Consider the following 41,108-nt stretch of genomic DNA (forward strand, 5'->3'; position numbering starts at 1 on the left):
GGCTATTCCTCCGAACTGGCGGGCTTGACCGGGCTCTGGTTCGGGCCGTCGTCGATGGCGATGAATGCCGCGGCCGCACCTTATGTGGCATGGTTGGCCGCCGCTGCCGCCCAGGCCGGGGTGACGGCCACGCAGGCCTTTGCGGCGGCCGCGGCGTATGAGGCGGCATATCTGATGACGGTGCCGCCGCCGCTGATCGCGGAGAACCGGGCGCAACTGATGGCGTTGATCGCGACGAACTTCTTCGGGCAGAACACGCCTGCGATCGCGGCGACCGAGGCCGAGTACATGGAGATGTGGGTCCAAGATGCGGTCGCGATGTATGGGTATGCCGTCGATTCGGCGGCCGCCAGTGCCTTGCAGTCGTATAGCGAGCCGCCGCAGACGACCAACCCGGCGGGCCAGAACGCCCAGGGCGGCGCGGTAGCCCAAAGTGCTGCGAACACCGCGGGATCCCAGACGCAGTCGGTGATTCAGCAGCAGCTGACCTCGATCGCGACCCAGCAGCTGACCCCGACGACGGACACGCAACAACTGACCTCGACCGCGGCAACCCAGCAGCTGAGCTCGGCCGCGGAGAGCCAGCAGCTGGGCATGCCCATCGCGACCCAACAACTCACCCCGACGGTTTCGCAGCAGTCCGTCACGCCGACGTCGACCGCGCAGTCGGTTACGTCGACGGCGACCACGCCGCAGTCGGTTACGCCGACGTCGACCACGCAGTCGGTTACGTCGATGGCGACCACGCCGCAATCGGCTGCGCCCGCGGCGACGTCACAATCGGTCACGCCCACCGCCTCCACGCAATCGGTTGCCCCCGCGGCGACGTCACAGTCGGTCACGCCCGCCGCCACCTCGCCGCAATCGGCCGCCCCGGCGGCGTCCACACAGTCGGTGGCGCCGGCCGCGTCCCAGCCGCCGCTGTCGATCACCCACGTGATCATCAACGGCGTCGATCCGATCGACCTTCAGGGCACGATCCTGAACGGCCAAGTCGTCGAAGTCACCGCGGGCAATCCTGCCGTCACCCTGCCCGGCCAGACGCTGACCGTCGCCAGCGGCGGGCAGCTCATCATCGATGCGAACGCCAGCTACACCGACACCGGCACCCTGGCCATCAGCTCCGGCGGCGTGGTCACCGACAGCGGCACTCTGACCGTCGGCTCCGGCGGCATCCTGACCGACAGTGGCTCTCTGACCGTCAGCTCCGGCGGCGCGCTCACGGTGAGTACGGGCGGCGCCGACACCGGCTTCCTCTCGGTGACCGGCGGCGGCACGCTTACCGTCAACGGCGGCACGGTCACCGTCAACTCCGGCGGTGTCCTGACCGTGGGCACCACCACAGCCAACAGCGGCACCCTCACCATTACCGGCGGCGGCACTGTGTCCGACGGCGGGACGCTCACGGTCAACAGCGGCGGCGCCCTCAACGTCAGCACCGCGACCACCGGGGACACCGGCAGCCTCACGGTGACCGGCGGCGGCAACCTGACCGACACCGGCGGCAGTTTCACGGTCAACAGCGGCGGCACGCTCAACGTCAGCAATGCCACCGTTACCGGTGACACCGGCAGCGTCACTCTGAGCGGCACCACCCTGACCGACGGCGGGACGGTCAACGTCAACAGCGGCGGCACGCTCACCGGCGGTGTGGGATTCAGCGAGGGCGACATCACCGTCACCAGCGGCGGCACCCTGAACGTCAACAGCGGCGGCACTGTTGCCCTCAACTTCGGCGCCCTCACCGTGGACTCCGGCGGCCAGGCCTTCGACGGCGGCGCTATCACCACCGGCGCGCCCGGCACCGCGGGTGGCCTGGAGGTCTACGGCAATCTCACCGTCACCCAGGGCGGCAGCCTCACCCTCAGTTCCAGCTGCGACGCCGATATCTGGACCGGCGGCACCCTCGCCGTCAACCAGGGCGGCCAGGTCACTGCCGCCGGCGGCAATCTCATCTTCAACGGCGGCAGCCTGGTCGACAGCGGCACCGTCACCGTCAACGGCGGACAGTTCGCCGCCGGCGGCGGCACCGTGACCGTCAACAGCACCGGCGTCCTCACCTTTAACGGCGGCCAGTTCGGCCTCAGCACCAGCACCGTCAACGACTCCGGCGCGATCACGCTCAACAGCGGTACCTCCGTGCAGCTCTTGGGCACCAACACCATCACGGTCAATAGCGGCGGCACGTTCACCAACGGCATCACCCTCAACCTTCCGGTCAACACCACCATCAGTGCCAGCGGCGGGACCGTCGAAATCAGCAATGGCGGTGCCCTCACCATCCCGTCCGGCAACACCCTCGCAGTCACCCAAGGCGGCGCGCTCACTGTCGACAGTGGCGGCAGTCTGACCGTCAGCCACGGTGGTGCGGTCACGGTGGGCACGGCCAGCACCAACAGCGGCAGCTTCACGGTCGGCGGCACTGCGTCCGACGCCGGGACGGTCACGGTCGGTCACGGCGGCACGGTCACCGTCGGCACGGGTGGGACCAACACGGGCAGCCTAACCGTGACCGGCGGCGGCACCCTGTCCGACGGCGGAACGGTCACGGTCCACAGCGGCGGCACGCTGACCGTCGGCACGACGACGACCGGGGACACCGGCAGCCTTACCGTCACCGGCGGCGGCAGCCTGTCCGACGGGGGCACTCTCACCATTAATTCCGGCGGCACCCTCAACGTCAGCACCGCGACTACCGGTGACACCGGCGGCCTCACGATTACCGGTGGCGGCACTCTGTCCAACGCGGGGACGGTCACGGTCAACAACGGTGGCACGCTGACCGTGAGCACGGGTGGCACCGACACGGGCAGCCTAACCGTGACCGGCGGCGGCTTCCTGAAAGACTTCGGCACGGTCGCCATCAACACCGGCGGCACTATCACCGATAACACCGGCGGCAGCGTTTTCGTCTATTCCGGTGGCACCTTCACCGACGCCGGCACCCTCAACCTGAATGGTGGTGCCCTGACCCTCTCCGGCGGCACGCTGGACGTGGCCAGCGGCGGGGTTGTCAACGACGCCGGCTCATTCTCGGTGGGCAGTGGCACCGGCACCCTGACCATCGACAATGGCGGCACCTTCACGGTCGAGAACGGCGGCTACCTGCTCAGCAACCCGGGCACCATCACCGACTCCGGCTCGGTGGTTGTCGACAATGGCGGCTATGTGGGCTTCGCCAACAGCAGCTTCAACGTCACCGACGGCGGCTCGTTGACCATTCAGTCCGGCGGCGTGTTCAGCGACAACAGCGCCATGACGGTGACCTCCGGCGGCACGGTGACCGATTCCGGCGCGTTGACGGTCCAGCCGGGCGCCACGCTGACGATCAGCCAGGGTGGTACCGACACCGGCAGCATGACGATGACCGGCGGCGGCACTCTGTCGGACAGCGGGACGGTCACGGTCGGTCATGGCGGCGCCGTCACCGTGACCGGCGGCGGCAACCTCTACGACGCCGGCGCTGTCACCGTGAACCAAGGCGGCACCCTGACCGTGAGCACGGGTGGCACCGACACTGGCACCCTCACCGTCTACACCGGAGGCTCCGTCACCGACGGCGGCGACGTCATCGTCAACGCCGGCGGCAACCTCTACAACAGTGGGGCTTTGACGGTCACCGACGGCGGCACCCTGACGGTCAACAGCGGCGGCAGCGTGACCGACTACGGCGCCTTGACGGTCAACTCGGGCGGCACGCTCACCGACGCCGGCACGTTCCAGGTCGACTCCGGCACGATGACCATCGACAACGGGGGCACGGTCACCGTCGACAACGGTGGCGTCTTCTCCAACTACGGCACCCTTGCCGATTCCGGCACGCTGACCGTCGACAACGGCGGCACCCTCTACACCATCGATCCGATGACGGTCACCAACGGCGGCACACTGACCGTCGATCAGGGCGGCACGCTGTTCGACTACGGACCCTTGACGGCCGACTCGGGCGGCACCCTGACCGACAACGGCACCATGACCATTACCCCGACGGGCAGCCTGACCGATGCGGGCACGCTGACCGTGAGCCCGGGCAGCACCCTGAACGACTACGGCACCCTCACCGTCAGCAGCGGCGGCACCCTTACCGACTCCGGCAGTATGACCGTCTACTCGGGCGGCAGCCTGGTCGATAACGGCACACTCACTGTCAACGACGGCGGCAGCTTGGGAGTCTTCTCGGGCGGAACCCTCACCGACAGCGGCACTCTCACCGTCGACGACGGCAGCTTCCTCGGTAACTTCGGCACCACGACGGTCGATGCGGGCGGCACGCTGACCGTCGAGCACGGCGGCTCACTGGGTAACTTCGGCGGCACGATGGAAGTCAGCAGCGGCGGCACAATCAACGTCAACTCCGGCGGCACGTTCACCGAGGGCGCGGCGCTGACGATCGACCACGGCGGCGCATTGATCGACAACGGCACGCTCACCGTCAGCCCCGGCGGCGTGGTCAACGACGCCGGTGCGTTCTCCATCAACTCCGGTGGTGTGGTCACCATCGACCCCACCGGTGTCATGAGTGTCACCGGCGGGACGTTGACGGTCGACGACGGCTCCTATTTGATCGTCCACACCGGGGCCACCGTGCCGCTGAACCAGGGCGGCGCGCTGATTATCGGGCCCCACGAAATGGTCACCATCGGTCAGGGCGGCTCTTTCACGCCCAACGGCCTCGTCGGCCAGGTAATCATCAGCCCGGCGGTGCCGCCGGGCCCGGTGCCTCCGGAGGCGATCGCCGGCGCGGCCTCACCCGGGCTGTCGGGGACCTCGGGTCTGTCGGGTCTCTCGGGAATCCAGTCTCAACGGGACACCAATGGGATGCTGGACATGGATCTCGACGACCTGTCCAACGTGTTGTCTGACGACCTCACCTTCACCGGCGACTAGTGCTGCAGCACAAGCGAATTCATGAATTACCTGATTCGGAGTTCGTGGTCAGCGGCGGCGCGGCGGTTTCGTCGTCGTAGTAGTCGACGGTGCCCCGCAGGGCGTCGAAGATCGCCCTGCCCTGGGCGACCAGCCCGCTGGCCACCTCGGTGAGTCCCTCGGCGCCGTTGAGCACGGTCACGTTGGCGTTGGCGAGCCCCCGCGCCGCCTTCTCGACGATCTCGGGCAGCTGATCGATCAGCGCCTTGTCCAGGGCGACCCGGTTGTGCGACGCCGCCGCCTCGGCCTGGATCTTCATCTTCTCCGCGTCGGCGACGGCCAGGATCCGCACGCGTTCGGCCTCGGCCTCGGCGGGCTTGACGACCTCGGCGACCAGCTCCTGCTGGCGCAGTTCGGCGGCGCGCTGGGCCAGCTCGGTGCGCATCTGCAACACCTCGCGCTGGGCCTCGGCCTCGGCCAGCGGGCCGGCCTGGGCCGCCTCGGCCTGCGCCTTGTCGACCTCGGCCTTGTACTGCGCCTTGACGATCGCGGTCTCCCGGGCGAATTCCGCCTGCTTGCGCTGCGACTCCTGCTCGGCTTCGGCGGCCGCCTGATTCGCCTGTGCCTGGGCGATCTGCGCCTGCTGCTGGATGGCCGCGTTGTGCGGCGCCGACATTGCGTTGATGTAGCCGAGCCCGTCGTCGTCGATGGACTGGATCTGCAACGCGTCGACCGTAAGGCCGATCCGGGCCATCTCCTCCTTGGAGCCGTCGAGGACCTCGGTCGCCAGCTTCTGGCGTTCCCGGATGATCTGCTCGACGGTCATCGAGCCGATGATCGATCGCAGGTGGCCGGCGAAGATGCGCCCGGTCAGCACGGACATCTGGTCCTGTTCGGACAGGAATCGCTGCGCGGCGCTGATGATGCTTTCGGTGTCGTTGCCGACCTTGAAGGCGATCACCGCACGGACGTTGAGCGTGATGCCCTGCTGGGTCACGCATTTCTCGGCGACCTCGGCCTCACACATCGCCAGCGTGAGGAAGCGGGCCTTGCGGAAGAACGGCATGATGAAGGCGCCGTGGCCGGTCACGACGCGGAAGGGGGCGTTGCTCTTGCTTCGGCCGCCGGAGATCAGCATCGCCTCGTCGGGGGAGGGCACTTTGTAACCGAGCATCGGAACTCCTTTTGGGTTTCGCTGTTGTATCCCGGGCGATCCGGGTCGTCAATTCAGATCACGCGAGTTCGTGCCAGGGTTCGACGGTTACCGTCCGGGCTCCCCTGACCTCCACCACCAGCACCCGTGCGCCCTTGGGCAAGGGGTCGTCGGACCACGCCAGGAAGGCCTCCTTGGCGCCCCGCACGGTGACCAGCACCTCGCCGGCCCCGCGGTCGCCGCGGGTCGCCACGGTCAACGTCCCCACGCAGCCGATTGCCGAGGCGTCGCTCACGAACGCATACTCCCGCATCGGGATTGCAGGCGTCGGGTTTCGTCTAAACGGGACCCGCGGTGAGGGTAACGACGTTGTTGCGGCTCTCCCGGGCCTTGATCCGGGACACCCAGACGCGGCCACCGGTCGCCCGCGCGACGATGCTTTCCACCGTCTCGAACGTCCATGCGGCAGTGCCCGCCATTGCGGTGTCGTCCATGATCCGCAGGTCGATGACGCCCCGGTCGGCCAGCAGCTCGAACAGGTCGCGTTGCGGGTCGTCGACGGCGATCAGCGTGGTGTGGTCGAACTGGTCCCGCAGCGCCGTCTTGACCTCGTCCAGTGTGACTTCGTCGATCACCGCGTCGGTCCCGGCTTCGGTTTCGGCACAGGCGAATTCGATGTCGAAGGCCCGTTCATAGCCGTGCAGGAAGAAACGCTTGCCTTGGTTGGCCCACGAGCGGTGGCAGCAGGGCAGGTTGTCGAACAACCTGCGCAGGTGGAACCTGGCCGTGCGACCCAGCGGGGCGTCGGCACGGTGGATCGTGGCCACGCGGGCCCCATCGGCGAAAACGGTGTTACGCATGGTGGTCAGCGTCCGGCGCCGGCCTTGCGGGATTCTCCATGGATTCTTGGAGCGCCAACGGCGGCCTATCGTGGTGATATGAACGTCGGTCCGGGAACGAGGTCGACAATCGCCGCAGCCATGCTGGCCGCCGCCGCGCTGCTTTCCGCGGCCCCGGCGGCCGCCGACCCGTCCGACGACGCCTTCCTGGGCGCCCTGGCGGACAACGGGATCGTCGTGAACGACCCGATCACCATGGCGCGCTCGGTCTGCGCGGGGCTCGACAGGAACCAGAAGACGAGCGTCGTGGCGATGAAGGTGATGAAGGACACCAGTCTTTCGGCGCGCCAAGCCGGATTCTTCGTCGGGCTCTCGGTGTCCGCCTACTGCCCGCAGTACAAGGGGCAGACGGACGGTTCGTTGGACTGGCTGAATCCGCTGCCCCCGCTCATGTGAGCTGAGCCGCTAGACCCAGTACGGGACGCGGGCGCGGTACTGCCGCATCGCGAACGCCGCCAGCACCCAGCCGACGGCGGTCAGCGCGGCCACCACGGCCCAGTGCCGCAGCTCCTGGTGGGCGCCCAGCAACGGGGCCCGCACGATGTCGAGATAGTGGAGCAGCGGGTTGAGTTCGACGATGCGCGACCAGCGCCCAGCGCCCTGCTGCCGCAACGTGTCGTCGTTCCAGATGATCGGCGTCATGAAGAACAGCAACTGCACCACCGAGAACAGCAGCGGACCGATGTCGCGATAGCGGGTGGCCAGGATGCCGAAACACAGTGACACCCAAATGCAATTGAGCACGATCAGCCCGAGCGCCGGGATGACCGACAGATCCGCCCACGACCACGGCTTGGGGTAGATGACCGCGATGACGGCGTAGATCACGATGTTGTGCGCGAACAGGATCATCTGCCGCCACACCAGCCGGTAGACGTGCACGGACAGCGGGGTGGGGAGTTGCTTGATCAGTCCCTCGTTGGCGACGAAGACGTCGGCACCCTCCAGGATGGCCGCGTTGATCAGGTTCCAGACGATCAGGCCGAGCGTGACGTACGGCAGGTGCACGGCGAGCTCGAGGTGAAACAGCTTGGAGTACAGGCCGCCCATCGCGACGGCGGTGGTGCCGGTCGCGATGGTGATCCAGAACGGGCCCAGCACCGAGCGGCGGTAGCGCTGCTTGATGTCCTGCCAGCCCAGGTGCAGCCACAGCTCGTGCCGGCGGAAGCCGGCGACCAGGTCGCCGCGGGCGCGGGTGAAGGTCCGCGACTGGGCGGCGGCGTCCAGAAACGTCATCGCGATCCTCCAGGTTCCGACGGTGGCGACCCGCTTCGAGGTTTGCCGAACTGTTCGCGACGGCCCAAGCGCCGCAAGCGAATCCACTCAGCGAGGCCCTTGGGATCGCGGCGGGTCACCACGAAGTACCAGCCGAACCGAACCCACTCCTGGAGCTGCAGCTTGCGCAGGCCGGGCTGCGACAGAAGGTAGCCGCGGTTGCGGTAGGTGTAGAACCGCTTGGTGGGGTCGTCGGGGTATTGGGTGTGCATGCGTCCGCCCAGGATCGGCCGGAATTCCGCCGAGCCGCAGGGGTGGAGGTAGATCGCGTCCAGGCAGGTGCCGAACGGCAGGCCCGACCGCACCAGCCGGCGATGCATCTCGACTTCGTCGCCGCGGATGAACAGACGCAGGTCGGGAACGCCGATCGCCTCGAGCGTGGCCGCCCGGAACAACGCACCGTTGAACAGAGACGCGATTCCGGGCAGCAGGTCCTGTCCGGCCTCGGTGCGCAATTCGCTTGCCCGCCTGCGCCATACCAGCCCGCGGCGCAACGGAAATGCCAGCCGCTCCGGGTCGTCCATGTTGCACACCATCGGCGACACCTCGGCCAGGGCGTGCTTTTCGGCGCACGCCAGCAAGGTGGCCAGCACGCGCGCGTCCTGCGGCCGCCCGTCGTCGTCGGCCAGCCACACCCAGTCGGCGCCCTGCGCCAACGCATGCAACATGCCCAACGCGAAACCGCCTGCGCCGCCCAGGTTTCGGCGCGAGGGCAGGTAGGTGGTCGGGATCGGCTGGCCGGCCACCAGGTCGCGGACCCGGCCGTCACCGCCCCCGTCGTTGTCGACGACGATGAGGTGGTCGGGTACCCGGGTCTGGCTGCTCAGGGTGCCCAGCGATTTGGCCAGTTCGTCGGGACGCCGGTGGGTGACGACGACGGCGAAGATGGAGTCACTCATCCCCGGACGCTCTTTGTGCCAGCGGATTGTCCGCGGCCGTCTCGGCGAGCACCTCGCGCACGTGCCGGGCCGCGTCCTCGCCCTCGTAGGCGCGCACCACGTCTTCGATGCCGCCGGACATGCGGATAACGCCGTGGTCGATCCACATCGCCGTCTTGCACAGCCGGGCGAGGAATTCGTTGGAATGGCTGGCGAACACCAGGATTCCGGACCGCTCCACCAAACTCTGCAACCTGGATTGCGCCTTCTTCATGAAGTCGGCGTCGACCGCGCCCAAACCCTCGTCGAGCAACAGGATTTCGGGGTCGATGCTGGTGACCACGCCCATGGCCAGCCGCACCCGCATCCCGGTGGAGTACGTGCGCAGCGGCATAGACAGGTAATCACCGAGCTCGGTGAACTCGGCGATCTCGTCCACCTTGGCCATCATCTGCTTGCGGGTCTGCCCCAGGAACAGCCCGCGGATGATGATGTTCTCGTAGCCGGAGATCTCGGGATCCATGCCGACGCCCAGATCGAAGATGGGCGCGACCCGGCCGGTGACCTTCGCCCAGCCGCGGGTGGGTTCATAGATGCCCGAAAGCAGTCGCAGCAGAGTCGATTTGCCCGCGCCGTTATGGCCGACCAGGCCGACACGGTCGCCCAACTCGAGCGACATGGTGATGTCGCGCAGCGCCTCGACGACGACCACGTTGGAACTGTTGCGGCCGATGGTGCCGCCCGCCTTGCCCAGGAAGGCTTTCTTCAGGGAGCGCGACTTCGCGTCGAAAATGGGGAATTCCACCCACGCGTTGTGCGTCTCGATGTGAGGACCCGCCACCGTGCTTCGCTTAGAGGTATTGGCCGTGTCCGGAGCCGCCCGGCTTGCCGACGCCGGGGGGCAGCGCGCCCTGGCGCATGTTCTCCAGCTGCGCGCGGGCGGCCATCTGCTGGGCGAACAGCGCGGTCTGGATGCCGTGGAACAACCCTTCCAGCCAGCCGACCAACTGGGCCTGGGCGATCCGCAATTCGGCGTCCGAGGGCGCCGTGTCCTCGTTGAACGGCAGGGTGAGGCGGTCGAGCTCCTCGCGCAGTTCGGGCGCCAGGCCTTCTTCCAGTTCGCGGATGCTGGTCGCGTGGATCTCGCGCAGCCGGTTGCGGCTGGCCTCGTCGAGCGGTGCGGCGCGCACCTCCTCGAGCAGTTGCTTGATCATCGTCCCGATGCGCATCACCTTGGCGGGCTGCTCAACCAGATCGGTCAGGGAGCGCTCGTCGGAGTCGTCCTCCGCCACCGCCGTGATCCGCGGGTCGACGCCGCCGATGATCTCGATGCCGTCGTCGTCGTTGCGGGTACTCAATCCTTCACCATCCTTTGCGGACTAAGAGTGCGGCGCCGCGCCGATTCCGCGCCATTCGTAGATTCGGGCTCCACCGTTGTCGTAGATCAGCGCCCACGACTTCGATTTATCCAGTGAGACTAGTCCGTCGGGTACGGCGAAGCCCCGGACCGTCGGCGTGCTGGTGTAGACGTACCGAATATTGAGCGCTTTGATCGCCTCGACCACCCGCGGATCGGCATCGCCCTTGCGGGCGCCGGCCCAGAAGATGTACCGGTTGGGGCCGGGGCCCATCTGCTGCGGGTAGTCGTAATGGGTCCACAGCGGGTGCAGGTCGGCGACGGCGTACATCCACGCCGTGCCATCGGTGTTGGCGTTGCCGATCACGGTGGTGTGCGCCCCGGGCAGCGTGGCCAGGTACGCCATGGCCATCAGGTCGCGTTGGTCGATCATCACGGAGTCGTACTTGTCGCCGAACAAGACCAGGTGCCGATAGAAGTAGTGCCGCGCGGTGAACACGGTTGTCACCAGCAGCAGGACCGCCGTGGCCGCGGTCCAGGCCGGCGCGGGCAGAGGTTTTAATCGGCGGTCGGCGACCCGCTTGGCCGCGGCAACCGCCACCGTCACCACCAGGAATAGGGCGAGCCCCGCCATCGGCATGAGCAGCAGGGTGATTGCGGCCGAGATCCTGCGCGGGTCCTTGTAGAAGAACTCCCCGAACGCGCCGGCTATCGCCCCGACCGGGCCGCCGAGCGGCGTCCCCGCGTCGACGTCGACGACCACCAGCAACGCCCAGAGCGCCAGCGGCCACCAGATCCTCTTGTAGGCAAAGATGATCCCGCCGGCGATCGCCAGCGCCATGAGCCCGTACTGGTACGGGAAGTCGTTGAGGTGACGCGAATGCTGGAAGACGGCGTCCCACACCCCGCGCTTCTTGCTGAGCTTGGTCAGAAACGAGTGCCCGGCGATGATGTCTTCCTGTTGACGGACGCTGATGAACTGCGGCAGCAGAATCAGCCCGGTGGCCACGGTCACAGCGGCGAGCGTCGCCACGTCGGGAATCCGTCCCAGCACCGGATGCCACAACACATCCATCAGCCACCAGGCGACCAGGAACAGGACGACGATGAACCCGCCGGTCAGGTGGACGGACATCAGCCCGACGAACGCCAGCACCGCCAGCGGGATGCGATCGCGATGGCGCAGCGTGGAGGCGATCAGCACGAACGTCGGGACGGCGACACCGTAGGCGGCCAGGTTGGGCATCGCGGCGACGCCGAACTCGACGTAGGGCAGGGCGGTGAACGACACCGACAGCGCGGCGGCGGTCGCGGCCACGCCGGCGGTGCGCCATTCGCCCCAGTGGGGGCGCAGCAGCCGCCAGGTCAGCATCGCCGCGCTGGTCGGAAACAGCCACACCGAGGCCGCCACCGAGCTCAGCGTGTAGCCCGTGGTCGGGGCCGCTCCGGTGAGCTGACAGAACACCGCGGACAGGGCGTGAAACACCGACGGGTAGTACAGCGTCTGATGCGTCTCGACGTTGCGCAGCTCGCCCATGTGCGTCGACGACGCCTGCCCGGTGTCGAGGATGAACCGGATCTCGTTGGCATGCCACACGGCGTCCCAGGTACTCGGGATGGTCTGCCAGTGGGCGGCCAGGCCGCGATAGGCCGCCCACATGATCAGCAGCGCCCCGAGCAGCACCCCGGCCGCCACCATCAGCGCCGGCCAGCGGCCGATCCCGCGGGCCTCGGCCTCGGTGTCGCGGTACCGGCCGAGCAGCAGCTGCAGGACAACCATCACCAGGCACACGGCAACCAGCGTCGCCAGCGCGGTCCAGCCGTTCCAAGGGATTCCGACGGCGCCGAACGGAATGATCGCCAGCGCGACCGCGCCGTAGGTCAGCGCCGGGCCGACCGCGACAGCGATGGGCCAACTCAGCTGACTGATTCGCGCGATGATCGATCCGGGGGCTATCAGCAAGAACAATGCGATCAGCGTTCCGAACCAGAGGCCCACTCGACTAGTATGGCTGGCCGGGTGCCCTGCCTCGGGAAGCCACCGGTTGGCCGGAACGTCTGCAGCACCCGCTACGGTCACAGTTTCGCGGAAATGCGCAAGCTCTAAGGTGGCTGGCATGGCTTACGACGTCGCCCGGGTGCGCGGACTGCATCCGTCGCTGGGTGACGGGTGGGTGCACTTCGACGCGCCGACCGGGATGCTCATCCCCGATTCCGTCGCGACCACCGTTTCCACCGCCTTCCGGCGATCCAGTGCCACCACCGTGGGCGCGCATCCGTCGGCGCAGCGCAGCGCCGCCATCCTCGAGGCCGCGCGGGCGGCGGTCGCCGACCTGTTCAACGTGGACCCGGCCGGCGTCGTGCTGGGGGCCGACCGGGCGATCTTGCTCTCGGCGCTGGCTGAGGCGTCGTCGTCTCGGGCCGGACTGGGCTACGAGGTGATCGTCAGCCGCCTGGACGACGAAGCGAACATCGCCCCGTGGCTGCGCGCGGCGCACCGCTATGGCGCCAAGGTGAAGTGGGCCGAGATCGACATCGAGACCGGCGAGCTGCCGACCTGGCAGTGGGAGGGCCTGATCGGGAAGTCGACCAGGCTGGTGGCCGTCGCCTCCGCGTCCGCCGCGCTGGGCACCGTCACCGACCTGCGGGCGATGACCAAGCTGGTGCACGACGTCGGCGGGCTGGTGGTGGTCGATCATTCCGCCGCTGCGCCGTACCGGTTGCTCGACGTGAAGGAGACCGACGCCGACGTGGTCGCGGTGAACGCCCTGGCGTGGGGCGGCCCGCCGATCGGCGCGGTGGTGTTCCGTGACCCGGCGCTGCTGAGTTCGTTCGGCTCCATCTCCACCGATCCGAAGGCCACTGGCGCGGCGCGGCTCGAGATCGGCGCGCACCAGTTCGGTCTGCTGGCCGGGGTGGTCGCCAGCATCGAGTATCTGGCGGCGCTCGACGAGTCCGCCCGCGGCAGCCGGCGCGAGCGTCTGTCGGTGTCGATGCAATCGGCCGGCTTGTACATGAACCGGATCTTCGATTACCTCATGGTGGCGCTGCGCTCGCTGCCGCTGGTCATGGTGATCGGCCGTCCGGAGGTGCGGATACCGGTGGTCAGCTTCGCCCTGAACGGCGTGCCCGCCGAGCGGGTGGTGCAGCGGCTGGCAGACAACGGGATTCTGGCCGTCACGTGCGAGAACTCCCGCGCGCTCGACGTGTTGGGCGTCAACGACATCGGCGGCGCCGTCACCATCGGGCTGGCGCACTACTCGACGACGGCCGAGGTCGACCAGCTGGTGCGCGCCCTGGCGTCCCTCGGCTAGCCTCGCTTCCCTCCCGGGTTTCCTGCCGGGCTCGCGAGTGCGGCTACGGCTTTCCGTGTGCGCTCATGGCGCGAAATCCGCGGAAACGGCGCCCTCACAGCACACTCGAAGCCCTCAACGCACGCTCGACGGGCCGGGCTGGGTACCGCGACCGCCGGCTAGACCGTGAGCACGACCTTCCCGGTCACCTTGCTCGCGGTCAGCTGTTGATGTGCCTCCCCGGCCTGCTGGATGGGCAGGCGGGCGCCGATGATCGGGCGGACGCGGCCCTCGGCGATCATCGGCCACACCGACCCGATCACCGCCTGCACGATCTCCGTCTTGCTGTTGGGTCCGGTGACCGGCCGGGCGCGCAGCGTGGTGCCGATGACCCGGGCACGCTTCATCAACAGCTTGCCGATATTGAGCTCGCCCTTGATGCCACCCTGCATGCCGATGATGACCAGCTGCCCGTCGGTGGCCAGGGCGTCGATGTTGCGGTCCAGGTAGGCGGCGCCCATGATGTCGAAAATCACGTCGGCGCCGCCGCTTTCCCGGAGCCGCTCGACGAAGTCCTCGTCGCGGTAGTTGATCGTGATCTCGGCGCCCAGCTCGCGGCAGAATTCGAGCTTCTCCGCCGACCCGGCCGTGACGGCCACCCGCGCGCCCAGCGCGCGAGCGACCTGGATCGCGTGGGTCCCGATGCCGCTGGCGCCGCCGTGCATCAGCAGCAGCTGGCCCTTGCCCAAATGGGCCGTCAGCACCAGGTTCGACCACACCGTGCAGGCCACCTCCGGCAGCCCCGCGGCGTCGATGAGGTCGACACGAGAGGGAATCGGCATCACCTGACCGGCGGGCACGGCGACGTACTCGGCGTATCCGCCGCCGGCCAGCAGCGCGCAAACCTCTTGTCCCGCAGACCAATCAGTGACGCCCTCGCCGGCTTCGGCGACGACGCCGGACACCTCCATGCCGATGATTTCGCTGGTCCCCGGCGGGGGCGGATACTTGCCCGCCGCCTGCAGCACGTCCGCCCGGTTCACGCCGGCCGCGGCGACCTTGATCAGCACCTCGCCGGGCCCGGCGGACACGTCGGGCACCTCTTGCCAGGAGAGCTCATCGGGGGATTCGGCGACGATTGCGCGCATGGTGGCCACGCTACCGAGTCCCGCTACCCTTATCTGCGGTGGCGTGGCAGAGCGGCCTAATGCACTCGCCTTGAAAGCGAGAGACGGCTAACACCGTCCGGGGGTTCAAATCCCTCCGCCACCGCGCATGTCAGTCGTGGGCTAATGCAGCGTCGGCGCGTAGCGAAGCAGGGCACCGACACCGTTGGCCGGGGCGATCCGCTCGTCGGTGCGCACCAGCGCCGCGCCGACGGAGATCGCGAACACCGGCAGGGCCTCGTCGGCGCGCAGCGTCTTCGCCGGGGCCGCACCCTGTTCGGACAGCACGTTTTCGTTGGGGGCCACTGTCGTCAGGTCCGCGTCGGCGACGACGGTGGCGTCACCGATGTCACCGACGATCAACGTGTCGACCGCGCCCTGGCGCAGGGCCGAGCAGACCGCGTCCAGCCCCTCGGCGGCCAGCCCGGACTGCCGGCCCACCTCGGCGGTGAAACGCTCGGCGGCGGCGTCGATCACGTCCAGATGCCGCCGCAGGCACGAGGCTTCGATGGCCCGCTGCAACTCGTCGGCGTCATGGCCGCTGTGGCGCGCGCCGACCTGCAACTGCTCGGCGTGCCGGCTGATCCGCTCGGGCAGTTCGGCGAGCAGGTCCGACCGCGAGCTGACCTCGCCGACGATCAGGACGAGGTCGAGGTTCGCCGCGTCGGCGAGTTCCCCGATCCGGTCGGCCACCGCGCGCATGTTCTTGCGGGCGGCCTCGTCGGTGCGCAGCTGAGGATCCCCGTAACCGGCGGTTTCCGCCCCGCTCGCGTGGTGGACGGGGAACCCGCCACCGTCGACGGTCTCGGAGCGTAGCGCGCCGCCGACCTTGCGGGTGATGTCGGCGCCCGTGTGGTCGACCTCCACCAACAGATAGTCGGGTTGATGGAAGCCGTGCTCGACAATCGGCATGACGTAAGGCAATTCGGAGACCCGCACGATCTGCTGCGACGGTGGCCGCAGCAGGTGTTCGTTCAGCAGCACGCCGTCGGCGCCGGCCACAACGGCGCGGCCGCTGCGCCCGATCGGCGGCCGCAGGTCCATCACCGCGCGCCCGATCTCGTCGACCACCTCCTCGGCGGCGCCCCGCGTTTCGAGGTCCTCCTTCACCGCCCGCCACTTAAGCTCGAGCTGAGCCTCGGCGTCGTGGGTGTCATGCGAGTCGTCGAAGTAGACCGATGCGAACGGCCCTGAGGCGTCGAGCAACTTGCGGAAGCGGTCAGAGTCCATGCCCTTTCGGGTGCCCCGCCCATCGGGACGCAAACACTAGTAGCTGCGATCGCCTTCGCTGTTGTCGAAGAAGCGCCACTCGCCGTCGGCCTCGACCTCCATGCGCCAGCCCAGTTCGTTGCCCTCGACCGCCTCGTCGGCGAACCACGCGTGCGCTTTGTCGGCGCTTTCGATGTCCTTGGTCGCGACGACGTCGCCCTTGGGGTTGAGCACTCGGTAGGTAGCCATTCGGGCAGTGTTCCCACCCGGGGGCGCCCTCAATCGGTGGGGATTTCGGCGGTGATCGTGTCCAGCAAGGCGGTGTAGCGCTTCGCTTCCGGGTCACGTCCGGGTTTGCCGCTGCTGACGACGCCGGCCGCGAGACCCCGCGCCGGGTCGGCCCAGATCGCGATGTTGACCAGCCCGAGATTGCCGAATGCGTTGGGGGCGTTGCGGCCGAACGGTCCCCAACGGTCGGTCCCGAGGATGAAGCCGGTGCCCCACCGGGCGGGCTGCAGCCCCACCGCGAAATCCGGTCGCAGCCGCCGGCATTGCTTGATGGCGCCGTACATCGTCTCGGGGCTGATCACCCGGACCCCGTCGAGATTGCCTCCGCGACGCCAGATTTCGGCGAACCGCGACATCTCGTGCGCGGTCGAGACGGTGTTGGACGACGGGATGATGGTGGTGAGGAACAACGGCGTGTTCGTGATCGGAATCATCTCGTGCACGGTTCCGCCGATCGCCTTGCGGAAGATCTGGGCGACCACCGGCGGCAACGGACGCCCGGTCGCGTGACTCGGCGCGACCAACGGCAGGTCTTCCTGGGAGACGCCGAAGTTGGTCCAGCGAAAACCGAGCGGGTCGAGAATCTCGGTGGCGAGGATCTCGCGAATCTCCTTGCCGGTGGCCGCAAAAACGAGCTCGCGCACCAGCGGGCCCCAGGTCAGCGCGTGATAGATGTGCACCAGGCCCGGCCGGTACAGCGGGCGCAGCTCGCCCAGCTTCTGCTGCGCGTACTCGTGGTCGTCGGCCCGTTTGACGTCGGGTTTGGCGCCGGTGGGGAACGGCAGCCCCGCGCTGTGCGTCATGACGTGCCGGATGGTGATGCGGTCCTTGCCGTGACTGGTGAACGTGGGGATGTAGTCGCACACCCGGTCGTCGAGGGAGAAGACACCGCGCTCCACGAGCATGTGGATCACGGTCGCCGCCATCCCCTTGGCCGCCGAGTACACGCAGAACGGCGTGTCGGGTGTCACGGGGATCTTTTCGGCGTCGGGCGGGTCGCTCGGGGCATTGCCCCAGCCGTGGCCGATCGCGCGGTTGAGCACGACGCGTCCGTGCCGGCGGATGCACAGCTGGATGGCGGGGTGAAGGCCGCCCTGGTACCAGTGCCGGGCGGCCGCCCAGATGCGGTCGACGGCGACGCTGTCGATTTCGGAGTGGTCTTCCTCACCGATCGCCGTCACGGCGTCCAAGTCAGCCGGGAGGCGGATCTTGCCGTCAGGTGTCGTCACCTCAGCGAGGGTACGTGCCTCACTCGCCGGTGAACTGCGGCGGCCGCTTCTCGAATGTCGCCGCGATGCCCTCGGTCAGGTCCTTCGAGGGCAGGAAGGCGGCGTTCCAGGCGGCGACGTAGCGCAGGCTCTCCGAGACCGCGGCGACGCGCTGCTGATCGAGAACGTCCTTGACGCCGTGGACGGTCAGCGGCGGGTTGGCCGCGATTTCCGCGGCGGTGGCGTGCGCCGCGGCCAGGGTCGCCTCGGGGTCGTCGTACACGTCGTTGACCAGGCCGATCTTCTCGGCCCGGGCTGCGTCGATGTCCTTACCGGTCAGCGCGAGTTCGCGCAGATGCCCGTCGCTCAGGATGTAGGGGAGGCGGGCCAGGCTGCCGACGTCGGCGACGATGGCCAGCTTGACCTCGCGCACCGAGAACTTGGCGTCGGCGCTCGCGTAGCGGATGTCGACCGCGGAGATCAGGTCGACCCCACCGCCGATGCACCAGCCGTGCACCGAGGCGATGGTCGGGGTGCGGCAATCCGCGACCGCGGTGATCGCGCCCTGCATCCGCTTGACCTCGCGATGGAAGACCGCTCGCGGGCCGGCCAGCGCGTCCCCGGACAGCAGCGGGGTGAACGAGCCGCCCATCGCGGGCACGTCCAGGCCGTAGCTGAAGTTCTTGCCCGAACCGGTCAGCACGATCGCGCGTACCTCGGGGTCGGCGTCGAGCGCCGCGAACAGCTCCGGCATCTCGGACCAGAACGCCGGGCCCATCGCGTTGCCCTTGCCCGGCCCGATCAGCGTCACCTGCGCGACGTTGTCTTTCGTCTCCACCGTGACGGATTCGTATGCTTGCGCCATATCGAGACCGTAGCGTGGCAAATATGGCTCCTGATTTGCGGCCCGGCCCCGATTCCCCGCCCACCGACGAACTGCACAGCGCCGAGGACACGTTGGGGGTGCTGCAGCGGGTGTTGCACACGATCGCGGCCGACGACCTGAGCCGCCAGACGCCGTGCGCGGAGTTCGACGTCGCGCGGCTGACCGGTCATCTGCTGGGCTCGATCACGGCGCTGGGCGGCATGGTCGACGCGGAGATTCCCGACCGCGACGAAAGCGATTCCGTGGAAGGGCAGGTGGTCACCGCGGCCCGGCCGACGCTGGACGCCTGGCACCGTCACGGCCTGGACGGGACGGTCCCGTTCGGCAAGGGCGAGATGCCCGCCAAGAACGCGTGTGCCGTCTTGTCGATCGAATTCCTGGTCCACGCCTGGGATTACGCCGTCGCCGTGGGACACGAGATCAACGCGCCCGAGCCTTTGTCCGAGTATGTCTTGGGGCTGGCGCGCGAGGTCATCAAGCCGGAGTTCCGCGGCGGCGCCGGGTTCGACGACCCGGTCGACGTGCCCGAGGATGCGGGCGCGCTCGAGCAGTTAGTCGCGTTCACCGGCCGCAACCCGGCCCGTTGACTCCTGGCTTGTGGGCCCTAAATGTGCGGCCAGCCGCACCTTGGTCGATGAATGTGCGGCCAGCCGCAAACTCGAAGGCCGAGCCGTTAGACCCGTTCGAGGTAGAAGTAGTAATACCGACCGTTGTCGCGGACGCCCTTGCCGTTCATGATGCCCATCACGGCGTCGTCGTCGATCTTCTTGAAGTGGTCGTGCACGGGCTGGCCGTCGTAAACCATGGTCGCGGTGACCTCACCGCGGAACTCTTCGAGCCACAGGCTGGCCTCGCCTTTGCCCATCTCCACGTTCGAGAACTTGTTGCCGTCGGCGTCGAGGCAGACGAGCGGCTGAACGTCGCGGGCCGACTTGAACGTCTTGCCGAACCAGCCGGCCTTCTCCAGCTGGCCGTTCATCCGGTGACCGGTGCGGAACTCGCCGCCCTTCCACTCGCCCAGCATCCCGTCGATCGTCGCCGGCTCGAGGCCGGCCCAGAAGTCGTCGAGCTCGGTGTCGGGAATCTCGCCGCCGCGCTCCTTGAACTCGGTGAACAGTTTGCGCGCCAAGTCCAATGGACCACTCCTTACGGTTCGATGCGGGAAATCCACTCGCAGGCGAAGTGCAACAGGACGTCATTCTCCTCCACCGCGCCGATGGTGACGCGCACCCCCTCGCCCGCGAACGGCCGCACCACCAGGCGCGCGTCGGCGGCCTGCTGGGTGAAGTCCGCGGTCCGGGCGCCCAGCGGCAGCCAGACGAAGTTGGCCTGCGACGTCGGCAGCGTGAACCCGGCGTCGCGCAGCGCCGCGCTGACGCGGGTGCGCTCGGCGACCAGCGCGTCGGTGCGGGCCGCGAGTTCGCCGGCTGCCTCCAGCGAGGCGATCGCGGCCGCCTGTCCGACGTTGGTCACGGCGAACGGCATGACGACCTTGTCCAGCGCGGTGATCAGGTCGGGGTGGCCGACCGCGTACCCGACGCGCAGGCCCGCCAGCCCGTAGGCCTTCGAAAACGTCCGCAGCACAACGACATTGCTGCGGGACAGGGCCAGCTCCAAGCTATTGGGCAGCATGCCGTCGCGGATGTATTCGACGTAGGCCTCGTCGATGGCGATCAGGATGTGCGGGGGCACAGCCTCGACGAAGCGGGCCAGGTCGCCGGGGTCGACGACCGTCGATGTCGGATTGTTCGGGTTGCACACGAAGATCAGCCGGGTGCGGTCGGTGATCGCGGCGAGCATCACGTCGAGGTCGTGGGTGTGGTCGGTCAGCGGCACCTTGACCGCCGTCGCACCGGACACCTGAACGATCGGCAGGTAGCACTCGAAGCTGCGCCAGCCCATCATCACCTCGTCGCCGGCGGCGGCGGTGATCTGCACCAGCTGCTGGCACAGGGTGACCGAACCGCTGCCGACCGCAATGTGCTCGGGCGCGACGTCGGATCCCAGGTGCATGGCCAACGCGGCCTTGAGGTCCACACAGGCGTTGTCCGGGTAGCGGTTGACGACGGCAACCGCGCGCTCGATCGCCGCGTGCACGCTGGGCAGCGGGCCGTGCACGGTCTCGTTGCTGGCCAGTTTGATGGAGCCGGGCACGTTCTTGCCGGGCACATAGACTGGCAGTCCGGCCAGTTCGGGACGCAAGCGAGCAGTCACTTCGACAGTTTATGTCGCAAATGTGTACGCTATGGCCGGTTCCGCGAGACCGGGAAGGGGTCGGGTACCCTCAAACAGTCCAAGGGAGGCGTGCCAGAGCGGCCGAATGGGGCTCACTGCTAATGAGTTGTCCCCCTCAAAGGGGACCGGAGGTTCAAATCCTCTCGCCTCCGCCAAGGAACACGACGCAAGACAATTGAAGACTGGCGCCCGTAGCTCAACGGATAGAGCATCTGACTACGGATCAGAAGGTTAGGGGTTCGAATCCCTTCGGGCGCGCCACATTGAAGCATCGGTTCGGCTGCCTCATCTGCTTAAGTCGACGGTGTGACGTCCTACGTGCGCCTTGTCCGTGACACCGTCGCGGTGCGGCTCCTAATCGCGGTGCTCGCCGGAACGGCGGTCGCCGTCGCGATCGGTGAGGCCGTCGGGTGGAGGTTCGCCCTCCTCGGCTGGGTGGTCGCCGCAGCGGTTTACGTCGCGTGGAGCTGGCTGATCATCGCCCCGATGGATGCCGAACGCACGGCTCGGCATGCCACCCGCGAGGATGCGACGCGGTTGCTGGCAGACGTGGTCGTCGTCTCCGCGAGCCTGGGAAGTCTCGGAGGGGTCGGATACGTCGTCGCCGCGGGCACGCATTCGGGCGGCGAGTCCCTCGCGGCGGCCGGCGTCGGCGTGCTGGCCGTGGCGGCGTCGTGGTTCGCCGTGCACACGCTCTTCACCGCGCATTACGCGCGCCTCTACTACTCAGACGAGGTGGGCGGCATCGATTTTCACGACGCACACCCGCCGCGCTACCTCGACTTCGCCTACGTCGCGTTCACGGTCGGCATGACCTTTCAGGTTTCCGACACCGAGATCAACGCCTCTCGGGTGCGGGTAACCGTCTTGCGCCATGCGCTGCTGTCGTACCTCTTCGGCGCGGTAATCCTGGCGGTCACCATCAACCTGGTCGCCGGGTTGAGCGCCAAACTATGACGAGGGCTCGCCGCTAGCGCCCGCCGAACGGACCCCCGAAGGGGCCGCGGCGCGGCGGTACGGTCACGGTCTGCGTGACGGTGCTGGTCTCGGTGCTCGGCGACACCGTGACCGTGCTCGGCGGCTCCGTCGTCGTGGGCGTGGGGGTGTCGGTGCTCGGTGGCGGCGCCGTCTCGGTGACGGTCTCGGTCGGCGCGCCACCGCCGCCACCTCCGCCACCGCCGTGGTGCCGGGGCGGCTCTGTCGTCGTGGTGGGCACGGTGGTGGACGGAATGGTGGTCGTCGTGGTCGTGGTCGTGGTCGTCGTCGCGGGGCTGTGCGCGGGCGAACCGCCGACCAGCTTGACCACTGCGAACGCCACCAGCGCCAGCACGATCACCCCGATCGCGCCCGCCGCTACCAGCGCCGCCGGACGGCGATACCACGGCGTCGGCGGCTCGGGCTCGGGCGCCGGCTCGTCGTAATACCCGCCATACCGCGCGGCCTGGGTGGGCTCGGAGTAGTAGTCGGGTTCCTCGGGATAGGGCGGCACGAAGGGTGATGTTAGTGGATTAGCGCTCACCCTCGATGAGGCCCAGCGCGCGCTCGAACAGGTGGACCGTGGCGGCGTGCAACTGGTCGCCGACCTCTTTTTCGGCCTTGCCCGCGCAGGCCCGCGCGAGCGTCCCCTCGATGACGATGCCCAGCTTGAAGCAGGCCAGCACGGTGTACCAGGTGATATGCGACAGGTCGCGGGTGGTGTTGGCCGCGTAGCGCTCGAACAGCTCGCCGGTGCTGGCCAACCCGCCCTGGCCGCCCAGGGCGTGGCTGAACACGCTGGACCCATCGGGCTGGCGCCACGTGGCCAGCAGCCAGCCCAGGTCCAGCAGCGGGTCGCCGATCGTGCACATCTCCCAGTCGACGATCGCCACCACGTCCGGCCCGGTGTTGGAGAACATCACGTTGGCGGCGTGGTAGTCGCCGTGCATGATGCCCGGCGTCCAGGTGGTCGGCCGGTGGCGTTCCAGCCAGCCGGCAACGTCGTCGATCCCGGGGATGTCGGGCCCCGGATAGCCGTCGTACTCGCTGTAGGAGTCCAGCTCGGAAAGCCAGCGCGGCACCTGCCGTTCGAGGAAGCCCTCTGGCTTGCCGAAATCGGCCAGGCCCACCGCGACGTGATCGACGGCGCCCAACCGGGCCAGCGCATCGGCCATCGAGAGGCCCATGCCGTGGCGTACGGCCGGGTCGCCCGCATGCAGGGGTGGCAGTCCTTCGCCGGCGTTGAAGCCGTCGACCGGGTCCATCAGGTAGAAGACGGCATCACCCAGCACGCCGGTGTCCTCGCAGGCGGCGATCAGGTGCGGGTGCGGGACATCGGAACCGGCCAGCGCGGCAAGCACTTTCGTCTCCCGCAGGATCACGCTGTTGCTGCGCGGACGCAGGTGGCGCGGCCCGCGCCGCAGCACGTAAGGGCGCCCGGCCCGGGTGAACCGCAGCATGACGTTCTGCGTGCCGCCGGTGACGGGGGAGACGTCCTCCAACGGGCCCTCGCCGAGTCCCTGTTCGGACATCCACGCCGCTACGGCGTCCAGGCTCACGCCATCCACGCGCGGCCCTTACCGATCGGGTCGAACACTTCCGTCATGCCAGCGCTCCTCTGCGACCCTGTGGGGCAACTGGGAAAAAGCCTAGGTGACCGTTTGCAAGCGGCTTCGGGCGGCGCGGGCTGGAACAATAGTGTGCGCAACTAACTGACTCCCCCTTGGAAGGGAACTGGCGATGCCGCGTACCGACAACGATTCCTGGGACATCACCCAAAGCGTGGGAGCCACCGCGCTGGGCGTCGCCGCGGCGCGGGCCGCCGAGACCGAGAGCGCAGACCCGCTCATCGACGACCCGTTCGCGCGCGTGTTCGTGGACGCCGCGGGCGAGGGAATGTGGAGCATCTACGCCGATCCCAAGCTATTGGCAAAGGCCGTTGAACTCGAGCCGGAGGTGCGCTCGCGCATCCAGCTGATGATCGACTTCATGGCCACGCGGACAGCGTTTTTCGACGAGTTCTTCCTGGGCGCGGCCAACTCCGGTGTGCGGCAGGTGGTGATTTTGGCCGCCGGCCTGGATGCCCGCACCTGGCGGTTGCCCTGGCCCGACGGCACCGTCGTCTACGAGCTGGACCAGCCCAAGGTCCTGGAATTCAAGTCCAACACCCTGCGCGAGCACGGGGCCGAGCCGAAGGCGCGGCTGGTGAACGTGGCGATCGATCTGCGGCAGGACTGGCCGAAGGCGCTGCAGGAAGCGGGCTTTGACCCGTCGAGGCCGGCCGCGTGGTCGGCCGAGGGCCTCGTGCGCTACCTGCCGGCGCAGGCCCAGGACCTGTTGTTCGAGCGCATTCATGCGTTGAGTGCGGCCGGAAGCTGGCTGGCCTCCAACGTCCCGGCTGCCGGTTTCACCGAACCCGAGGTCGTCCGGCGTCAGCGCGAGGACATGCAGCGGATGCGGGCCGCGGCCGCCAAACTGGTGGACTCCGAGATCACCGACTTCGACGACCTCTGGTACGCCGAAGAGCGCACCCCGGTCGATGGGTGGCTGCGCGAGCACGGCTGGGAGGTCAGCACCGCGACGTTCGCCGAGTTGATGGCCCGCTATAACCGGAGCATTCCGCACGACGCAGAGGCCACGATGCCGCCCACGCTCTACGTTTCCGCGCAGCGGCGCTGATCGTCAGGGCGCTCGACCGCTGAATCGCTCACGCCCGCAAGGCCGCTACGCTCGCCGGTGTGGTTGACCGACCCGCACGAGTGGGCGACGTGCACGAGATCGCCGGATCGATGCCGCACGTCCAGCGCCTGGAGGGGCCGAAGGGCAACGCCATCTATCAGGTCGGCGGCAAGTCATTCGTGTTCTTCCGGACGCCGCAGCCCGACGCCACCGATCCGGACACCGGTGAGCGCTATGCCGACGTGATCATGCTCTGGGTGGAGTCGGAGAGCGACAAGCTGGCGCTGACCCAGGATCCCGATTCCCCGTTCTTCACCACCGACCATTTCGACGGGCATCCGTCGGTGCTGGTGCGGGCTGCCCGATTGCCGGAAATTGGCAAGACGGAACTGGCCGAGCTGATCCAGGATGCGTGGCTTTCCCGCGCGTCGAAGAGGCGGGCCTCGGCATGGCTCGCCGGGCGTTAGTGCGGCGGGCTCCGCTGGCGCACCGCCGAATTCGCCCACGCGGAATGTTTAGACACAAGTCGAATGGGTAACTATCGTCCACGAGAAATTTTTCTCGACCACATTGGAGGTCACCATGCGTGGCAGCGGAATCATCGGCACGATTGCCCTGGTATGGCTGCTCATCGGGGTTTTTGCGGCATGGCAACGCGATTACTTCAAGGGTGACTCAACCAGTTGTGTCACGGCGGGAAACATCGCGTTGACCGTCATCGCGGGGCCTTTGAATTACGGGGGCGTCAACCCGAAAGTCAAGGACTGCCATGTTCCGCAGCCCAGTTCAATGCCTGCTGTCCTAGTGCCCCTTACCTAAAGGAGTCGTCATGATTGTCCTCGGCGTAATCCTGCTTATTCTCGGCTTTGTTTTCAGCATCCCATTGCTGTGGGAGATCGGCGTCGTCGTGCTCGTCATCGGCGCAGTGTTGTGGATCATGGGCTCGATTGGCCGCCCGGTCGCCGGCCGGCGCTACTGGTATTAGCCACTTCGCCGGGAAACGGGATCGCGCGACTGCCGAGCAGTCGCGCGATCCCGTTCACAGGGCACACAAAGCTAGGCCATAGCGGCGGCTCAGCGCGGTGCGCATACTGGAACCTGTGACTCAGCCGCGAGCCTCCGTCGAGCGGGTCGTTATGTGTCGTGCCGATGGCAATCCGATCAATGTGTTGGTCGTGGACGACGAGTCGGTGCTGGCCGAGATGGTCTCGATGGCGTTGCGCTACGAGGGCTGGAACATCGCGACGGCCGGCGACGGGGCATCGGCTATCGCCGCCGCCCGTGCCCAGCGCCCGGACGTGGTCGTGCTCGATGTGATGCTTCCCGACATGAGCGGGCTCGACGTCCTACACAAGCTGCGCGAGGAAAACCCCCAGCTGCCGGTGTTGCTGTTGACGGCCAAGGACGCCGTGGAGGACCGGATCGCGGGGTTGACCGCCGGCGGCGACGACTATGTCACCAAACCGTTCAGCATCGAAGAAGTGGTGCTGCGCCTGCGGGCGCTGCTGCGGCGCACCGGGGTGACGACGCTGGACAGCGGCGCGCAACTGGTGGTCGGCGATCTGGTCCTCGACGAGGACAGCCACGAGGTCACCCGCGGCGGCGAGCCGATCTCGTTGACCTCCACCGAGTTCGAGTTGCTGCGGTTCATGATGCGCAACTCCAAGCGGGTGCTCAGCAAGGCCCAGATCCTCGACCGGGTGTGGAGTTATGACTTCGGCGGCCGGTCCAACATCGTCGAGCTGTACATCTCGTATCTGCGCAAGAAGATCGACAGCGGTCGCGAGCCCATGATCCACACGCTGCGTGGCGCGGGTTATGTCCTCAAGCCCGCGCGCTAGGAGCGATCGCGAGCGCGGCGAAGCCGGGCGAAGCGGGTCGCGACCGTTGGCTGGGAGCGATCGCGAGCGCGGCGAAGCCGGGCGAAGCGGGTCGCGACCGTTGTTCAGCAGCGGGTCGCGACCGTTGGCCAGTTCACGGCGGGCCTGGTCCCTGCGGCTGCGGCTGCTGGTCGGGCAGATCGTCGTGTTGGCCATCGTGTGCGTCGGCATCACTGCGGTGACCGAGCTGGCGCTCAATCACCACCTGGTGAAGCAGCTCGACGGACAACTCGCCGGCACGTCTTTCCGCTCGGCGCTGATGTACCCCGAGCCGAACCGCCCGCGGCACGAACACTCTTACTACCCGCGGCCGGGTCCTGGCCCGCGGTTTCTGGACGCCCCCGGTCAGCCGGCGGGCATGGTGGCCGCGGTGGTCAACCACGGCAAAACCGTCGACGCCGGCTACCTCACCAGCAGCGGCACCCGGGCCGCGCTGAGCCCGGCCGCCCAGTCTCAGCTGGAGCAGATCGCGGGCAGCCGCGCTCCGGTCACCCTGAACCTGGACGGGCTCGGCCGGTATCGGGTGGTCGCCGCCCCGAGCCGCAACGGGGGTGACACCATCGTGACCGGCCTCTCGATGGCCAACGTCGACGCCACTTTGATCCGGATGCTGATCATTTTCGCGATCGTCACCGCGGTCGCGCTGGCCGCCGCGACGATCGCCGGGGCCATCATCATCCGGCGGGCGCTGGCGCCGTTGCGCCGGGTCGCGCAGACCGCTAGCCGGGTGGCCGACCTGCCGCTGGATCGCGGTGAGGTCGAGCTGCCGCTCCGCGTGCGTGAATCCGACGCGAACCCGTACACCGAGGTGGGCCAGCTGGGGTCAGCCCTCAACCGGATGCTCGATCACATTGCGGCCGCCTTGTCGGCCCGGCAGGCCAGCGAGACCCGTGTCCGCCAGTTCGTCGCCGACGCCAGCCACGAACTGCGCACGCCGCTCGCCGCGATCCGCGGCTACACCGAACTCACCCAGCGGATGGGCGACGACCGGGAGGCGGTGGCGCACGCGATGAGCCGGGTGGCCTCCGAGACGGAACGGATGACGCGACTGGTCGAGGACCTGCTGCTGCTGGCCCGGCTGGACTCCGGCAGGCCGCTGGAACGCGAACCGGTCGATCTGTCGCGGGTGGCGGTCGACGCCGTCAACGACGCGCATGTCGCCGGACCGGACCATCAGTGGGAACTCGACCTGCCCGAGGAACCCGTGATCATCACCGGCGATGCGGCCCGCCTGCACCAGGTGCTGGCGAACCTGCTCGCCAACGCCCGCCTGCACACCGGCGCGGGCACCGTCGTGACAACGCGGTTGAGCACCGAGCCGGCGCACACCGTGCTGCGGGTCATCGACAACGGCCCCGGGATCCCGGCGGCGCTTCAATCCGAAGTGTTCGAGCGCTTCGCCCGCGGCGACACCTCGCGGTCCCGCAAGGGCGGAAGCACCGGGCTGGGCCTGGCGATCGTGTCCGCGGTGGTCAAGGCGCACAACGGGACTATCACCGTGGACAGCTCACCCGGCCATACCGAGTTCACGGTGCGGTTGCCACTCAACGGGTGGCAACCGCCCGCATCCTCGATTAGCTAGAGCAGTTGACGTCGATTTCGAACGGCTTGTTCACCGGCTGCATCGGGTTGGCCATGTCGACGCCGGTGGCCGTGCCGGTGATCTTGTAGCTGTTGCCGTTCTTCTCGGCCGAGGCGTTACCCTGGCCGGTCCCGGAGGTGTAGCCGAGCGTCACACCGTTGACGTTGCCCAGTCCAACCGACTTCACCTGGGGCGGGTTGGCGTCAGTGAGCACGGCGGCGATTCCGGTCGCGGCACCACCGATGGCGATGTTGACGTTGCCGCCGGCGGTCGTGCACACCACCGAGCCGCTCACGTTCTGGTCCTTGCCGTCGATGAGGACCTTGGTTCCGCTGGCAGCGCCCGCCGAGGTGTTCACCGCGGAGCTGGTGCCAGAACCGCCTGAACTCGACTTATTGCTGGAACAGCCGGAAATGCCGGCGGCCAGAATTGCTGCTCCGGCCACCGCGACCATCAGTCCACGCTTCACGTGTTCTCCTTTGCCCGAAAGTTGCGACCCTCGGCATTGAGGGCCGTGTGGGCAGTATGAGGGTTAACTGGACCGAAGATCTAGAGTTCCGGGTAATTGTTTCTGTGTTCGTTAGTCACTTGACAAGAACCTCTAGTACGGAATGGCGCGCCAATGGCAATGTATTGGCGTGCAGCGCAAACCCCCCACCGCAGTCATCGAGGCGGCGCATCGCGCACACGCCCTGCCATTCGATGACGACACCGACTTTCACAACGCCGACCGCGGATTCATCGCCGCCCTGTCCCCGTGCGTCATCAAGGCGGCCGACGGCCGCGTGGTGTGGGACAACGACGCCTACTCGTTCCTCGGCGGCGCGGCGCCGACATCGGTGCATCCCAGTCTCTGGCGGCAGTCGACGCTGGCCGCCAAACAGGGACTCTACGAAGTGGTTCCGGGGATCTATCAGGTCCGTGGCCTCGACATCTCGAATGTCACGTTGGTCGAGACCGACACCGGGATCATCGTCATCGACCCGCTGGTGTCCACCGAGGTCGCCGCGGCCGCGCTGGCGCTGTATCGCACCCACCGCGGGGGCGACCGGCCCGTCGTCGCGGTGATCTACACCCACAGCCATGTCGACCACTTCGGCGGCGTGCTGGGCGTCACCTCGCAGGCGGACGTGGACGACGGCGCCGTGGCCGTGTTGGCGCCGGACGGTTTTGTCGAGCATGCGGTGCAGGAGAACGTGTACGCCGGCCCGGCCATGACGCGGCGGGCGACGTACATGTACGGCAGCATGCTGCCCCGCGGTCCGCGCGACCAGGTGGGCTGCGGGCTGGGTCAGGCCCCGTCGACCGGCGAAGTGGCGATCATCGTGCCGACCATCGACATTCGCGAGACCGGTGAGACGCACACCATCGACGGGGTGGAGATCGAGTTTCAGATGGCGCCCGGCACCGAGGCGCCGGCCGAAATGCATTTCTACTTCCCGCGGTTCCGCGCGCTGTGCATGGCGGAGAACGCCACCCACAACCTGCACAACCTGTTGACCCTGCGGGGAGCACTGGTGCGCGATCCGCACGCCTGGTCCGGCTATCTCACCGAGGCGATCGACACCTTCGCCGACCGCGCCGACGTGGTGTTCGCCTCCCATCACTGGCCGACCTGGGGCAGGGACAGCATCGTCGAGTTCCTGTCGCTGCAGCGCGACATGTACGCCTATCTGCACGACCAGACGCTGCGGCTGCTCAACCAGGGCTACACCGGGATCGAGATCGCCGAGATGTTCCGGATGCCGCCGGCGCTCGAGCGTGCGTGGCACACCCACGGCTATTACGGGTCGGTCAGCCACAACGTGAAGGCCGTCTATCAGCGCTACATGGGCTGGTTCGACGGCAACCCGGCGCGGTTGTGGCCGCATCCCCCGGAGGCGCTCGCGCCGCGCTACGTCGAGGCGATCGGTGGGATCGACCGGGTTGTCGGCCTGGCCCAGTCAGCCTTTGACTCCGGCGACTTCCGTTGGGCGGCAACGCTACTGGATCATGCGATCTTCACCGACAGCGCACACGAGGGCGCCCGCACGCTTTACGCCGACACCCTCGAGCAGCTGGCCTATGGGGCCGAGAACGCGACGTGGCGCAACTTCTTCCTCAGTGGCGCAACGGAATTGCGGGGCGGTAACTTCGGCACCGCGGCGCAGGTCGCCTCGCCCACCATGCTCTCCCAGTTGACGCCCGAGCAGATCTTCGACAGCCTCGCGATCCGGGTCGACGGCCCGCGCAGCTGGGATCTCGACCTCGCCATCGATCTCGCCTTCGCCGATCTTGCCACCAACTACCGGCTCACCCTGCGCAACGGCGTGCTGGTCTACCGCAAAGTGGCGGCCGATCCGGCGACGGCATCGGTCACGGTTCAACTGGACAGCAAGTTTCGGCTGCTGTCCGCGGCGATGGGTGATTTCTCCTCGCCCGGGTTGCAGATATCCGGCAACCAGGCAGCGCTCCAGGCCCTGCTCGGTGTGCTCGATCAGCCCGACCCGAGCTTCGACATCGTCACGCCGTGACAAGTCAGATGTCGATGACGACCTTGCCCAACACCTTCCGGTCGGCCACATGCCGCAACGCCGCCGCCGTTTCGGCCAGCGGGAACCGTGCTCCGATGTACGGCCGGATCGTGCCGGCGGCGAACATCTCCGATAGTTCGCGCAAGTCCCGGGCGGACTCCTCGGGGTGGTCGGTCGCGAAGGTGCGGATCTCCATGCCGCGGACGCAGATGTCCTTGAGCAGAACGAGGTTCAGCGGGATCGCCGGGATCGTCCCCGCGGCGTAGCCCAGGGTGACGAAGGTGCCGCCACGCGCCAGCCCGCGCAGCGCCGGCTCCGCGTACGGCCCGCCGACGGGGTCGAGCACCGCCCGGGCGCTGTCGCCGGTCAACTCGCGGATGCGCGACTTGAGGTCCTCCCGGTCGTAGTCGACGGTCGCCTCGGCGCCGCGACGCCGGCACAGCTCGAGTTTCTCGGGGCTCGATGCGGCGGCCAGCACCCGTGCCTTCATGGCGACGGCCAGGTCCACCGCGGCCAGCCCGACGCCGCCCGCGGCGCCCAGCACGACGACCCAATCCCCTTCTGTCACCGCGGCGGTCGAGCGCAGCGCGTGATAGGCGGTGCGGTAGGTCACCCCGAAGGCGGCGGCCGACCCGAAGTCGACGTCCTCGGGGATCAGCGCGGCCTGGTTCGCGTCCAGCAGCGCCTGTTCGGCGAACGCCCCAAAAGTGGTGCCGGAAACCCGCTGTCCAGGCTCGAAACGGGCGCCCGCACCGGCGGCGATCACCTCGCCGGCGACCTCATTGCCCGGGATGAACGGCGGCGGAATCTTGACCTGATACTTGCCGGCGATGAACAGCACGTCGGGGAAGTTGACCGCCGCGGCGTGCACCCGCACCAGCAGCTGCCCGGGGCCTGGCACCGGCTCGTCCACGTCCTCGAGTACCAGATCTTCCGGAGTGCCGTAGGAACGACAGACAACGGCGCGCATCAAACCCCCAGACCGCGTAGGCAGAACTCCACCAGGTGTGCAATGTCGGGCGGACCCGGCCGGTCGCCTGACCCTAGGTAGCGGCGCATCGTCGCGACGGTGCAGCTGAACACGGCCTCGACATCGCGCTCGACATCCTTGCTGCCCAGCGCCGCAACGGGTTCGACGAGGAGATCCCGCAGCGGCCGCATCATCTCCTGATCCGCCGCGCGCCAGTTCGCACCGGCCGACATCTGGCCGGCGGCCGCCCGGCTCATGCTGATCAGCTGCGGGTCGGCCACCTGCGCGAGCGTGCCCTCGATCCAGCGGGCGACCTGGTCGCGGGGCTCGCGCTCCTTGGCCATCTGGTGCTCGAGGTAGGACACGACGATGGCGACCCCGCGCTCCATGACGGCCAGGATCAGGTCGTCCTTGCCGGCGAAATAGCGGTAGAACGCCTTGTTCGACGAGCCGGCCTCGGCGACGATGTCACTCACCCGCGGCGGTTCGGGCGCAACCCGTTCCATGACGCGGACGGCGGCGGCCAGGATCCGCTCCACCTCTTCGGTCGCCTCCCGCTGCCGCTCGTCGAGCGCCCGCTCGACGGCCGCCGTCACCCTGCTGCTCACGGCTTATCGGGCAGCGCCGGAACCCGATCGATCCGGTCGCCGTACTTGGTGCGCGCGGCCTCCCGGCGGATGTCGAGCAGTTCGCTCGGCCACTCAGCGTCCTCGGCCTCGTATCCCTTGAGTAGCAGCCGGGCCAGGTTGACCTTGTGGGCTTCGGTCGGTCCGTCTGCCAGGCCCAGTGCCACCCCGCCGAGCAGCACGTTGACCAGTGGCAGCTGATCGGTGGTGCCGAGTGCACCGTGCACCTGGATCGCGCGCAGCCCAATCGATTTCAGCACTTGCGACGCCAGGATCTTGCAGGCGCCGATTTCGGCGCGGGCCGCGTGCTCCCCGGCGGTGTCGATAAGCCATGCCGCGTGCAGCACCGCCAGCCGGAAGGGCATCAGCTCGGTGTAGGAGTCGGCGATGAACGCCTGCACCAATTGCTTGTCCGCCAGCGAACTGCCCTGGGTGAAGCGGCTTTTCGCGCGCCGGGCCATCATCTCCACCGCCCGTTGGGCGACACCGATCGAGCGCATCGCGTGATGCAGCCGCCCGCCGGCCAGCCGGGTCTGCAGGATCATGAAGCCCTGACCGGGTTCGCCCAGCATCGCGTCCGCCGGCACCCGCACCCCGTCGTAGTGGACCAGCGAGTGCCCGGGCTCGTGCGGTAGCGCGCCGACCAGGTGATGGGTGGCCTCGATGGTGAGGCCTTCGGTGTCGGCGGGTACCAGGAACGTCGAGGCGCCGCGGTGCACGGGCACGTCCGGGTCGGTGATCGCGACGACGATGAAGAAGGAGGCGACGGAGGCGTTGGAAGAGAAGTACTTTCGACCGGTGATCACCCAGTCGTCGCCGTCGCGGAAGGCGCGGGTCCGGAAGACGCGCGGATCCGCGCCGCCCTGCGGCTCGGTCATCGAGAAACACGAGAAGATCTCCCCGGACAGCAGCCCGGCGAGGTAGCGGTCCTTTTGGCCCTGGGTTCCGAAGCGGGCGATGATCTCGGCGTTGCCGGTATCGGGCGCCTGCGTGCCGAACACGATCGGCGCCCACGGGCTGCGGCCCAGAATCTCGTTGATCAAGGTCAGCTTGACCGCGCCGAATCCCTGCCCGCCCAGTTCGGGGCCCAGATGCGGCGCCCACAGGCCTTGGTCGCGAACCTGCTGCTTGAGCGGATCGACGATGCGGCGGCGCTCGTCGTCGAGCGGCAGGAACTCGCAGCCGGGGAAGAGCACCTCGAGGGGTTCCACCTCGTGGCGGACGAACTCTCGGACCCAGTCGATTTTCTCCTGAAACTCCGGTTCGGTGGAGAAGTCCCAAGACATTCGAATCTCCTACTCTCTCATCGGCGGCGACCCGCCGGGACCGGCGGCGCCGCGCTCGCGATCGCCGCGCTCATCGGCGGCGACCCGCCGCGCCCGGCGGCGCCGCGCTCGCGATCGCCGCGCGTTAGGGAATTCCACCGTCGGCGCGCAGGATCGAGCCGGTGGTGAAGCTGGACGCGTCGGACGCCAGAAACAAAGCGGCACCGACGATTTCGGCCGGATCTCCGGCGCGCTGCAGCGCGAGGTGCCCGAACGGCTTGCCGGGCGCCGCGTCGAGGTTCCACGCCTTGCTCACGTCGGTCAGGAACGGGCCGGCCATCAGGGTGTTGACCCGCACCGACGGCCCGAACGCCTTCGCCAGCGCCTCGGTCATGGCGTTGAGCCCGGCCTTGGCTGCGGCGTAGGGGACGATGTCGGGCGTCGGTCGCAACGAGCCGGCCGTGCTCACGTTGATGATCGACCCGCGGCCGGCCGCCACCATCCGCTCGCCCACCAAGGCCGACAACCGGAACGGGCCCTTGAGGTTCAGGTTGACCACCGCGTCGAACAGTTTCTCGGTGACGTCGGTCAGCTTGTCGTACAGCGGTGACATGCCGGCGTTGTTGATCAGCGTGTCGACCTTGCCGAACCGGTCGTAGGTTGCCTCGACCAATCCGTCGAGCTGATCCCAGCGACCGACGTGGACCTGATACGGCAGGGCCGAGCGCCCGGTTTCGGCCTCGATTTCCTTGGCCGTGGCCATGCAGTTGTCCATGTTGCGGCTCGCGACCACGACGTCGGCGCCGCAGCGGGCCGCCGCGAAGGCCATCTCGCGCCCCAGCCCGCGACTACCGCCGGTGACCAGCACGACCCGATCGGTGAGATCGAAAAGCCGTTCGGCGTAACCCATTTCAGCTGCCCCCGGACGGCAGTGACCGCGCGAGGTCGGCGGCTGTGGCGATCAGTTGCGGGATCATCGCCCCGAAGGCGTCCTGGATCTTGGGATCGACCTTCCCGGTGCGCACCCCCGCAGCGTAAGTCTTTTCCAGCACGATGCCGAGTTTCCAGTTGGCCAGTACCAGGTAATAGTCGATGTTGTCGGTGGACAGGCCGCTGATCGCCTCGTAGTGCCCCAACAACTCGCTGCGCGTGGGCATGCCGGCCATGTCCAAATAGAACCCGTCGGCCCGGGGCTCTTCGCCGTCGTAGCCCAGCAGGCACCACGCCAGATCGAGCAGCGGGTCGCCGACGGTGGTCATCTCCCAGTCCACGATCGCGGCCAGTCGCGCCGGCTCCCCGTGCGCGAACATCACGTTGGCGAACTGGTAGTCGCCGTGCATGATTCCCGGCCGGTAGTGCGAGGGCCGGTTGTTGCGCAGCCAGTCGGCGGCCTCGTCGAGCCCGGGAAGGTCGCGCACCTTGTACGCGTCGAGGAAGGTCAGCCAGCGATCGACCTGCCGCTCGTGGAACCCGTCCGGCCGACCGAAGCCGTCGAGGCCCTGGGCCCGCCAGTCCACCCGGCCCAGCTTGGCGGCGCCCTCGACCAACTGGAAGGCCAGGCCGCGCCGGGCCGTCAAGTCGGTGTCGAACGGCGGCTGCCAGCCGCCGTCCATCGGACTCCACCCATCGATGGCCTGCATGACGTAGAACGGCATGCCCAGCACGGTGCCGGTCTCGTCGGCGGCGATCAGCGCCGCGTGCGGGACGTCGGTGCCGGACAGCGCTCGCACCAAGCGGATCTCGCGGAGCAAGCCGTCGATGCGGGCGGCGTCGGCGCGGGTGCCTGGCATCCGCAACACCATCCGCTGGCCACCGCGGACGAGTAGGCACAGCGTGTTCTGGGAACCGCCCTTCAGTTGCTCTACGCGCGGTTCTTCACCGTTCCCCGGTGCGCCGTTCGCATCGAGCCAGCGGGCAAGCACGGCCGCATCCAGCCCGGACTGATCTACCGTCGTCATCCGCACACTCCACTCTCCGTGCGGAGAATAGCATTCTCTGGCGCCCGCGCCTCGCTTTCGGCTCAGTGGGGCTTGCGTGCGCTGACCAGGAATCCGGGGGCCAGGAAGTGGCCCTCGCCGTCGCGATCGAGGTGTGCCAGCGGGCCGTCGGAGGACTCGGGCGCGTTGCCGTACACGTGCGCCGGCCGCAGATCGTCGATCCGCCAGAGCGTCGAGACGGCCTCGCGCAACTCCTCCTCGTCGAAGCCCCGCGGCCCGCCGCCCTGGTTGGCGTCGCCCAGGGCCCCGGCGGCGAAGGCCAGGATGTAGAGCGCCGCTCCCGCGGCGGCCGACCGGAGGATCGACTGCAGGTAGTCCTGGCGCTTCTCCGGCGGCAGCGCGTGAAACAGCCCGCTGTCCAGGATGGTGTTGAAGCGGCCGTCGTAGCCGCGGAAATTCGTGACATCGGCCTGCGCGAAGGTCGCCGTGGCCAGGCCGCGTTCCGCCGCCGCCACCGAAGCGGCCTCGATCGCGGTCGCGCTGCTGTCCAGGCCGACGACGGTGAAGCCGCGCTCGGCCAGCGCCAGCGACAGGGCGGCGTGGCCGCACCCGGCGTCCAGCACGTCGCTGCGGATCCTGCCTTCGTCGATCAGCCTCGCCAGCTCGGGCTGCGGCCGGCCGATGCTCCACGGCGGTGGCGTGTCCTGCCGGTACGCGGTGTCCCAATCCATGCTCGGCTCGGTCATTTTTCCTCCTCGAGATCGGCCTTCAATGAGCCCTATTTTGCGGGGGCGAGTCCGCATGCTTTGAATGAACACGTCGCGCGCAACCACAGACAGGAAGACACCCATGCAATTGCTTCTGGTCCGGCACGCGCTGCCGCTGCGCAGCGAACACGGCGAGGGCTCAGACCCGGACCTGTCGGACGAGGGATTGGCTCAGATCGAGCGACTACCCAAGGCGCTGGACAGGTTTCCCATTTCCCGGGTGGTGAGCAGCCCGCAGCGGCGCGCCATCCAGACCGCCGAGCCGGTCGCGGCGGCGCGCGAGCTGACCGTCGAAATCGACGACCGATTCGCCGAATACGACCGCGACCTTCCGCTCTACATCCCCGTCGAGCAGATCCGCGAGGAGATGCCCGAAGAGTGGGCGCGGCTGGCGCAGGGGCACCTGCCCAGCGCGGTCGACGAGGACGCGTTTCTCGCCCGGGTGCGCGCGGCCGTCGACGACCTCGTCGCCTCCGTCGCCCCCGAGGACACCGTTGCGGTGTTCAGCCACGGCGGAGTGATCAACGTGCTGTTGCACCAGATCCTGGGCACGTCCCGGCTGTTGTCGTTCCCCGTCGACTACGCCTCGGTCACCCGGCTACTGTTCTCGCGATCAGGTGAGGCGACGGTCGCTGGGGTCAACGGTGTCGAGCACGTGTGGGACCTGCTGCCACGAAATCAGAGGTGGTAAACAAGTCCGGTGACTTCAGCTGACCAACTCGAAGGCCTCGACCTGGCCTCGCTGGACTCCTACCTGCGTTCGCTGGGCATCGGGCGTGACGGCGAGTTGCGCGCGGACTTCATCTCCGGCGGCCGCTCCAATCTGACGTTCCGCGTCTACGACGACGCGACCAGCTGGCTGGTGCGGCGCCCGCCGCTGCACGGCCTGACCCCGTCGGCGCATGACATGGCCCGCGAGTACCGGGTGGTCGCCGCGCTGCGTGACACCCCGGTTCCGGTGGCGCGCGCGATCGCGCTGTGCCAGGACGAGTCGGTGCTGGGGGCGCCGTTCCAGATCGTCGAATTCGTTGCCGGCCAGGTGGTGCGCCGCCGCGCCCAGCTCGAAGCGTTCAGCCACACCGTCATCGAGGGCTGTGTCGACTCGCTGATCCGGGTCCTCGTCGACCTCCACTCCGTCGACCCCGCGGCCGTGGGCCTGGCCGACTTCGGCAAGCCCAACGGTTATCTCGAGCGGCAGGTGCGGCGGTGGGGTTCGCAATGGGCGCTGGTGCGGCTGCCCGACGACCGCCGCGACGCCGACGTCGAGCGCCTGCACTCCGGTCTGCAGGACGCCATCCCGCAGCAGAGCCGGACCTCGATCGTGCACGGCGACTACCGGATCGACAACACGATCCTGGACGCCGACGACCCGACGAAGGTTCGCGCCGTCGTCGACTGGGAGCTGTCCACCCTCGGGGACCCGCTCTCCGACGCGGCGTTGATGTGCGTGTACCGAGACCCCGCGCTGGACCTGATCGTCAACGCGCAGGCCGCCTGGACGTCACCGCTGTTGCCGACGGCCGACGAGCTGGCCGATCGCTATTCGCTGGTCGCCGGTCTGCCGCTGGCGCATTGGGAGTTTTACATGGCGCTGGCTTACTTCAAGCTCGCCATCATCGCCGCCGGGATCGACTTCCGCAGGCGGATGTCGGATCAGGCTCGCGGGATGGACTCCGACCACATGCCGGAGGTCGTCGCGCCCCTGATTTCGCGCGGGCTGGCCGAGCTGGCCAAGCTGCCGGGCTGAGTGTGCGACCACGGCTTCGAGTGTGAGGTGACGGCGCGAAATCGCCCGTTTTCCCGCCCGGGGCGCGCGGCGGAAGCCCAGGACGCATAAGCGATGGCGCGCTGCCGCCTACCGCGACGCGGCGGCGTGGTGCTTCTTGGCGGCGCGGCGCAGCTGCAGGATGCGCGCGGTGCCGACGGCCACCGTGATCAGCCCGCCGACCACGGCGGCGAGCAAAATGGCCACCCCCAGTGGCAGGCTCCAATGCCAGCCCAAGAACTGGAACGGCGTGGAGGTCGTGTTCTGGGTGATGAAAATCAGCAACAAGATCAGGATCAGGAACCCGGCGATCAGGGACGACCACAGCGCACCGGCGCGGGTGAACCCGATGGCAGGCTCCTTGGGCGCCGCGCCGGACTTGGGCGCCGCGGCGGGCTTGGCGGGTGGTTGGGTGGGCGAGGCAGGGTTGGGGCTGCTCATAGGGTCATCTTTGTCCGATCCGGCGCAGAATGAAACCACGCAGCGCAGCCGGCCCGCTTCGTCCCGGCGCGGGGCGGGTTCTGACGTTACTGTCGGCGGTATGAGGATGCCGTCGCGCGCGCTCCGCGCGATCGTGCAAGCGGCGGTGTGGGTCACGGCGATCGGCGTTCTCGCGGCGTGCAGCAGCCCCGACCCGCTCGGCGCGGAGGTCCGCAGCCCGAAATCGATCGTGGTGGGATCCGCCGATTTCCCGGAGTCGCAGATCATCGCCGAGATATACGCACAAGCGTTGCAGGCCAACGGCTTCGAGGTCGGCCGGCGGATGGGGATCGGCAGCCGGGAGACCTACATACCCGCGCTCAAAGACCATTCCATCGACCTGGTGCCCGAGTACATCGGCAACCTGCTGCTCTACTTCGAGCCCGAGTCGACGGCGACCATGCTCGACGCCGTCGAGCTGGAGCTCGACCGCAAACTTCCCGGCGACCTCGCCGTCCTCACCCCGTCGCCTGCCGCCGACACCGACACCGTGACCGTGACCGACTCGACCGCTAATTCGTGGAAGCTGAAGACAATCGCCGACCTGGCGGCACATTCGCCGGACGTGAGATTCGGGGCGCCCTCCGCGTTCGCCAACCGCCCGGCCGGCCTGCCGGGGCTGCGGCAGAAATACGGGCTCGACATCGGGCCCGGTAACTTCGTCGCCATCAACGACGGCGGCGGCGCGGTGACGGTGCGCGCCCTGCTGGAAGGAAGGGTCAACGCCGCCAACATCTTCACCACGTCACCGGCCATCCCGCAGAACCGTCTGGTGGTGCTGGAGGATCCAGAGCACAACTTCATCGCCGGCAACATTGTGCCGCTGGTCAATTCGCAGAAGAAGTCGGACCGGCTCAAGCAGGTGCTGGACGCCGTGTCGGCGAAGCTGACCACCGCCGGGGTGGCGGGGCTCAATGCCGCGGTGGCGGGAAACTCTGGTATCGACCCCGACCAGGCCGCGCGGAACTGGTTGCGGGACAACGGATTCGACCATCCGGTGGGCCAATGATCGTTTTCGACAACGTCAGCAAGGCATTCGCCGACGGGACTACCGCGGTGGACCAGCTCAGTCTGGTGATCCCCACCGGGAAGTTGACCGTCTTCGTCGGTTCGTCGGGCAGCGGCAAGACCACCGCGCTGCGCATGGTCAACCGCATGATCGAGCCGACGTCCGGCACCATCACCGTGGACGGGGTGGACGTGTCCACGCTCGACCCGGTGAGGCTGCGCCTCGGGATCGGCTACGTGATGCAGCACGCCGGACTGATGCCGCACCTGCGGGTGATCGACAACGTCGCAACGGTTCCGGTGCTGAAGGGACAGTCGCGGCGGGCGGCCCGTGCCGCCGCCTACGGGGTGCTCGAACGCGTCGGACTGGACACCAAGCTGGCCACCCGCTACCCCGCGCAGCTGTCCGGCGGTGAGCAACAACGCGTCGGCGTGGCGCGTGCACTGGCCGCCGACCCGCCGATTTTGTTGATGGACGAGCCGTTCTCGGCGGTCGACCCGGTGGTACGCCTTGACCTGCAAAACGAAATCCTGCGTCTGCAAAGCGAATTGCGCAAGACGATTGTGTTCGTCACGCACGACATCGACGAAGCGCTCAAGCTGGCCGACCGGGTGGCCGTCTTCCGGGCCGGCACGCTGCAGCAGTACGACGAACCCGCGCGCTTGCTGTCGCGGCCTGCCAACGACTTCGTCGCGAGGTTCATCGGCCTCGGCCGCGGCTATCGCTGGTTGCAACTCATCGACGCGGCCGGCCTGCCGCTGCACGGCGTGCGGTGCATCCCCGCGGCCAATCTTCCCGAGACCGTCGCCGACGAGTGGGCGGTGGTGGTGGACGGCGCGCACGCACCGATGGGGTGGATCGACGGCGACGGCCTGCGCCGGCATCGGGCCGGCGCGTCGCTTTCGGACAGCATGAGCGGCGTCGGCTCGCTGTTTCGTCCCGGGGGGAATCTCAGCCACGCGCTCGATGCGGCGCTGTCCTCACCGTCGGGCGTGGGCGTCGCCGTGGACGACGGCGGCAGGGTGATCGGCGGCGTGCTGGCCGGTGACGTGCTGGCCGCGGCGGAAGCCCGGCGGCGGGGGTGACGCATGCACTACCTGCTCACCCACCTCGACGATGCCTGGGCCTTGACGATCATTCACCTGCGGCTGTCGTTGGTGCCGGTGCTGATCGGATTGGTGATCGCCGTCCCCCTGGGCGCGGCGGTGCAGCGCGCGCCGGTTGCGCGCCGGCTGACGACGGCGACCGCGAGCGTCGTGTTCACCATCCCGTCACTGGCTCTGTTCGTGGTCTTGCCGATGATCATCGGGACCCGCATCCTCGACGAGGCCAACGTGCTGGTCGCACTGACCGCCTACACCGCGGCGCTGCTGGTGCGGGCGGTCCTCGAGGCGCTCGACGCGGTGCCGGCGCAGGTGCGCGACGCCGCCACCGCGGTCGGCTACCCGCCGCTGAGCCGCTTGCTGAAAGTTGAACTGCCGCTGTCCATTCCGGTCCTGGTGGCCGGGTTGCGGGTGGTGGTGGTCACCAACATCGCGATGGTCTCGGTGGGCTCGGTGATCGGCATCGGCGGCCTGGGCACGTGGTTCACCGAGGGCTATCAGACCAACAAGAGCGACCAGATCCTGGCCGGCATCATCGCGCTCTTCGCGCTGGCGGTCGTCATCGACGCCCTGATCATGGTGGCGGGCCGGCTGATCACGCCGTGGGAACGCGCCGGGCGGCCGCCGCGCCGGCGGTCGGTGGTCGCCCCGATCGTGGGGGGCGCGCGATGAACTTCGTGGCGCGGGCCGTCTCCTTTCTGCTGACCGCCGACAACTGGACGGGTCCGGTCGGGCTCGCGGCGCGCATCCTGGAGCATCTGGAGTACACCGCCGTCGCGGTCGGCGCCTCGGCCCTGATCGCCGTCCCCGTCGGGCTCGTCATCGGGCACACCGGTCGGATCCC

The 41,108-nt window shown here is 68.2% G+C and carries 41 protein-coding genes, 3 tRNA genes and 2 pseudogenes; 21 read left to right on the plus strand and 25 right to left on the minus strand.

The features are described 5' to 3' along the window. The first annotated feature begins 15 nt into the window (after positions 1–15). Positions 16–4,887, plus strand: a complete 4,872-nt coding sequence (locus A5701_RS29225; protein WP_304528232.1) for a PPE domain-containing protein — start codon at positions 16–18, stop codon at positions 4,885–4,887. 19 nt (positions 4,888–4,906) lie between these two features. Here A5701_RS29225 and A5701_RS25085 read toward each other — a convergent pair whose 3' ends face one another. Genes A5701_RS25085 through A5701_RS25095 form a run of 3 tightly spaced genes read right to left on the minus strand, consistent with a single transcriptional unit; the run spans position 4,907 to position 6,879 of the window. After that, positions 4,907–6,040: a flotillin family protein gene (locus A5701_RS25085; RefSeq protein WP_067760618.1), complete on the minus strand. Its 1,134-nt coding sequence runs from the start codon at positions 6,038–6,040 to the stop codon at positions 4,907–4,909. A gap of 58 nt (positions 6,041–6,098) precedes the next feature. Continuing rightward, a complete protein-coding gene (locus A5701_RS25090; protein WP_082950091.1) occupies positions 6,099–6,314 on the minus strand; it encodes a hypothetical protein in 216 nt (71 codons plus the stop codon). A 43-nt stretch (positions 6,315–6,357) separates the two neighbouring features. Next, positions 6,358–6,879, minus strand: coding sequence for a 6-carboxytetrahydropterin synthase (locus A5701_RS25095; RefSeq protein ID WP_067760622.1), 522 nt, complete (start codon positions 6,877–6,879; stop codon positions 6,358–6,360). Positions 6,880–6,957: 78 nt separating this feature from the next. Between A5701_RS25095 and A5701_RS25100 the strand changes: the two genes are divergently transcribed. After that, positions 6,958–7,314 (plus strand): DUF732 domain-containing protein, encoded by a 357-nt coding sequence (locus A5701_RS25100; RefSeq protein ID WP_067760624.1) that lies wholly within the window; start codon positions 6,958–6,960, stop codon positions 7,312–7,314. 9 nt (positions 7,315–7,323) lie between these two features. Here A5701_RS25100 and A5701_RS25105 read toward each other — a convergent pair whose 3' ends face one another. From A5701_RS25105 to A5701_RS25125, 5 genes are read right to left on the minus strand one after another with little or no spacing between them, the layout of a single operon-like run. Beyond that, entirely contained in the window at positions 7,324–8,154 is an 831-nt protein-coding gene (locus tag A5701_RS25105; RefSeq protein ID WP_067760626.1) for an ABC transporter permease, read from the minus strand. Further along, on the minus strand, positions 8,151–9,092 hold the full coding sequence (locus tag A5701_RS25110; protein WP_067760628.1) for a glycosyltransferase: 942 nt from the start codon (positions 9,090–9,092) through the stop codon (positions 8,151–8,153). The genes A5701_RS25105 and A5701_RS25110 overlap by 4 nt, the downstream gene beginning before the upstream one ends. Continuing rightward, positions 9,085–9,912 (minus strand): ABC transporter ATP-binding protein, encoded by an 828-nt coding sequence (locus A5701_RS25115; RefSeq protein WP_067268672.1) that lies wholly within the window; start codon positions 9,910–9,912, stop codon positions 9,085–9,087. The genes A5701_RS25110 and A5701_RS25115 overlap by 8 nt, the downstream gene beginning before the upstream one ends. 10 nt (positions 9,913–9,922) lie before the next feature. Next, positions 9,923–10,429, minus strand: coding sequence for a bacterial proteasome activator family protein (locus tag A5701_RS25120; RefSeq protein WP_067760630.1), 507 nt, complete (start codon positions 10,427–10,429; stop codon positions 9,923–9,925). 21 nt (positions 10,430–10,450) lie between these two features. After that, complete coding sequence (locus A5701_RS25125; RefSeq protein ID WP_067760632.1) at positions 10,451–12,427, minus strand: DUF6541 family protein; 1,977 nt, start codon at positions 12,425–12,427, stop codon at positions 10,451–10,453. 118 nt (positions 12,428–12,545) lie between these two features. Between A5701_RS25125 and A5701_RS25130 the strand changes: the two genes are divergently transcribed. Then, a complete protein-coding gene (locus tag A5701_RS25130; RefSeq protein WP_067760634.1) occupies positions 12,546–13,742 on the plus strand; it encodes a cysteine desulfurase-like protein in 1,197 nt (398 codons plus the stop codon). Positions 13,743–13,900: 158 nt separating this feature from the next. On the opposite strand, the gene A5701_RS25135 is transcribed toward A5701_RS25130, so the two are convergent. Beyond that, positions 13,901–14,869 (minus strand): NAD(P)H-quinone oxidoreductase, encoded by a 969-nt coding sequence (locus A5701_RS25135; protein ID WP_067760695.1) that lies wholly within the window; start codon positions 14,867–14,869, stop codon positions 13,901–13,903. 37 nt (positions 14,870–14,906) lie between these two features. On the opposite strand from A5701_RS25135, the gene A5701_RS25140 reads away from it, so the two are divergent. Next, positions 14,907–14,993, plus strand: a tRNA-Ser gene (locus A5701_RS25140). Positions 14,994–15,010: 17 nt separating this feature from the next. Here the strand turns inward: A5701_RS25140 and A5701_RS25145 are convergent. From A5701_RS25145 to A5701_RS25160, 4 genes are read right to left on the minus strand one after another with little or no spacing between them, the layout of a single operon-like run. Further along, the gene (locus A5701_RS25145; RefSeq protein WP_067760636.1) at positions 15,011–16,117 is read right to left on the minus strand and encodes a hypothetical protein; all 1,107 of its coding nucleotides are present in this window, start codon (positions 16,115–16,117) and stop codon (positions 15,011–15,013) included. Between the two features lie 36 nt (positions 16,118–16,153). Continuing rightward, the gene (locus tag A5701_RS25150; protein WP_067760639.1) at positions 16,154–16,345 is read right to left on the minus strand and encodes a hypothetical protein; all 192 of its coding nucleotides are present in this window, start codon (positions 16,343–16,345) and stop codon (positions 16,154–16,156) included. Between the two features lie 29 nt (positions 16,346–16,374). Further along, positions 16,375–17,613, minus strand: a complete 1,239-nt coding sequence (lipE, locus tag A5701_RS25155) for a lipase LipE (RefSeq protein ID WP_067760641.1) — start codon at positions 17,611–17,613, stop codon at positions 16,375–16,377. A gap of 19 nt (positions 17,614–17,632) precedes the next feature. Continuing rightward, positions 17,633–18,457, minus strand: coding sequence for a crotonase/enoyl-CoA hydratase family protein (locus A5701_RS25160; RefSeq protein WP_067760643.1), 825 nt, complete (start codon positions 18,455–18,457; stop codon positions 17,633–17,635). A 23-nt stretch (positions 18,458–18,480) separates the two neighbouring features. Between A5701_RS25160 and A5701_RS25165 the strand changes: the two genes are divergently transcribed. Continuing rightward, positions 18,481–19,065 carry a TIGR03086 family metal-binding protein gene (locus tag A5701_RS25165; protein WP_197505064.1) on the plus strand — a complete coding sequence of 195 codons (585 nt, stop codon included), beginning with the start codon at positions 18,481–18,483 and terminating at the stop codon, positions 19,063–19,065. A gap of 86 nt (positions 19,066–19,151) precedes the next feature. On the opposite strand, the gene A5701_RS25170 is transcribed toward A5701_RS25165, so the two are convergent. Then, entirely contained in the window at positions 19,152–19,613 is a 462-nt protein-coding gene (locus A5701_RS25170; protein ID WP_067760648.1) for a DUF4334 domain-containing protein, read from the minus strand. A gap of 11 nt (positions 19,614–19,624) precedes the next feature. Continuing rightward, the gene (locus A5701_RS25175) at positions 19,625–20,692 is read right to left on the minus strand and encodes a pyridoxal phosphate-dependent aminotransferase (RefSeq protein WP_067760650.1); all 1,068 of its coding nucleotides are present in this window, start codon (positions 20,690–20,692) and stop codon (positions 19,625–19,627) included. 84 nt (positions 20,693–20,776) lie between these two features. Between A5701_RS25175 and A5701_RS25180 the strand changes: the two genes are divergently transcribed. The 3 genes from A5701_RS25180 to A5701_RS25190 all read left to right on the plus strand — a co-directional run bounded on the left by A5701_RS25180 (position 20,777) and on the right by A5701_RS25190 (position 21,670). Beyond that, positions 20,777–20,868, plus strand: a tRNA-Ser gene (locus A5701_RS25180). A gap of 30 nt (positions 20,869–20,898) precedes the next feature. Continuing rightward, positions 20,899–20,974 (plus strand) — tRNA-Arg (locus A5701_RS25185). A gap of 45 nt (positions 20,975–21,019) precedes the next feature. Beyond that, the gene (locus A5701_RS25190; RefSeq protein ID WP_067760652.1) at positions 21,020–21,670 is read left to right on the plus strand and encodes a DUF1345 domain-containing protein; all 651 of its coding nucleotides are present in this window, start codon (positions 21,020–21,022) and stop codon (positions 21,668–21,670) included. Between the two features lie 13 nt (positions 21,671–21,683). Here A5701_RS25190 and A5701_RS25195 read toward each other — a convergent pair whose 3' ends face one another. Further along, positions 21,684–22,202 (minus strand): hypothetical protein, encoded by a 519-nt coding sequence (locus A5701_RS25195; RefSeq protein ID WP_067760654.1) that lies wholly within the window; start codon positions 22,200–22,202, stop codon positions 21,684–21,686. A 19-nt stretch (positions 22,203–22,221) separates the two neighbouring features. Next, positions 22,222–23,220 (minus strand): phosphotransferase family protein, encoded by a 999-nt coding sequence (locus A5701_RS25200; protein ID WP_231972880.1) that lies wholly within the window; start codon positions 23,218–23,220, stop codon positions 22,222–22,224. Positions 23,221–23,428: 208 nt separating this feature from the next. Here A5701_RS25200 and A5701_RS25205 point away from each other — a divergent pair, with 208 nt between their 5' ends. The 6 genes from A5701_RS25205 (at position 23,429) to A5701_RS25220 (ending at position 27,829) form a co-directional block, all read left to right on the plus strand. Further along, positions 23,429–24,367, plus strand: coding sequence for a class I SAM-dependent methyltransferase (locus A5701_RS25205; protein ID WP_067760658.1), 939 nt, complete (start codon positions 23,429–23,431; stop codon positions 24,365–24,367). A gap of 59 nt (positions 24,368–24,426) precedes the next feature. Beyond that, entirely contained in the window at positions 24,427–24,834 is a 408-nt protein-coding gene (locus A5701_RS25210) for an MmcQ/YjbR family DNA-binding protein (RefSeq protein WP_067760661.1), read from the plus strand. Positions 24,835–24,937: 103 nt separating this feature from the next. After that, complete coding sequence (locus tag A5701_RS27785; protein ID WP_067779589.1) at positions 24,938–25,186, plus strand: hypothetical protein; 249 nt, start codon at positions 24,938–24,940, stop codon at positions 25,184–25,186. Between the two features lie 10 nt (positions 25,187–25,196). Then, positions 25,197–25,352: a DUF6131 family protein gene (locus A5701_RS28655; RefSeq protein ID WP_197498930.1), complete on the plus strand. Its 156-nt coding sequence runs from the start codon at positions 25,197–25,199 to the stop codon at positions 25,350–25,352. Between the two features lie 151 nt (positions 25,353–25,503). Beyond that, positions 25,504–26,208: a response regulator transcription factor gene (locus tag A5701_RS25215; RefSeq protein ID WP_067760664.1), complete on the plus strand. Its 705-nt coding sequence runs from the start codon at positions 25,504–25,506 to the stop codon at positions 26,206–26,208. A 124-nt stretch (positions 26,209–26,332) separates the two neighbouring features. Beyond that, the gene (locus tag A5701_RS25220; RefSeq protein ID WP_067760697.1) at positions 26,333–27,829 is read left to right on the plus strand and encodes a cell wall metabolism sensor histidine kinase WalK; all 1,497 of its coding nucleotides are present in this window, start codon (positions 26,333–26,335) and stop codon (positions 27,827–27,829) included. Here the strand turns inward: A5701_RS25220 and A5701_RS25225 are convergent. Then, positions 27,822–28,298, minus strand: coding sequence for a lipoprotein LpqH (locus A5701_RS25225; protein ID WP_046185294.1), 477 nt, complete (start codon positions 28,296–28,298; stop codon positions 27,822–27,824). The genes A5701_RS25220 and A5701_RS25225 overlap by 8 nt on opposite strands. Positions 28,299–28,440: 142 nt before the next feature. Here A5701_RS25225 and A5701_RS25230 point away from each other — a divergent pair, with 142 nt between their 5' ends. Then, positions 28,441–30,342: an alkyl/aryl-sulfatase gene (locus tag A5701_RS25230; RefSeq protein ID WP_067760666.1), complete on the plus strand. Its 1,902-nt coding sequence runs from the start codon at positions 28,441–28,443 to the stop codon at positions 30,340–30,342. Positions 30,343–30,346: 4 nt separating this feature from the next. Here A5701_RS25230 and A5701_RS25235 read toward each other — a convergent pair whose 3' ends face one another. The 6 genes from A5701_RS25235 to A5701_RS25260 form a co-directional block, all read right to left on the minus strand. Next, on the minus strand, positions 30,347–31,312 hold the full coding sequence (locus A5701_RS25235; protein WP_067760668.1) for an NADPH:quinone oxidoreductase family protein: 966 nt from the start codon (positions 31,310–31,312) through the stop codon (positions 30,347–30,349). Then, complete coding sequence (locus A5701_RS25240; RefSeq protein WP_067760670.1) at positions 31,312–31,920, minus strand: TetR/AcrR family transcriptional regulator; 609 nt, start codon at positions 31,918–31,920, stop codon at positions 31,312–31,314. The genes A5701_RS25235 and A5701_RS25240 overlap by 1 nt, the downstream gene beginning before the upstream one ends. Continuing rightward, positions 31,917–33,224, minus strand: coding sequence for an acyl-CoA dehydrogenase family protein (locus tag A5701_RS25245; RefSeq protein WP_067760672.1), 1,308 nt, complete (start codon positions 33,222–33,224; stop codon positions 31,917–31,919). Before A5701_RS25245 ends, A5701_RS25240 begins: the two co-directional genes overlap by 4 nt. A gap of 124 nt (positions 33,225–33,348) precedes the next feature. Beyond that, the gene (locus A5701_RS25250) at positions 33,349–34,113 is read right to left on the minus strand and encodes an SDR family NAD(P)-dependent oxidoreductase (RefSeq protein ID WP_067760676.1); all 765 of its coding nucleotides are present in this window, start codon (positions 34,111–34,113) and stop codon (positions 33,349–33,351) included. A gap of 1 nt (position 34,114) precedes the next feature. Beyond that, entirely contained in the window at positions 34,115–35,161 is a 1,047-nt protein-coding gene (locus A5701_RS25255; RefSeq protein ID WP_067760678.1) for a phosphotransferase family protein, read from the minus strand. Between the two features lie 62 nt (positions 35,162–35,223). After that, positions 35,224–35,886 (minus strand): class I SAM-dependent methyltransferase, encoded by a 663-nt coding sequence (locus A5701_RS25260; RefSeq protein ID WP_067760680.1) that lies wholly within the window; start codon positions 35,884–35,886, stop codon positions 35,224–35,226. A gap of 103 nt (positions 35,887–35,989) precedes the next feature. On the opposite strand from A5701_RS25260, the gene A5701_RS25265 reads away from it, so the two are divergent. Continuing rightward, positions 35,990–36,598 carry a histidine phosphatase family protein gene (locus A5701_RS25265; RefSeq protein ID WP_067760682.1) on the plus strand — a complete coding sequence of 203 codons (609 nt, stop codon included), beginning with the start codon at positions 35,990–35,992 and terminating at the stop codon, positions 36,596–36,598. A 9-nt stretch (positions 36,599–36,607) separates the two neighbouring features. Then, positions 36,608–37,654, plus strand: a complete 1,047-nt coding sequence (locus A5701_RS25270; RefSeq protein WP_067760684.1) for a phosphotransferase family protein — start codon at positions 36,608–36,610, stop codon at positions 37,652–37,654. Positions 37,655–37,762: 108 nt separating this feature from the next. Here the strand turns inward: A5701_RS25270 and A5701_RS25275 are convergent, their stop codons facing one another. Next, positions 37,763–38,113 (minus strand): lipopolysaccharide assembly LapA domain-containing protein, encoded by a 351-nt coding sequence (locus tag A5701_RS25275; RefSeq protein WP_067760686.1) that lies wholly within the window; start codon positions 38,111–38,113, stop codon positions 37,763–37,765. 100 nt (positions 38,114–38,213) lie between these two features. On the opposite strand from A5701_RS25275, the gene A5701_RS25280 reads away from it, so the two are divergent. The 4 genes and pseudogenes from A5701_RS25280 to A5701_RS25295 form a co-directional block, all read left to right on the plus strand. After that, on the plus strand, positions 38,214–39,161 hold the full coding sequence (locus A5701_RS25280; protein ID WP_067760688.1) for an ABC transporter substrate-binding protein: 948 nt from the start codon (positions 38,214–38,216) through the stop codon (positions 39,159–39,161). After that, positions 39,158–40,292 (plus strand): annotated as a pseudogene (locus A5701_RS25285) (ABC transporter ATP-binding protein). The gene A5701_RS25280 and the pseudogene A5701_RS25285 overlap by 4 nt, the downstream one beginning before the upstream one ends. After that, entirely contained in the window at positions 40,250–40,936 is a 687-nt protein-coding gene (locus A5701_RS25290) for an ABC transporter permease (RefSeq protein ID WP_067760693.1), read from the plus strand. Before A5701_RS25285 ends, A5701_RS25290 begins: the two are co-directional and overlap by 43 nt. Then, a pseudogene (locus A5701_RS25295) lies at positions 40,933–41,108 on the plus strand (ABC transporter permease); the annotation flags it as partial. The gene A5701_RS25290 and the pseudogene A5701_RS25295, both read left to right, overlap by 4 nt.

The sequence above is a fragment of the Mycobacterium sp. E3305 genome, assembly GCF_001666785.1.
Lineage (GTDB): Bacteria > Actinomycetota > Actinomycetes > Mycobacteriales > Mycobacteriaceae > Mycobacterium.

What these genes read in the sequence shown, in the direction of transcription:
- A5701_RS25215 (WP_067760664.1), top strand. Translation starts at nt 25,504, where the DNA reads ATGTGTCGTGCCGATGGCAATCCGATCAATGTGTTGGTCGTGGACGAC.
- A5701_RS25255 (WP_067760678.1), bottom strand. Translation starts at nt 35,161, where the DNA reads ATGACGACGGTAGATCAGTCCGGGCTGGATGCGGCCGTGCTTGCCCGC.
- A5701_RS25160 (WP_067760643.1), bottom strand. Translation starts at nt 18,457, where the DNA reads ATGGCGCAAGCATACGAATCCGTCACGGTGGAGACGAAAGACAACGTC.
- A5701_RS25110 (WP_067760628.1), bottom strand. Translation starts at nt 9,092, where the DNA reads ATGAGTGACTCCATCTTCGCCGTCGTCGTCACCCACCGGCGTCCCGAC.
- A5701_RS25290 (WP_067760693.1), top strand. Translation starts at nt 40,250, where the DNA reads ATGCACTACCTGCTCACCCACCTCGACGATGCCTGGGCCTTGACGATC.
- A5701_RS25130 (WP_067760634.1), top strand. Translation starts at nt 12,546, where the DNA reads ATGGCTTACGACGTCGCCCGGGTGCGCGGACTGCATCCGTCGCTGGGT.
- A5701_RS25205 (WP_067760658.1), top strand. Translation starts at nt 23,429, where the DNA reads ATGCCGCGTACCGACAACGATTCCTGGGACATCACCCAAAGCGTGGGA.
- A5701_RS25280 (WP_067760688.1), top strand. Translation starts at nt 38,214, where the DNA reads ATGAGGATGCCGTCGCGCGCGCTCCGCGCGATCGTGCAAGCGGCGGTG.
- A5701_RS25245 (WP_067760672.1), bottom strand. Translation starts at nt 33,224, where the DNA reads ATGTCTTGGGACTTCTCCACCGAACCGGAGTTTCAGGAGAAAATCGAC.
- A5701_RS25200 (WP_231972880.1), bottom strand. Translation starts at nt 23,220, where the DNA reads ATGTCCGAACAGGGACTCGGCGAGGGCCCGTTGGAGGACGTCTCCCCC.
- A5701_RS25135 (WP_067760695.1), bottom strand. Translation starts at nt 14,869, where the DNA reads ATGCGCGCAATCGTCGCCGAATCCCCCGATGAGCTCTCCTGGCAAGAG.
- A5701_RS25265 (WP_067760682.1), top strand. Translation starts at nt 35,990, where the DNA reads ATGCAATTGCTTCTGGTCCGGCACGCGCTGCCGCTGCGCAGCGAACAC.
- A5701_RS25100 (WP_067760624.1), top strand. Translation starts at nt 6,958, where the DNA reads ATGAACGTCGGTCCGGGAACGAGGTCGACAATCGCCGCAGCCATGCTG.
- A5701_RS25105 (WP_067760626.1), bottom strand. Translation starts at nt 8,154, where the DNA reads ATGACGTTTCTGGACGCCGCCGCCCAGTCGCGGACCTTCACCCGCGCC.
- A5701_RS28655 (WP_197498930.1), top strand. Translation starts at nt 25,197, where the DNA reads ATGATTGTCCTCGGCGTAATCCTGCTTATTCTCGGCTTTGTTTTCAGC.
- A5701_RS25260 (WP_067760680.1), bottom strand. Translation starts at nt 35,886, where the DNA reads ATGACCGAGCCGAGCATGGATTGGGACACCGCGTACCGGCAGGACACG.
- A5701_RS25145 (WP_067760636.1), bottom strand. Translation starts at nt 16,117, where the DNA reads ATGGACTCTGACCGCTTCCGCAAGTTGCTCGACGCCTCAGGGCCGTTC.
- A5701_RS25165 (WP_197505064.1), top strand. Translation starts at nt 18,481, where the DNA reads ATGGCTCCTGATTTGCGGCCCGGCCCCGATTCCCCGCCCACCGACGAA.
- A5701_RS25095 (WP_067760622.1), bottom strand. Translation starts at nt 6,879, where the DNA reads ATGCGTAACACCGTTTTCGCCGATGGGGCCCGCGTGGCCACGATCCAC.
- A5701_RS25085 (WP_067760618.1), bottom strand. Translation starts at nt 6,040, where the DNA reads ATGCTCGGTTACAAAGTGCCCTCCCCCGACGAGGCGATGCTGATCTCC.
- A5701_RS25230 (WP_067760666.1), top strand. Translation starts at nt 28,441, where the DNA reads ATGGCGCGCCAATGGCAATGTATTGGCGTGCAGCGCAAACCCCCCACC.
- A5701_RS25275 (WP_067760686.1), bottom strand. Translation starts at nt 38,113, where the DNA reads ATGAGCAGCCCCAACCCTGCCTCGCCCACCCAACCACCCGCCAAGCCC.
- A5701_RS25235 (WP_067760668.1), bottom strand. Translation starts at nt 31,312, where the DNA reads ATGCGCGCCGTTGTCTGTCGTTCCTACGGCACTCCGGAAGATCTGGTA.
- A5701_RS25250 (WP_067760676.1), bottom strand. Translation starts at nt 34,113, where the DNA reads ATGGGTTACGCCGAACGGCTTTTCGATCTCACCGATCGGGTCGTGCTG.
- A5701_RS25150 (WP_067760639.1), bottom strand. Translation starts at nt 16,345, where the DNA reads ATGGCTACCTACCGAGTGCTCAACCCCAAGGGCGACGTCGTCGCGACC.